Origin of the sequence: Parabacteroides sp. AF14-59 (genome assembly GCF_003479515.1) — a bacterium.
GTDB lineage: Bacteria > Bacteroidota > Bacteroidia > Bacteroidales > Tannerellaceae > Parabacteroides > Parabacteroides faecis.
The window spans coordinates 46570-104240 of the sequence record NZ_QUHH01000021.1; the positions used below are offsets into that span (position 1 = coordinate 46570).

The following is a 57671-nucleotide window of genomic DNA, read 5'->3' on the forward strand; positions in this document are numbered from 1 at the left end:
TTCTAGAACTCAGGTTATTAGTGCGTTTATTTTTGTTTTTAGATACATCTGAGAAGTGCTTATTTAACTATTATAAATTTTCAGCCGTAAATTATTTTATTTCCTATTGCTTTACGGAAAATTATCTTTATATTGCCGTTCTAAGTTAATCTGTTAGTATTCAGATAGATGCTCTTATTCTTTGCCTGGTACATACTGAAAAAATCAGCGGCTGATAATTATCGGCCATACGGCTGATGATTGTGAACCGTATGGCCGATAATTATCAACCATACGGTTGAAGGTTGTCAACCGCTAATTAGTCGCCGTACTAATTCAAATTAGTAAGCATACTTTTTCCGGTTACATCGGCATGAAATTCTTTATCGGTTACCGGGACTTTTTAATTCCGGATATTTAATACCGTAATAACCTGTTATTGCAGCTAACAGAAAGTAATAATTATCTGCCAGGTAATTGTAGCCGGTAGGAGCTCCTCCTTTGGTCCGCCAATCCACACTTTGCAAATATCCCGGAAACAGGCCGGAATGAGTATACTCCCGTTCATAGGTATCCATCATTTTAAATAAGATTTCATCTGCCTGTTCTTTCATGCCTGTATTGTAGAGCGCTTGTATAAAATGATAAGCAGTTTGCCCGCATAGTCCTCCATTTTCATAACGTCCCCAGCGGGTCATTTCATCCCATTTACCTTTATCCTCTTTCGATACGGGAACTGTAGGGCCTGGAACACCATAAACGAAATCATATCCTGCCTCTTTCATGTTTTTCAATAACTTTTTGATGATCCTTTTCGAACGCTCTTTTTCAACAAGTCCTTCATTAATGGCCATAGAGTTGACGAATGAAAATTGATAATCATGGATTTTTCCATCCTGACTTATCCATCCGGCATACATCCCTGTTTCTTTATTGTAGAATGTATGATTAAAAGCACTATGAAACAGGTCTAAGCGGGTCCGGATGGAGTCTGCCTCCGTTTTCATATCCAGTAAAGTATATATCTGGTGCATGCCGTTTAGTGCTTTATAGGCTAATATATTCAAATAAGCATCTTTATGACCGAAAGCAAAGTCATCCCACCAGTTCCAGCTACTTCTTCCTTCTTCGAATTGATTTCCGTGGAAGGGGGCTTCAAATATCCCGTCATGGTCTGTGTCTGCATCCAGTACACCTTTTACTAACCGGTTGATTTGAGGTAAATAATGACGAATAAAATCCCAGTCGTTCGTTGCAAGTAAATATTTATGCAAAGAGATCAATGTCGTTTCCGTACATTCCCAACCAAAATCTTTAATGCGGTTATTCTCTCCGATCCGTTCCTGCAACGCTATTTCTATAGAAGTTCGTAAAGCAGCTCTCATGGAGTATGTTCCCGGCAGTTCAGGTGTGAACGGGATCATATCCGCTTTGAATGCCAGGGAAAGATGTCCTATACCTTCCAAAATAATGTTGTCTCCCATTGTCTGGTGTACCGGATTCACTGTAAATGAATTTTGCCAGCATCGTTTTAACCCGTTGAACCGGGGATCTGAAAAATCACAGCTCGCTATTTGCGGATAGTTCTCATCCAATACAGTGAAGGTCAGACATGCTTTATTTATCGGTTTTTCAGAATGGAATGAAAGAATAACCGAACCTAGATGCACCGATTTTCTCCAGGCATGTCCGCCTCTGTTAAATGGTCCTAAGGATAATCCCGTATTTTCATAATCGGGAACAAAATGTTCCTGAATATAAACTTCATCCTGATCTGCTTCTATTTTAACCAGGCCATAATCAGGGAAATGAAGTACTGCCGGTAATCGAAAAGAGGCTTTTACTATTTGTGGGGTATAAATCGTAACAGGTGTGTCATATAATGTCGATGGTTTATTTTCTGTTTTCTCAGCCCATACTGACATGGGAGCGATATCCGGAGCTGTATGGATCCGGAAAAATTCATGGCTGAATTTGTTACCTCCTCCTCCGATCGTAATAGAAAATTGTCGTTCATTGGTCGGTATGACCGAGCAGTTCATTACTGTCTTATCAGGAAAAGTAACGTTCTCGTAACAAGTTTCCATCCCTTTGTATATTGCCGGATTTTGAGTCAGAAAGGAAGAATTGTCCCGGTTTATGAGCACACCTCCTTTTCCGGGACGTAATAATGATTTATCCAGGTATTTCCGGTTACGTCCTCCTGACTCTATATTCCAATAGGACATCATCGGGAAATTTTTGGACCATGATAGCGCATAGTAGGGGGAGACATACGTTATGAAATCACCGTTGGTATCTATCCGTACCGTGCTCTGCTCTTTCGGAGTGTTTTTCCCTGTCGTAATTGCATTCAAAACTTCAGAGAATGTTCCGACCCATATATCCGGACGGGAGGCAAGGAAGTCTACTAATTTTTTATGTTCATTTGCATCAACTGTCAGATAATCTCCTCCGACACCATGGAAGACAATAATTGCGAGCCCTCCTTTCTCAACAGCTTCCTGTACATAGGCTATCAATGAATCAGCAGAAATTCCGGTATGGGCGGGAAGTGTCGGTATCATTGCATAGTTCAGGCTGTCGGTATTTGATATGATTCCGCGATCTCCTCCGCGTGCGAATCTCGACAGGCCTGAAGCTAACAGAGGCTTTGAATAATCTTCTCCTCCGGCTACGCATTGGGAACAAGGGTAAGCATACGCATGTTCTTTTTTTCCGTCTATTGCATACAGGAAGTTATTCATCATTCCGATTTCGATAAGCATATCTTTTACCGAATAGCATTCCAAAGAACGGCAAGGTTCTGCGGTCTGCCCGGTGGTCTGGGAGAGACAGGGATGAAACATACTGTGGTTTCCGAGTTCATGGCCCCTTTGACTGGCTTTACGCCATTCCGGGATATCTTCTTTTTTGACAACCTGCCCGTACAAGAAAAAAGTTCCTCTAAAATTGTGTTCTTCCAATTGTGGTATTACAATTTGAAGCTGAGATTTTAAACCGTCGTCATATGTGAGGATTACAGCTGCTTTTTTCCCTTCCGGCCAATGTATCCGGGCATGCGTATCATGTACGATCAAAGAGAATAATAAAAAAATAATGGATATATTTTTCATGTGATTGAGTTTATAATTATTCAATAAAGGCTGTCCCAAAGAATGATTGAGACAGCCTTCATTACTTAGTTCTATACATATGGTTTGTTACCAGGATGCGTTTTGCGTCAGATTCGGATTCATATCTCTTTCTTCCTGAGGAATCGGCCAGTACATATTTTTTTGTTCTGTTACTTTAGTGGATAAGACAGAACCTACCAGATCGGTTTGTTTTTGACCATTTGTTTTGGAAATATATAATCCCCATCTTTTCAGGTCGTAGAAACGAAGACCCTCGGCTGCAAATTCCACAGCTCTTTCTTTCTGGATACGTTCAAATACCTGGTCTTTTGTTGTTACGCTTAAATAAGCAGGACCGGAATTTAAAAGTGCGATCCCGGCACGTTCCCGTACCTGATTGATCAATTCGACAGCACCGGATAGGTTCGATGTCTCATTATAGCATTCTGCCAGCATTAACAATACATCTGCATAACGGATGATGGGGAAATTCACCGGTGAATGGAAGCGGTCGGCTATTAACCCGTCCATATCATATTCTGGTGTGAATTTACGGTATAAATAGGTATTATGACCGAAGGCATTTCTGCAATATCCGTATGTTTCATTGGCCGGATTCGATGGGGCGAGTACCATTTCACAGTCTTTTTTCGCATTGTTAACCCAACCTTTGTACAGGTTTTCCGTATAAGGTAAAATAATGGTAGACTCCATACGCGGATCCCGCTCTGAATACATTTTCCGTAGTTTATCCACATTTTCAGGATACGCAGCAACGTATTGGCCTTTTTCGTCGAAGGTGGAATAAAAGACTTTTTCTTTTATACTTTTATTGGTTGAAAAACCAGGAAACAATTCATCCCAATCGAATGGGCGTCCGTCTTTATATTCATACATGTCCACCAGTTCGACAGAGGGAACCAGGCAGTTGATACATCCTCCGTATGAGGCACGATTGGCGATATAATGAACAGGCATACCATAAGCCGTACTTGCTCCGCCCAGGTTTTGAACGGCAAATATCATTTCTGAACTTTCATCGCCACCCGGCTTGAACAATTCTGCATAATCAGTATTTAAAGCATATCCGTAACCTCCGTTACGAACTTCCTCCAGAGCTTTGGTTGCTTCCGCATATTGTTTGGCATAAAGCAGTATTTTTCCTTTTAATGCGTAAGCTGCACCTTTTGTGGCACGTCCTTTATTTCCGCCGTCCCATGTTTTGGGGAGATATGTGCATGCATTTTCCAGATCTTTCAGAATAAAATCGAGGACTTCTGCTTCCGTATTTCTGGTTTTATACATGTTGTCATATTCTTTTTCTATGCTGGTCGTTTCGTCATACAGGGGAACTCCTCCATAAAGATTCAAAAGTTCATTGTAATATAAAGCTCTCATAAACCGTGCCTCAGCCTGGTATTGAGTTTTTAGATCGTCGGACATATCGACTGAAGGTACATTGGTGATCAATGTATTTGCCCGGGCGATACCGTCGTATAGGCGTTGCCATACAGATTTGTATAATCCGGTAGTAGAGTTACTTTGGCCTTGCGCCACTTCTATGAAACCATAAAGTCCCCAGTTCAACCCGATACCGATGTCGCTCAAACAATCGCGGGTATAATAAATACTGAAAACCTCGTCTTTCTTCATGGCTGCATATACTCCCATCATACCTTCTTGGGCGTCTGCTTCATCCTGCCAGAAAGAACCGGAATTAACCTTGTCGGCCGGATATTGATCCAGATCATAACATCCGCTCAATAATACAAGGCTTGTAAGAACTGAACTTATATATTTTATTGATTTTTTCATGTCGATCTATTTTAAAATTCGATATTTACTCCAATAACAGCTTGTCTCATCGTTGGATAACTCAGGTCATCCAATTCCGGATCGATCCCTTTATAGCCGGTGAATGTAAAGAAATTCTCCAGGCTGCCATAGAAACGGACTTTTTCGAGCTGCACTTTGCTCAACACTGATTTAGGCAATGTATAGCCTAATTGAATATTGCGGATTTTCAGATAATCTTTTTTCTGAATCCAAAGTGTGTTGGCCTGATTGTTGACTGCCGTTTGATAGGTTAGCTTTGGATATTTGGCATTTGTCATGCCATCCGTCCAACTATTTTCAGCTATTTCTTTTGTTATCTGATAGCCTCTTTGTACTGTTGATGTAAAGTATTTTTCATTCAGGTATCCTTTAGCTCCTATAACTCCTTGCATAAAGATGGAGAAATCGAACCCTTTATAGCCTGCAGACAGATTAAGTCCGAACATATGTTTCGGATTGGTGTCTCCCACTATGTCGCGGTCATTGGTCGGGTCGATTTTATTATCGCCGTTCAAATCCTTAAACAGGATATCACCTTTTTGAGGAACGCCTCCTAATTGACTGAAAGCGTCCGGATTTTTGGCTAACATGTCGTTTACGATAGCTAAATCGTCGTCTGTCTGGATAATACGATCTGCAACATACATATACATGGAGTTGATAGGAAGCCCTTCTTTGGTCATGTATATCCCGTTCAGGCTATAATCTTCTCCTTTAAACTTATCAACATTGTTGGTCACATGGGTATAATTGAGATTGATCCCATAATCGAAATCTCCGGCTTTGTCTCTCCATCCCAAAGTTAATTCAATTCCTTTATTGGTCACTTCGGCCGCGTTTGAGGTTGGAGTTGTAGCGGAACCGTGCACTAAAGGAGATGGCAGCTGTATCAGGATACCTTCCGTTTTTTTATTGAACCAGTCGAAGGTTCCGTAGAGACGGTTATCTAAAACTCCGAAATCGAAACCTATATCGGTTACTTTCGTTTTTTCCCAGGTCAGTCCGGCATTGGCAAGGGCCGTTATCGCCCAACCCGTTGATACTCCGTTGTTGAGTACATAATTGGCGGAACCGTAACTGGAAATTGCAGAGTAATTTCCTACGGAGTTATTACCTAAAGAACCGTAAGAGGCGCGTATTTTCAAATTACTCAGCCAATCCGTGCTATTCAGGAATTCTTCCTGATCCATACGCCATGCAATTGAACCTGAAGGAAAATATCCCCAGCGTGAGTCGGATAAGAATCTGGAAGAACCGTCGGAACGTAAGTTAAATTCTAACAGATATTTGTTTTCCCAATCCAGGTTCAAACGGCCGAAATACGAACGCATAACCCATTGTGTCATATTTCCTCCTGTCGATATTTGCCCGTTGGCAGCATCCAGTACCGTACCGTTTGGTGCTGTCAGATTTTTACGGGTAACATTGAACCATTCGTATTTATATTGCTCCTGGCTGGCACCAACCATGGCCGTCAGTCCCAGTCGGTCGTCCAGGAAACGGTGATTGTAGTTGGCAACAATATCCATATAATTGCGTTCCCGCTTATACTCTTTTTCGGTAATATAAGATTCGCCTTCTCCTTTGAAAATTATCTGATCTTTACCAAAGTCCCATACGTCGTTGAATACTGGTATTGTTTTGATTCCTTGTTCGGTGTATTCATACGAGTATGAACCTGTGACGGATAAATCCTTAATTGGTTGCAGGGTGATATGGAAACGGGATTTTATATTTCTGGTCGTATTTTCTCCTTTTGTGGAATTTAAGACCTTTAATACATTATTCCCGGATTCCGATACGTCATCCTCGACATTCTGGATACCTCCGTATCTGCCGTCATGTCTCAGAATCATGGCAGGACTTGTCGCCCATCCCCATGTGAATGCACCGACACTGGCTTGTTCTCCGGCTTCAGTAGCGGATTGTCCGGCATTACCTGGCTCTGCTTTTCCCACGAAGCCACTTACATTCATTCCCATTTTCAACCAGGATGTCAACTGTGCGTTGATATTTGTCCGGGCATTATATTTCCGGTATCCTGCATTTTCGAGCACTCCCGGATTGTCAAAGTAACCGAATGCTCCGTAGAACTGGATCTTTTCAGTTCCTCCGCTCATAGACAATGTGTGATTTGTTCCTACTCCGGTGGAAAAGGTATCTTCTATCCAGTTTGTATTCGGATATTTTAGAGGGTTTTGCCCGTTATCGCCTCTCCATGCAGAGATAGAGGTTTGAGAATAAGGCAGTGCCTGGTTACTGTTGTTATAACCGCTGTTGATGTATTCCATATAATCGGCGTAATTACTGACAGGATCCAATACACCGGGACGAATGCTCTGGAAAGCGACATATCCGTTATATGAAACTTTGAGCTTTCCTTCCTTTCCGGTCTTAGTCGTGATAAGAATAACGCCGTTTGCAGCCCGTGAACCGTAGATCGCTGCGGAGGAGGCATCTTTTAATACAGATATATTTTCAATATCATGTACGTTTAAACTATTCATTTCTCCTTCCATTCCGTCGATGATTACTAAGGGGGAGGAGTTATTTAGTGTTCCTTTACCACGGATAAGTATACTGGCATTATCGTCTCCGGGGCGGTTATTGGATGATGTCACCTGTAAACCGGCAGCTAATCCTGCCAAAGCATTTGAAATGTTTGTTATAGGGCGGCTCTCTGTCAATGTACTCATATCGACCGAAGATACCGATCCGGATAAATTTACTTTTTTCTGTGTACCGAAACCGACGACCACAACCTCGTCCAATGCCTGGGTATCTTCTTTCATGGAGATCGTGACAGAAGTACTGTTTCCTACTTTAATGAACTGATTCATATAACCTATATAGGAAAATTGCAGGATGGTTTCAGGTTCTGCCATGATGGAAAAGCGTCCGTCTATGTCTGTTATCGTTCCGTTAGTTGTCCCTTTTGCCGAAACGTTGACACCTGCCAGCGGATCCCCTTTTTCATCTGTTACGATACCTGTTACCCGTACCGTCCGTTGTTGGACGACCGGTATGGATTCGGAACTCTTTTTCATCAGAACAATATTGTTTCCCTGCATTGCATATACAATGTCGGTATTCTTAAATATTGTCAGAAGGATCTCTGCAACTGTTTTATTCTGTGCCTTGACGGATATTTGACGATTCAGATCAATGTCTTTCTTGTCATAGACAAAGAGGTAATCCGTCTGATTTTCAATAATATTGATCAGATCCAGTACACTGGTTGTCTGTTTTAAAGAAATTCTTGCGTTTTGAGATTCCGCTTCAGTTGCAAACATACCACTTATGAAAATAAAAAGGCATATAAAGGCTATTTTCATAATGTTTAAAATGTGTTTATTCGGTATTAATAGGATACAATAATCCCAATACAATTTATTTTTCATACTTTTGTATGCTTAGTTAATACTATTAGATTTTTGAAAGTTCTCTGGTATTGACTTCATCCGGAGTGTGTTACAGCACATTCCGGATTTTTCAAATTGCTTTTATTGATATTTCATAGGCATGTAGATTTAAAGTGAATATTTTATTTGATTACAATTATATTATCCGGATATTCTTTTCTTTCATAGCGGAACTTTGTTTTTAGTTGTAAAGTTTTCAGGATATGCTCGATGCCGTCGCTGGACCTGAACTTCCCTGTATACCGCTTGTCTAATATTTTCGTATTTTCGATTTTGACAGGAATATTATAATAGAAATCCAATTTTTTGAATATCTCTGCCAGATTGTTGTCGTCAAAACAGATTAACCCTTCTTTCCACAGGTATTGATCGAATTCTGTGATCGGTTTTATTTCTAATTGTCCGTTTTCCGCATAGGCTTTTTCTTTGGGTTGTAATTGCTTTTTCACGGCGTGGTCTGCTGTTTCAATTTCAACGGAGCCGTTGATCAAGGCTGTTTCGAAGGCATAAATCTCATCTTCCTTATAGGCACGGACATTAAATTCCGTACCTAGTACTTTGACATTGTATTTTTCCGTTTGGATGACGAAAGGGGACTTTTCATTGTGTGCGACATCAAAATATGCTTCTCCGTCCAGTGTCACATTTCTTTGGTGATCATCAAAATGGTCCGGAAATGAAAAAGTCGTTTTGGCATTTAACCAGACTTTTGTGCCATCGGATAAAGTTAGTTCTGCTCTCTGACCGGCCGGCACATATAGTTTTTGTATGCCGGTTTCCTCTGGTACGGTTTCATTTGCCGGATAGAAAATTGTGACGAGAATAATGGAACCGATAAAGATGGCTGCAATTTTAGCAAATTCGATGCAGATTTTACGAAGTCTACCGGCTGGTGCATAAGTTTCTGTTACCAGATCATTCTGCCAAACAGTAAGATCATATAATTTTCGGGCAGATAAAAATTCTTCCATGTTTTTTTTATCTGCTTCTATCCAGCGAATTACTGTTTCCTTCTCCTGTGGATTGGCATCACCGGCAATATATTTATGTAATAATTTCTGCTCCATTGATCTGTCAGTATGAATGTTTCTAGGTTGCCCTCTATCTTTAAAACAACTCAGAAACCTTCATCCCTAAATTGACGATCAAAAAAATAAAAAATAAAATAGGGGGAGATAGTCTTTTAAATTAATACGCAATGCTTTCAATGTTTTGGATATATGATATTCAATACTTTTTTCACTCAGATTCAAAATCTGGGCGATCTCTTTGTTCCCTTTGTGCTGGAACCGGCTCAGAACGAAGATGCGGCGTGTCTGGCTGGGTAATATCTTTAGTGTTTTTGTGATAATCTCTTCGACATCTTTTGAAAAGATGTCTTCGGGGACGCAAGCTTGTAGGGTGGATATGCGGATTTCCAGTTCTCTCTGGTTGATATCAGTCAAAGAATGAATGGTTTCAGCCTTGATAGCTTCATGTTTCAGATAATTTAAAGCTTTGTTTTTCAAGATAGATAGTAAAAGATAGTCGCTATAGTCGATCTCTTCTTGTTTTAGTTTTTCCCACAATTTGATGAACGATTCGGATACGATATCTTCTGCAACAGCTTCATCATGTACATAGGATTTTGTGAACAGAAAGGCCTTTCTGTAATACTTTGTATATAATGAGTTGAAGTTATTTGCATCCGGATTCGCCATTTATTGAACGTCTTTAGATATACGTTTATTTGCAAATGTAAATAGGATTTTTAATTTTCCTATCTATTTCCTGTGAAATTGTAATAGTAGTATAATGAAAACCGGCCCCGGCAAGGTTTATAGTCAAATAAAAGAGTGTTGTCGGCGATAAGTTGAGAGGGAATATGCGTCCAGTTGAGTGCAGGACGCGGTATTCGGGGCCGGCTTCATTACTACTATTTTAGTATTAATTAAATGTATACGTAACTCTCACGAGTTAGTTCGTTAATTCTTTTTCAAAGGACTGACCGCTGTCAGCTCCCGGATGTTCGGATCGGTGTAGTGGCCGGTGGCAAGAAGAATGGGACTGCTTGCCACGGCGTTTACACTTATAGAATCCTGTCGGAAGGATGTTCTTCAGCCCTGCTACCGGATGTCGTGGTAGGGAACGAGGCTTTATTTCCTTCTTTGCGGTAACCGTATTTCTTCTTGCGATGCCGGACTGTCTGTCCAATCAGGCTTGTTGTCCGTACATCCGGTCAGCAGATCATCGGCATCCCAACAAAATACGATTACCCAGAGATTCTAAACCATAACCAAAACATAAAATAAAACTTACATAATGCTGCTTGTAGCATCTTCACCGTTACCCTGCATCCAGTCGGTAACGGATACCTCTTTCAATGTAAGAGCCTCTCCGCTGAGAGTTAATTTGTAGAGGTATTTATGTCCTTTTTCCCATACGGTCTTTGCGGGAATTTTATATTTGTACGAAGTTCCGTTGATCGTAAAGAGTGCCTCGATGTCACCTTCAGCCATAAGTGCTGATCTTGTCGGGATCACCATGATCTGTTGCGGATCACAGAACTCTTTTGTCAATGTAACAGGTTCCTCCAGATTGAGCCGGGTGGCGACACTGCAACAGGCCGTTCCGGTGATTTGTCCGGTTCTGATGTCCATCATCCCTTTACATATCAATGCTGTTCCTCCGGCTTTATTTCCCAGCTGGACGGCGTCCAACTCATAACTTCCTTCTTCTGTTTTTTCCAGGTTTATCTGGAAGGAGATGAGCGATAAAGCATGTTCCATATTCAGCAAGACCATAGGGGATATGCTGTTCAATGCTTTTTGGCCCAAAGCGTGTGTGCCGTACATATAGTCGCGTGTCTGAGTGGCGTCCGGCGAGATCTTTACAGGGATACTTGCCGTGCTCAGTCTCATTTGCGACTGATATGGATAATAGGCATACACGATGGCCGGGTCGAAGTTAAGGGTGACTTCCGGCGTTTGTTGCCAGGAGATTTTATTACTAATTAAATTTGCTTGCGCTTTTACATTTATATAATCACTATCCTCATCATAAAGACCACCGTCGTTTTCGCGTGTGATCAGTAGTCCTATTTCCGATCCTTCCTTGAATTCCTGTACGAAATTCGCAGATTTAGTAGTTAAAATACGTGTAATAATTTTTAATGGTTTCTCTTTCGCGCTAATACTCTCAATGGCTGCGAAATTGCTCTCGTGAGAACAACCGGCCAAACAGGAAATCAGTGTAATAAATAGTAATAAATTTCTCATACTTTTATGCTATTTTTGTATCAAATTTCATATTGCAAATATCCGGCAGTTTGAGGAGAAAGAGGGATCATACGGTATAAAACCACGATGAAATGGTATAAAAACGCATGGTGCAAATAATCCAGAGGCGTCAAATTGTCTAAATAGGGTGCAAATCAACCATTTGAGGATTCAAATTGTTTATACTAAAACGAGGCGGTAACATATGCTGGACAAAATACAGTTTTTATTGAGTATGCAAATAATAGGCCTGTGCGTATTAGGAGGCATTATGATGCTATTGAGGTCATTTGGTAACAGGGCACGACTTATTTTGGCATGGAGTATGATTATGTGGGCCTTGATGGCCGTAATCCGAATTTCTGTTAATTCTTACGTGGATGAAGTAAAGGAAGCCTTCCATCCCGATGTACTTATTGCAAGCTGTTTTGTGACCGCTTGTCTTGCCAGTTATGTGATTGAAAAGCTGCGCCCCGGTTTTCTTACTTTCAGGCGATTTGCCGTTTTTCTTTCGCCCGTTGTGATAGGCGGTTTATCTTATCTTACTTATCGTTTATCGGGCGGGGAAATACATATTTTTTATTCGCTAAAAGATGTGTTTACGTATTTCAATATGGACGTATTCCTGCGGTTATTGGTGCTTGCACTTACTCTTTTTTATATGATCCTGCCGATATATCTTGTTGTAAAGTATGCCGATGAATATACCGCTTATTTGAGCGAGAATGTTTCGGATCCTGAAAACTATGACTTGCGATGGTTGAAGCGGACAATGCTCGTCTTATCTATCCTTTATTTCCTTTATGCAGTCCTGTTATTGACCGACCGGACGATCCTCTACGTCGTTATAAAGGCTATCATGCTGATTGTTTGGTTTTACTTTTTCTATAAGGCTTTATTTCTTAAGAATATACGGATCGAACATACTTTTAGGAACGGATGGGATCTTCCCTCGAACGATGACGAAGAGGAAGATGATGATGACGAGGAGCAGCGTGGTGCTCTTTTCAAACGCTATGCGGAAGAGGTGAATACCTGGTTCGAACGTGAAAAACCTTATCTGAACGATGACTTGTGACTGACCGATCTGCAACGTGTGTTCCCTATCAGTCGTTCCTATCTCTCACAATTATTCAATAAGGAGCTGGGGATGTCTTTTTCTGATTATGTGAACCAGTTCCGCATTGAAGAAAGCAAACGTCTGATGGATGCCGAGCCGCTGGCAAGTATCCAGGAAATAGTCGAACGTTCCGGTTTTCATTCGATCAGTACTTTCCGCCGTGCTTTTACAAAACATACGGGGATTATTCCTTCTGAATATAAGCGCGGATAAAGTCAGCCTTGTATTATCTGATAAGATTATTTATTTTTACGTCCAGTTTGAAGAAATAATCTTATCATGAATAACACTACTACTGCTACACGTCCGCATATAGTTTGGCTGGATGTTCTTCGTTTCGTTGCTATCCTGATGGTAATTGCCTGCCATTGTACGGACCCGTTCAACGCCTCTCCGGAGTCGCGTGCTAATTCTGATTTCAATTTCTGGGGATCGGCTTACGGATCAATGTTGAGGGCTTGTGTCCCTTTATTTGTAATGATGACGGGTTTTTTGCTGTTGCCGGTAAAACAGGAGGCTTCTGTTTTTTATAAAAAACGTATTCCACGTGTATTTTTTCCTTTTCTGATCTGGTCGGTACTGTTCAACCTGGCACCCTGGTTTATCCAGTGGGCGGGAGGAAGTGCTGAACTGGTGACCGATTTCTTTCCCTATGCGCCTGATCCTTCTGCTTCCCTGACAGATGCGTTGAAAGAAATTGCGATGATTCCGGTTACATTTACTGTTTATGCGACCCCCATGTGGTATATCTATACATTGATCGGACTATATCTTTATATGCCTGTCTTTTCTGCCTGGGTGGAGAAAGCTTCTGACAAAGGGAAACGCTGGTTCCTTGGTATTTGGGGAGTATCCCTGTTCATCCCTTATTTGATGGAGTTTGTTTCCCATTATTTGTTCGGGACCTGCTCATGGAATGCTTATGGGTTGTTCTATTATTTTGCCGGCTTCAACGGTTATTTGCTGTTGGGTCATTATTTAGGAAAAGGGAATGACTGGTCGACCGGTAAAACGTTGGCAGTCACCATTCCTTTGTTTCTGATAGGCTATCTGGTCACTTTTACAGGTTTCCGTTATATGACTTCCGATCCGCATGTGAGTGAGGAAGGCATGGAGTTGTTTTTCACTTACTGTTCTCCGAATGCCATGCTGATGACGGCAGCTATTTTCTTGTTAGTCAAGAAAGTCCGTATCTCATCTCCCTTTATTTGCGGGGCTTTGGCAAACCTTACGAAGTTAGGCTTCGGAGTTTACTGTGTACATTATTTTTTCATAGGACCGTCTTATCTGCTGACACTGTGGTTGGGTGTTCCCGTACCGGCTATTGTTCCCGTATCGGCAATCTTTACGTTGGCTGCATCCTGGATGTTTACTTATTTATTGAGTAAACTGCCTTATTCGAAATACATTATCGGATAAAGGCTCTCGGATAGTAGGTCCCGGTTTTGTGCAAATGATGTTAAAACCGGAAAAGGTCGGTATAACGTATCTATATTACTACTACTTTTGTGCTGTAAAACATATTTCAACAACATGTTTTACTTACAGATCGTTTTAAATAATAAGAGGAGCGCTATGAAAAAAGTAGTTAGTAAGTGTTTGCATTACCTGGAAGTTCTGGGTGAATATGCAATACAAAAGTATGGATTAGAATAAAAAACAAATCTTTTCAGTGTTAAGGGGTATCCGTGAGGGTATCCCTTTTTTATGGTTGATAATACCCGTAAGGTATCAGTTCTTCGATGTTTTTGACCTCTTTCAGGTAACATTCGTTAAGTAGCGTCAGGCGATTCGCTATTTTATGTACTTCGCGGAAATTATGGTCTGTCAGGATGATCCCGTGTTCCCGGGCGCTTTCGGACATAAGCTCGCGTATCTGTTCTGCCACTACAGGAGAGACACCGCTGAAAGGTTCGTCCAGCAATATATAGGGAGCCGGACTGAATAGGGTCGTTTTGATTTCCAGATACCGCTGTTCTCCCGTTGATATTTCACAAATGCGGGAAGTGCGGATACGGAATAGTATTTTATCTGCCAGGAAACGTTTTCTGTCTTCCGGGGCGATACACAAGTCTGCAATCTGTGATACTTTCAGATGGGATGGCAAGGAAGGATGCTGGGGCAGATAGGCAAGCAAACGGGAGCGGAAAGCAGGTCCGTTCATGACTTTTCCGTCGATCCGGATAAAACTCCGGTCGGCTTTCAACGTACCGAAGATGATATTCAGTAAGGTGGATTTGCCGGTTCCGTTCCGTCCGAAAAGGGCAATAATGTCTCCTTGGCAACATTTCAGGTAAACATCTGCCAGTATCGTCCGTTCGCCGAACGACTTAAGTACGCTGTCTATTTCAAGGCCTGTATGCATAGCTGGATAATTTGATTGAGTAGATTACAGCAAATGAACATGACGATAAATGTAACGATCCAGAGTTGATATTTGCTGATGCCCTGATTGTAATAGAAAAAGTATTCTTCTTTGTGTGTCAGTTCTTTATAAATATAATCGAATCCCAGTCCGACCGTGGGAATAAGGCGAAACCAGAGTTTGACAGAATCCATAATGCTGCCATTATATAGAATAAAGGAAGTAATGCCGCCCATAGACGCAAAGAGAAAGCTGACCAGGACACTGAATTTTAATGTACTGAGGAAGAATGTCCGGTAAAACCGGTATTGTGTTTTCCATCTTTGCAGGCTATCCATAATCGATCGGTTTAAGAGGATAACTGATTTTCTGCTAAGATATTCAAATCGGAGGGAATAGAGGTCTTATTCTTTTTAATAAAGTATAAAAGAATAAGACCTTTTTTCAATTTACGCTTCAAAGCTATAGGTGTCATTGTCTGTTTGGTTCCGCATAAGCCACATATTTAGGAGATTCTGTATAATCATCCAGTAGTAATAAAACAATATTAACACGTTCTGTCACCCAAATGGCAACAGGGTAAGTACTAGGATATATTTTCTGTTCGGAGAATAGTTCGTCATACAGTTGCCACATCTTATCTCTATTGTCTTCATACGTGGGGACTGAATAGAGATTGCAGAAATAGTCGTAAAGTTGGTAGCTTTGAGTCATGTTGCTGTTAAAAACCCTCACTTCGGTATATGGGACAGTGCCGCAAAGACCGTATGTGGTCATCAAATTAGGACTACTTTTAAGCACATCTGCATAAGTATACCATGCTTGTGAGGTTTTGGTAATGTCCTTCCAGTTATATTCCAGAAAATCCTTCTCATCAGTAACGGTGACGGTGAGTTGATGACGAAAGATAACCTTGTTGTCTTTCCATGTGGTCAGGTTAGTTTTATATTCACCGGGATATTTGAAACAGTGCCCCCATTCCAAAGTCAGATGGTTACCTACCCCTTCGTGTTCAAACACTTTAAAACTGCCGTTTATCTCATCTACTGTCCAAACAATAGAATCGCATACAACAGAAAGATTATTGGAATTAATTGACTTTGAATCTTCATTATAGAGATAAAAATTTATCGTATCGAAAATATTCCCTTTCGGTTGTTTTACGGCAAGACGAGGCATCGGGTATTCTGTCACTTTCACCTTTATCATGGCTGATTCTCCCGTTTCATGGTCGGTGACGACAAGGTCTGTTTCACCTTTCTGTTTACCTTTAATCTCTATTTTAGCCTTATAACCATCAATTCCCCAAGTATAAACGGCATCAATAAATTCCGGGTTTTTAACATTCAACGTAGTGTTTTCATGGGCAGTCAGGTCAATGGAAATACTGTATCCTTGTATTACTTCGCACGAGTTTTGAGAAAGCTCCAAATAATATTCCTGTTTATCATCTTCACTACAACATGTAAAACCTAATGTGAATAGGAACAAAAGCGTTCCAAATAGACTTTTTATTCTCATATATTTATAGTTTAAATCATTTCAATCTTTGTAGTATAGCCTAATTATACCGAAGCAAAGTTCTACAAAGTTGGAGAGAAAAACCTTGAAGTATTTCAAGACTTTCATTTTTGCCGTAATTTTCTTCGTATATGACTAACAGTTTCAGGAGTTACACCAAGAAACGATGCTATCTCTTTTAGAGTAATATACAGAGGTAAGTCGGGACAACGTTGCAGCAAGGCAATGTAACGCTGTTCTGCTGTTTCGCAATAAAAGCCAAGTAACCGTTGATACATCTCTATTAACAACTCTTCTGCCACTAATTTACCAAAGCGTTGTGTATCCATATTGGTCTCCCAATAATCGTTCAACTCTTTTATAGATAATATATATACAGTGCTATCTGTAACGGATTGAGTATTTGTTAACGAGTTTGAATTTTTAATCAAGGAAGGATAGTCGCAAACAAAATCTTTGGCAAAACTATAACCAACAATATGTTCGTTCCCCTCATTGTCGATACAAGTGTATCTAAAAATGCCGTTTTGAATCAGTCCTACATACTTACATGGCTCATTTTGCCGAACAAAATAATCCTTTTTCTTAATATCAATTGATTCCCCTTTATTTAAGAAGAGCTTTCTAACCTCTGAAAAATCAATTTCATTAATATATTTATTGAAATTCACCTTGTTATATATTTTTATATTCTGCCATAAATGCGAAAATTAAAATATTCCCTCTTACTTTACGAAATCTGTGGATTGTTTCGAAAGCAAGAGGGAATAAAATATGCGGATAGGCTATGATTACCTTTCTTTTACTTTACAACAAAAATATCCTTTAATTTAATATCAGTGGAAGAAGCGCCGATCCTGACTTCAAACTCACCCGGTTCGACGGTCCATTCCATGTGTCTGTCGAGGATTTGGAGATCTTCGGGAAGAAGGACGAATGTGACGGTTTTCGTTTCACCCGGTTGCAGGGAGATACGTTCGAAACCGCGTAAGACGGATTCGTAAGCGATGACGCTGCTGACTTTATCGCGGATGTACAACTGTACTACATCGTCGCCGGTACGTTTGCCTGTATTGGTGACATCTACGGTGACGGTTACCGGACTTTGCGAATACGGTGTTTCCTGCCTGATTGCGAGGTTCGAGTACGCAAAGGTAGTGTAACTTAATCCGTGGCCGAACGGGTAGAGGGCACCGTTTACACGGGTATTTCCTGAGCCGTTGGGACCAGCAAAGTATTGTCCGTCCTGTGAACCCGGTTTGAACGGGAAATTGAACTCGATCTGTCCGATCGATTTCGGAAAGGTGACAGACAAACGTCCGCCCGGGTTATACTCGCCGAATAATGTTTGTGCGATCGCTTCTCCGCCCAACTGGCCGGGGAACCAGGCTTCGAGGATAGAAGGAATGTTACGGTCTGCCCAGTTGATGGTCAGCGGCTGGCCGTTGATCAGGATAAGCACGACCGGTTTGCCGGTTGCATGCAGTGCCTCCAACAATTGTTGCTGACGGCCCGGAAGGTCGAGTCCGGTGCGTGATTTACTTTCGCCCGTGCAGGATTCGTCTTCTCCCAATACAGCGATGATCACATCACAATCGGCAGCAGCACTCGTTGCTTCGGCGATGCTTTTCTTTTCTTCATCCGTCAGAGCGGTGGGGACGATCTCACTGTCAGGCCAGTTGGCATCTTTTATTTCACAACCTTTAGCGTAGACAACTTCGGTCTGATTGCCCAGATAATCCTTAATGCCGTCGTAAACCGTGATATTGTCCAATCCCTGCGGACCGTAACGGCTGATCATATAGTTTGTTTCCTTTGCAAGCGGACCGGCAATAAGCACTTTCTTTGTCTGGTTCTTATCCAGTGGCAGCAGGTTGTTTTCATTCTTCAACAGAACGAGTGATTGTTTCTGCATATCCAGTACGAAGTCACGGTGTTTGTCAGCACCGACGATCTTATCGGCAGCTTTCGGGTCTTTTACATAAGGAGAATCGAATAATCCGAGTTCGAATTTAACGCGTAAGACATCGGCAACCATGCGGTCGACTGACTTCATGGACAATTTACCCTCCTTAACCAGTTGACGTACCGGAAGGATATAGTCTTTCGGGTGGGTAAAGTTGGTGCGGACATTCAATCCGGCTTCTACCACCTGGCGTACGGCTTCTTCATACGAATCGGCTACATGGTGTTTGGTCTGTACGAACTCTACAGCTTCACTGTCGCTGACCACGTATCCTCTGAAACCGTATTCCTGGCGTAGCAACTCGGTGAGGAAGTAATAACTGGCTGTTACAGGCACGCCGTCCCAGTCGTTATAGCTACTCATTACGCCTTTCGGATGCGCTTTCTGGATGACCTTCTTGAAAGGATAAAGATGTATTTCATGCAATTCGCGGGGAGCCACATGCGGGTCGGTACGAACGGCTGCATCGCGTCCGCCTTTAGGGATACTGTAAACGGCAAAGTGCTTCAAAGTGGAAGCGACACCGTTCTGCTGGATTCCCTTTACCATCTGTACGCCCAGTTCACCTACCAGATAAGGGTCTTCTCCGTAAGTCTCCAATACCCGTCCCCAACGCGGATCGCGGGCTACGTCAAGGATTGGTGCGTACACATTGTTATATCCTAAAGCTTTTGCCTCTTTACCGGCTATATCTCCGGCCTGATGCACCAGGTCGCGGTTCCAGGTACTGCCGATGCTGATAGGAGCGGGCAGGGGAGTCGCTTTGGTATGATTTAATCCGTGGATTCCTTCGTTGGAGAAGTCGACGGGGATACCCAGGCGTGTTTCTTCGATAAACCAGCGTTGCGTTTTGTTGATCGCTTCGGCATGGTTGCTGAACGGATAGATCATTTCCGGTGTCCTGCGGCGGGCACTTCCTACGCCGTTCAACTGTTCGTCGATGTTGGCAATACCGTCTTTCCATATCTCGTTCTTCCATCCTTCAGTGGGAAGAGAATCTTTCAGGACACGTCCGAAACCGTAAAGAGTGGCCATCTGGCAGCTTTTTTCTTCTAATGTCATCTGGTTCAGGAGATCCTGTACACGTGCTTCGATGGGAGCTTCGGGATCTTCATAGACGTCTTTCACGCCGTTCTTGTTGAGATCTATCCACCCTTTTTTGTAGATCGAGTCTTTGGCTTGTACGGCTCCCGTCCCCAGACAGGCGGCGGCTAGTAATAAATACTTTAAATTCATGTTTTTCTTCGGGGATTATAATATTCGTTATTGACTATATCCATAATACAAAACCGTATGGCCGGTAATTATTAGCGCAAAGGTAACAATTATCAACCATACGGTCAATGCCTAATGTTCAGGGAGTGAGACTTATTTTACATCCCACCACAAACGGGCGTCGATCTTGTTGTTTGCCGACTGTGCATTATAGTTTTCTGTGTTCATAGAAGCTTCTTTCGAAGGATACAAGAAACGTACAGGTGCATTCTCCTTATTCAGCAGTGCGCCGTTCTCACGGTCGTCATCCAGAATCGGGAAATCCGTACGGCGGTATTCAGCCCAGTTTTCGTAGATCTGCAGGAAGCCGAGGTGCAGCCATTTCTGGGTAGCGATCTGTTCTAAAGCCTTTGCCGGGTTGAATTTGAAAGTCGAAGTAGCCAGCCAACTGCCCAAAGTAGCGTCGGATACGTCTCTGTTGGCAATATTCATATCTTTGCCTTTGTCTGCATCGCTGTTCTTATAATATTCGTAATAGTTCTGGATAGATAAGATAACCCCCTTGTTATAGAACTCTTCGGCGTTTCCGCTGAATAAACCGCGTTGTGCAGCTTCTGCCAGGCAGAAATAAACTTCGGCAGCCGTCATGCCGATACCTACCGGCAACTGATAGTTCTTACGGAAAGTAACCGTATTCAGACATCCGTAGATCTTGAAAAGCTCTGTTCCGTTCGGACCGTTCACCAACGCGACAGCTTTATCGGCAGACGAAGGATAACCGATGATCTCTTTGCTATCTTCGTAAACATCGCCTTCATCATCCGTTGCCGGCTGATAGAATACCACCAAACGTGGGTCGGTGGCTTCTTTCAATAAGTTGACGGTGAATTCCGGTGGATACATATAGTAGCTGTGAGCTTTCGAATGACTCTCTCTCATAGCACGCCAGATACCGTCGGGAGCAGTACTCTGGTTGTCAACCATGATATATGTATTATCAGCGTTTTTGGTGATCAGTTGATCCAGTGAAAGTTCTCCCAATACCTGTTTGGCTTTATCGGGATCGACATTTGAAATACGCATAGCGTAACGCAGGCGCAGTGAGTTGGCAAACTTGTACCAGCCGTCGCAATTACCTTTGTAGATAATATCCTGCTGCTTGAATGTATTGCTGGCCGCTGCTGTCTTGAAATAAGCGGCTGCTGATTTCAGATCTTCCAGAATAGAATAATAAATATCTTTCTGTGTATCGTATTTCGGTTTGAAGATCACGCTTCCGCCATAGACTACGTTACGTGCAGTGAAGGCTTCCGTGTAAGGCATATTGCCGAAAAAGTCGGTAGCGATAGCCGTGTTGTATGCCTTCAGCACCTTGCCTGCTTCGACAAAGATTTGATATTTGCTCTGTTCATCCGGTGACAGGGTGGCGTACATCTTGTCTATCTCGGTCAGGGTGCTCATGCGGGTTACGTAATAGTTTTCCCAGCGAGCTTTGTCATCCTGAATATTCTGGTACAGGTTGACACGGTCTTTTCCTGCCTGGCGGGCAGTTGTCTGGATATAGTTCCCGATCAGGCGGAAGTTATAATTCCAGGTATCGGCATAATCGTTTTCGATCGTTTTCAAAGCCCCTTTAGTAAAAAGGTATTCGATCTCTGCCGAGGTAAATCCATCCGGATTATTGTGCTTGTCATCCAGTTTGCTTTCGCAGGAAGAGAAGGCTACGGCGGTGCCTAAAAGCAGGCTATATAATATGTGTTTCATAAAATTTACTGTTTTATTATGAATAAGTTACTTGGTTTAGAAACTGGTGTTGATAGCAAAACCAAAGCTTCTGGCTGACGGGTAAGAAGTATATTCCACATACGGATTCGTACCACCCGTACCCAATGTCGCTTCCGGGTTCACGTTAGGAACATTCTTATAGATGAAGAACAGGTTGCTGCCTACCAGTGAAACGTTCAGGTTTTGCAGACCGATCTTGGATATGATGTTGTTCGGAACGCGGTAAGACAGTTTTAACTCACGCATTTTGATATAGGTATTATCATACAGATTATCTTCCGAACCTGCACGATTATAACGTGAGTTATAGTAGTCGGCTGCCGATACGATGATGTCGTTCTTGTCTCCTTTCTCATTTACACCGTCCACAATGATACCGTCGTGGCGTACACGTCCGTCGAGGGCATTTGCCGGAGCAGAAACACCGTGGTTGTCCAGGCGGATCTTTTGGTTGCTGTTTTTGTCGATATAATAAGGTAAGCCACCATATTCTTCGTCGCGTCCCCACAAGGATTCCTTGCCGGCTCCCGATGCTTTCAGGTAGTTGTTGGTGAATGAAAGCAACTTACCGCCGAACGAACCGTCGATATGTACGCTTAAAGAGAAGTCTCTGTAGCGGAATGTATTTGTGAAACCGGCAGTGAACTTCGGTGCTGCGCTACCTGCATAGGTAAATTCTGATTCCTGCTGATAGTTACCGTTCTTATCCACAACGATTCTTCCCTGGTCGTCACGTATCCATTTACGGATAAATACACTGGGTGTAGCATATCCCGGAACAGCTTTGAAGATCGCAGCACTCCACGGGTTACTGATCTGGCGGTCTTCCATACCGTCGATCAAAGAAAGCAGTTCATTGTGTGTATAAGCAAAGTTAAGAACACCTTCCCAGCTGAAATTCTTGGTTTCGACCGGAGTTCCGGTAACCTGAAGTTCCACACCACGGTTGCCGATTTCACCGGCATTCATTCTCATACCTGTAGCACCAGTGGAAGGAGCCACCGGAACGGTGATAATCTGGTTCTTGGTTTTGTTGGTATAGAAAGCGAGATCTAATCCTAAGCGGCCGTTCAGTACGCGGCTTTCCAGACCGATTTCCCATGAATAGGTCTTTTCCGGAACGATATTGGTAGGAGGAACGTCTGCCTTGAACTCATTCGTAATGATCGAACTGTTGAATGATCCGTACTGGTATTCTGAGTTAGTAAAGTAGATAGACGGTGTCGTATTACCCACGATAGCGTATGATGCTCTGAGCTTACCATAGTTGTACCAATCCGGCAGATCCAATGCTTCCGTGAACACGAAGCTCAGACCCGCAGAAGGATAGAAGAAGCTGCGGTTACCGGCTGTCAGACGGGAAGACCAGTCATTACGGGCAGTCAGATCCAGATACAGGAAGCGTTTGTAAGCGACCTGTGCAGAAGCGAAGACAGCTCCCAGAAACTCACCCTGGTTAACGACTTTATCTCTGCTGGCACCCTTCGGGTCTCTCTTGTTGTTGTTGGAAGAGAACATGCCGTTGTATTTCAATCCGTGAGATTCCCAGATCACTTTCGATTCCGCGATATCTTCACCGGAGATACCCAGGTTGGCAGATACATCGAAATCTTCATTGATCGTCTTGTTGAACATCAACAAACCTTCCACATAGTTTTTCTGGTAGTGTGCATCTTCCTTGCGGTAGCTGCCTTCCAGGCTGTTCATATCTGAAGGGTCTGAATATTTGGTGAAGTATTCTTTGTTTTCCTTATCGTCACGGTAACGGTCCGTACCTCCCCGTAGACGGAAAGTCAGGAAGTCGAATATCTTGAGGTTGGCAGATAACGAAGCGATCAGGCGTTCGCGGTTCTGTGTATATTCATTCTCATTCTGCTGCCACATCAGGTATTTGATGATGTTGTCGCGGTTTCCGGAGCTGATGTTCGATATCTGGTCTGTCAGGAAATAACCTTCATCATTCTTGTAGTGGTCTTTCCATAACTGAGTGATTTCGTTACGAGGCATCGGATAATTGGATACACGGTCGATACGTGTAGGCGGATTCTTTGTTTCCGAGATATTGAATGATACGGAAGCATCGAAAGTAAGACGTTCGTGTACTTTGAAGTTACCGGAGAAGCTGAAGTTATGCTTGTTCTGCTTGAAGTTTTCCAGATAACCGCCATAGTTCATATTTGTATAGGCCAGACGGATACTGTTCTTATCGGTACCGTTGGTAATAGAGATACTGTTGTTGTTGCTGAAACCGTCTTTAAATACATCCCGGTAGTTGTTCGGCTGCGGAGAATACGGACGTTTCACGCCATCCCACCAAATCACTTCCGTACCGTCCATACGCGGACCGAAACTACGGTAGTTATCGCCTTTATAAATGTTCTGTCCATCCTCGTTCGTCGTGAAATAAGGCTTGTCGCCACCGCCGAATACGTTCTGGAGTTCCGGCATAAAAGCGCGTTGATCATATGTATAGGAAGTACCTACCTGAATACCCAATCCTCTGCTTTCACCGCCACGTTTAGTCGTGATTACGATCACACCGTTGGTTGCACGTGAACCGTATAGGGCAGCTGCGTTTGCACCTTTCAGGATAGACATCGATTCGATATCGTCCGGGTTGATGTCGTTAAGGGCAGAACCTTGTTGTGTCTCGCTACGTTCGCGACCGGCCCAGTTGGAGTCTGTGTCGTTGATAGGTATACCGTCGACAACGATCAGCGGACGGGTGTTGCCTTCCACCGAGTTGATACCACGGATCTGGATTTTGGTACCTCCCGTAGGTCCCATGGCTGTCTGCTGGATCTGTACACCGGCAGCCTTACCATATAAAGAGGTGGCTACGTTCTGTACGGGAACAGTCTGAATCTGCTCTGCTTTCAGTTCGCTCATGGCGTAAGGGAGCGCTCTTTTTTCTTTCTTGATACCCATAGCAGTTACTACCACCTCGTCGATAGTCTGGGTATCTTCCTTTAATGTTACGTTCAGGGATGTCTGTCCCGTGTACTTGATTTCATGTGTAACATAACCGATAAAAGAGATAGAGAGTGTGTTTCCTGGTGCTACGGAAATGGAGAAATTTCCGTCCATGTCTGTAATAGTTCCTTCACTGGTTCCTTTTACGGAAACGGAAGCTCCGGCTACAGGGCCGAATGCGTCGGTAACTGTACCTGTTACTTGCTTCTTTTGTTGAGCGATGTTGGCGACAGTTTCCGGTGTGCCGTCTGCTGCAAATACCTGTCCGGTAGAGCAGAGAGCGCCGGACAGTAAAATAAGTCCGATAGGTCTCAATACTTTTTTCATAAACAAATCTTTAATTAGATTCAAGAAAATTTATTTTCAGTGTTGCAAAGCTATAAGGTGTTGAAAGAAAGATATATCAGAATCCGTTGATAGAATGGTAAATGCCGTTAGTGACGGATATTGCTATTTTTTTGACGGATATTACTATTTCGCTTTTAGTTAACGAGCACTGTTATTGTTGTTTACCACTAAAAATGGGTTAAATTTGCATTAAATATCTATGTTTATGGGGCGTAAATACTTATATCTACTACTCTGTTTATATGTGTTATTACCACTGTCGGCGAAAGAACTTTATTTCAAGCATGTCGATTTGAACGACGGTTTTACACAACCTTCGGCTATTTCTATTTATCAGGATACAAAGGGGGCTATCTGGTTCGGGAATGATAACTTTAATGTGTATGACGGAAGAATCGTCCGCTCTTTCCGCCTCTCTAACTATCTGGAAGAGGTCGAGGATAATAACATTCACGGAATTTGCGGAGACGGGGATTCATGTATTTATATGCTGGCCAACAGGCGACTGGTCCTTTTCAATATGCGGACGGAAGAATTCCGGCTGACAACCGTGCAGGCACATGCCCTGGAATACCATCATGGAACCTTGTTCTATGCTAACAGGAACGAATTGTATCGTTATAAATCCAATGGTGTCTCGGAGAAAATCTGTACTTTGCCTGATTCGACACTGATCATCCGGGATTTGCATTTTATGAACGATGGCTGGCTGCTGGCTACAACGAAAGGACTGTATAACTATTCGGGCGGAACTTTTCAGAATTTACTGGAGGATGAATCGATCACTTCTTTGTTTATAGATAATTGGAGGAGATTGTGGGTAGGAACATTATCCAATGGAGCCAAAGTGTTCAGTGAGGGAGAGTGGATTTCTTTGAAGGAGAACGATGCTGCCCATCCGCTTATCAATAATCAGGTTCGTACTATCGATCAGGATATCAAGGGGAATATCTGGATCGGTACCTATGCCGGTATTACTGTAGTAAACGCATCTCTTCGGGATGGTTATCATCTGTCGCATAAAGAGCAGGTTTCCTGGTCGTTGAAACATTCATCGGTGTATGCAATCTTCAGGGACAGACAAGGGGGCATGTGGGTCGGTACTTATTATGGCGGGTTGAGCTACTTCAATCCGAATACCGAAGATTATACATTCTACGGTATTTCTCCCGACGATCCGGAGAGTCTGAATGGTTTCCTGTTCGGCAAGATGACGGAGGATACGAAAGGTAATCTGTATATAGCTACTGAACACGGGCGGCTGAACTGTCTGGACCGTACGACGCAGAAGGTCAAACGTTTCGATTCTGCCCTTTCGCATATCCCTTTCCGTACGACTAAATCCGTCTGGTATGACGCTGAAAACGACCGGTTGTATATCGGTACTTTCCGCCACGGCTTATATTGTTATTCATCTTCCGGCCATTTGAAACAGCTGGGGACCGATGTATTGCTGGATGATAGCCAGCAAATCATTACAGACCTGATACCCTGGCAAGGTAATCTGATCGTTATTTCCCAGGCTGGGTTATACTTGTTGGATTTGACTACACAACAACTGGCTCCTTTGTTCTCCGATCCCGACCTTCGCAACCAGACCGATGGTACGATTCGTTCCGTCTGGCTGGATAACGAAAACAGGCTGTGGCTTGCCCCTGCCAATAAAGAAATAGTTTGTGTCCGGATGGATACCCGGACAGCAGAGAAAATGCCTTCAGTAAGGAGCATGATCGGAAAGAAGCCGGTACAGAATATTACCGGTGACAGCAGGGGACATCTCTATTTTGTCGTTACTGGAGTGGGGGTCTTATGCTATGATCTGATGAATGATTTCTGGGCATGCTATAATCAGGAACAAGGCCAGTTGCTGACAAACGAACCTTTCCGGGCTTTGGTCACTCCTTTGGGCAGATTGCTGGTCACTTCTATCCGTGGCATAACTTTGCTGGATATGAAAACAGGGAAGAGTACGCATACGTTGCTGGGTACTTCCTCTCCGTTGCACCGGCTGAATTCTAACTGCGGGGTGTATCTGTCTCCCAAAGACAGTATGATATTTATCGGTGGGGTGGAAGGTATGATCGCAACGAAAGAATCCGGATTGTCGACCGTCGCGGTTCCTTATACCATATCGTTCAATAGTCTGTCGGTAAATAATGCGCCTGTCTACCCGTCTGCATCATCGAATATCTTACAGGAGGCTGTTTCGTATACCTCCCGGCTGACTTTACCTTACGACCGGAATAACATAACGCTGGGATTCACTTCTACCAATTACCGTTATGCCGATAAGAATTTATTTGAATATAAACTGGAAGGATTGGATAAACAATGGACACGCACGCGGCATCAGCAGATCGTTTATACTTCCATTCCTCCGGGAAATTATAATCTGTTGCTGCGGGAGGCAGGGGAAGGTAAACAAATAGTGATGTCTATCCGTGTCCGTCCTCCTTTTTATGCTTCGGTATATGCTTTTACCCTGTATGGTTTACTGGTTCTTTCGTTTCTGGTCTGGCTGATCCGCTTTAACCGCAGCCGTGCTTTCCTGAAAGCTTCCCTGGAACTCGAACAGCGGGAGAAATTGCGTATAGAGAAACTGAACCAGATGAAGCTGAAATTCTATATCAATATATCGCATGAACTGCGTACTCCGCTCACCCTGATGATCAGCCAGGTCGACCTGGTCCTGCAGAACTATGACCTGGGAGGGACGCTCCGGAATAAATTGCTGAAAGTACGGCAATATACGGCGCAGATGCAGCAGCTTATTACGGAAGTACTTGACTTCCGCCGGCTTGAACAAGGGAAAATGCCTTTTCGTGCAAGTCAGCAGAATCTGGTCGCTTTTATGCGCCAGATATTCGATTCATTTAAGGATTATGCTGTTATGAACCGGATTCAATACCGGTTTGAAACGGTGGATGAAGATATACCCGTTTGGTTCGACCCGGTACAGATACGTAAAGTGTTTAATAATCTGCTTTCAAACGCATTTAAGTTTACTCCGAAAGAGGGGAATATAACCGTGAGTGTACTCCGTAAAAAGGAATTTGCGGAGATCCGGATCTCCGACACAGGCTCTGGGATTCCTCAGAGCCAACAAGCCCATATATTTGAGCGGTTTTACCAGGCGGACAATGCAACCGGACTTTCCCTTTCCGGAAGCGGTATCGGCCTGGCACTTACCCAGGAGATCATCATGCAGCATAAAGGACATATCGGGGTGAAGAGCGAACTGGGAGAGGGTACGACCTTTACAGTCACTTTGCCACTCGGGGATGAGCATCTTGCTTCCGAACAGAAATCGGCGGAACCACAACCGGTCGATATGCTGCCCGTACAAGAGGCGAAGCCGGAAGAAGCTATTGCAATGTATGGCTCGCCGGAGGTCGTTCCTGTTGACAAGATAACGGATAAGGGAAAAGCGGAAAAATTGCTTTCCGTTTTGCTTGTGGAAGATAATGAGGATTTACTTCAGGTACTCGAAGAGGCTTTCTCGATCAAATATAAAGTATATAAAGCCGGTGATGGAGAAGAAGGTATCCGTATGGCGGAGGAGATGCAGCCCGATCTTATCATCAGCGATGTGATGATGCCGGTGATAAACGGCACGGCCATGTGCCAGCGGCTGAAGCGGAAGCTGGAAACTTCCCATATTCCGATCATCTTACTGACGGCGCGTATTGATCTGGAAAGTGCCCTGGAAGGACTCAAATGCGGGGCAAGCGACTATATAATGAAACCTTTTAACATGGAGTTGCTATTATTGAAATGTAATAACATCATCGCCACCTTGAAACGGCAGCAGACCCGTTTCCGTACGGAGGCAGAAGCAACCCCGGCAGAGTTGGCGACGAACCGCCTGGATCAACAGCTTCTGGAAGATTCCGTCCGGATCATTGAAGAGAATATGGAGAACAAAGAGTTTAATATCGATATGTGGTGCCGTGAGATCGCTGTGGGGCGTACACGTCTGGGAGCTAAAATAAAAAGTATTACCGGGCTGACCTTGAATGACTTCATCCTGCAGATCAAGTTGAGGCGATGTGCCTATTTTCTGGAAAACAGCGATTTGACTATTTCCGAAATAACCTGGAAAGCGGGGTTCTCCAGTCCGGGCTATATGGGGAAATGTTTTAAGGAGTATTTCGGAGTCACTCCGTTGCAGTACAGGAACTCGAAAAATAAAAGGAAGTGTGTCAAAACCAATAAACCGGACGCAGATATCGCAGAAGGCGCAGAGTAACGCAGATAAATTAATTATCAATAAAATAAGTCTGCGTTACTCTGCGTCTTCTGCGTAATCTGCGTCCGGTAAATATCGTCTTTTTATACGTTGAAGCGGAAATGCATGATGTCGCCATCCTGTACGACATATTCTTTTCCTTCCACGCTCATCTTTCCGGCTTCCTTCACGGCAGCTTCCGAACCGTACTTGATATAATCGTCGTATTTGATCACTTCGGCACGGATAAATCCTTTTTCGAAGTCGGTATGGATCACTCCGGCACATTGCGGTGCTTTCCAGCCTTTTTCAAATGTCCAGGCACGTACTTCCTGTACGCCGGCAGTCAGGTAAGTCTGTAGGTTCAGCAGGTTATAAGCAGACTTGATCAGACGGCTTACACCCGATTCTTCCAGACCGATTTCGCCCAAAAACATCTGGCGTTCGTCATAGGTTTCGAACTCGGCTATTTCGCTTTCGATCTTGGCTGCTACGACCAGGATTTCCGCGCTTTCGTCTTTCACTGCTTCACGTACGGCATCGACATATTTATTACCGTTTACGGCACTTGCTTCATCTACGTTACAAACGTACATAACGGGTTTACTGGTCAACAGAAAGAGTTCGTGAGCGATTTTCTGTTCGTCTTTCGTCTCGAAAGTAACCGTACGGGCACTTTTCCCCTGTTCCAGGGCTTCCTTATATTTTACCAGCACCTCGTAGGCTTGTTTAGCTTGTTTGTCGCCGCCTGTCTGGGCTTGTTTCTGTACCTTGGCAATACGGCTTTCGATCGTTTCCAGGTCTTTGATCTGAAGTTCTGCGTCGATGATCTCCTTATCGCGTACAGGGTCTACTTTACCGTCTACATGCACGATATTTTCGTCGTCGAAGCAACGCAGTACGTGCAGGATAGCATCTGTTTCGCGGATATTGGCCAGGAACTTATTCCCTAATCCTTCCCCCTTGCTGGCACCTTTTACCAGGCCTGCAATGTCGACGATCTCTACTGTGGTAGGAACAATTTGTTTCGGGTTGATCAGTTCTGCCAGCTTGGTCAGGCGTTCGTCAGGAACGGTAATTACACCTACGTTCGGTTCGATCGTACAGAACGGGAAGTTTGCAGACTGTGCTTTTGCATTCGATAAGCAGTTGAAAAGAGTAGATTTCCCTACATTCGGAAGACCTACTATGCCACATTGTAATGCCATAAAATATATATTGTTTTATTATCTATTTGCAATATTTCTTTGTAGAAGCTACCGCCCGGCAGCTTTTTCAGCTTGCAAAGATAACCAATCTTTCTTGTATATTATTCATGAACAGGGAATATACTGTCTTTTCTCGTAGGCACTGGTTCCAATAAATGTTTTGTAAAGTAACTATCATACTATCATATTCGTGTTTAACTATTTGTAAAATAGATATTTACTCTATGATAGTCGCTTGTAATAACTATCATATCAACTATCATACCTATCATCCGGGAGGTGTGGACTTATATCTTTTTTTTGAAAGTATATAGTTTAATATCAGAAAGATAACTTGTAATGTCTGCTGAGACCCGGGTGTCAGTACCCTTGACACCCGGGTGTGAGGATCGTTGAGATGGGGGTGTAAAAGGGGGTGAGACAGGCATCTCACCGGCTATTTACTATTGTTTTCATCAAATCAGATTGCTTGTTTCGGGTAAATATCTGTAAGGCTGCGTATAAACAGATACTATCGGGAGCTGTGGAACTCTAGTCTTACATCTTGAACTTCAGTACCATCAGTACAGGATTATCTTCTTCGTGCAATTGGGATGCGATTGCTTTCAGCTTCTCGTCTGTGATCTGGTTCTTGCTGTAGGCTTCCACCAGGTCCATGGCATTCAGTTGAACTAAACCGTAACCGTAGGGGACAGAAGTTATATCAATATATTTAGGGTCCGTTTCACGATTGTTTATGGCCCGGTTACGATAGATTGGTTCGAACCATTCGTCGGTATGACGGTCATACATGTACAGCTTTTCCCTTTTCTCGCGGTTGGCGGCCATATCGCTCATTTTGACTGTTACCTGCCGGGGTATCCTGCTTACCCAGGCATACCGGTCGTTCATTCCCCGGAAAAACAGGAGGGGAGCTTCCTGGTCTGCGGTGGGAGCGTGGAGAGGTACCATGACCGGTTCGAGATGCTGGTCCGGATGCATTACGAAGATGGTGTCTAATGCGACGTCTGTTAACCAGATCTTGTCTGTGCAATTGTATAATTGAGGTAAGATTCCGTAGGCACTGCTGGTGTGTCCGTCATCCCATAGGATTTTGCGGTTGCTGGCTATACAACGAGGAATTTCTATTGATAACGTATCTATTTTTCCGTCTTCTTTAGAGAGAAGAAAATAAGGGGCATACGGGTTTTCTTCCCCTTCTTTATAAATGCTGCATAAGAGGTAATCTGTGTTCAGGTCGATGATATTCAGGTCCATTATGCTTTGACGGCTCAGCGTGCGGAGATATTTTCCGGAGAAGTCATACACTTTCAGGCTGGTGAAGTCGGCAATAAATACTTCTTTCCGCTGCCAGTCGACAATGTTGAAAATAACTGCGGTGTATTCTTCCGGTCCTTCTCCTCTGCGGCATATACGGCCTTGCAGCTTTTGTCCTTGTTTGTCGAACAGTAGGATTTCTCCGATTTTTCCGCCTCTTATTGCTATTCCCTTATCTGACACGACGGAAGGTGTGGAGTTGACGAGCATTGAATCGGATGTTGCCAAAGGAATGTATTCTATATCCGCAATATCTTGCAGCCAGACTTCTTTCGGTTGATAGTCTTTTGCAACATCGACTGTGACCAGTCGTATATTTTTATCGTTCGTCTGCTTACATGAGCAAACGAACGATAAGGTTAGAGCAAGAATGAGGTATTTCATATCCTGGTGTGTTATAAAGGAACTTGTTTTTCTTGTCAATGTGCTTCCAGCCAGTTTACACCTTCGCCGCAATCGGCGATCAGCGGAACCTGTAGCTTGATGGCACCTTCCATTTCTTCCAGGACGATCTGTTTTACTTTTTCCAGCTCGTCATTGCAGACATTGAAGTTCAATTCATCGTGTACCTGGAGGATCATTTTGCTCTTCAACCCCTCTGCTTCGAAACGGTTGAAGATACGTACCATAGCTACCTTGATAATGTCGGCGGCACTTCCCTGGATAGGGGCGTTGATCGCATTTCGTTCGGCATAACCGCGGACGATGGCATTATGTGAATTGATATCCGGCAGGTAACGTTTGCGTTTGAAGATTGTTTCGACATATCCTTTTTCTTTGGCAATACGGATACTTTCATCCATATAATCGCGGATACCCGGATAGCTTTTGAAATAACCTTCTATCAGTTCTTTGGATTCCGCCCGAGGAATGTTCAACCGTTCGGCAAGGCCGAATATAGAAATGCCGTAGATGATCCCGAAATTGGCCGTTTTTGCCTTACGCCGCATATCGCTGCTTACTTCCTCGACCGGAATACCGTATATTTTTGCGGCTGTGGCAGCATGGATATCGGCTCCGCTGCGGAATGCTTCGATCATATGCTCATCGTTGCTGAGATGAGCCATGATACGTAATTCGATCTGCGAATAGTCGGCAGAGAAGAAGGTACAATCTGCGTTATCGGGAATGAACGCTTTACGGATTTCGCGTCCCAGTTCATCCCGGATAGGGATATTCTGGAGGTTCGGATTGGTCGAACTCAGGCGTCCGGTGGCGGTCACCGTCTGGTTATAGGAAGTATGTACCTTGCCTGTTACCGGACTGATCAGTTCGGGCAGTGCATCGATATAGGTACTCAACAGTTTTTTCAGTCCCCGGTATTCGAGCAGTTTGTCTACGACCGGATGTTTCGATCGTAGTTTTTCCAGCACATCTTCGCTGGTACTGTAACTGCCTGTTTTTGTCTTTTTTGCTTTTTCCTCTATCTTCAGCCGTTCGAAAAGGATCTCGCCGACCTGCTTGCTGGAGTTGATGTTGAATTTGGTACCTGCCAGTTCATAGATCTCCTTTTCCAGTTTGAGTAATGCCCCGGTCAGTTCTTCCGATGACTGTTTTAAGGCGACCGTGTCGAGCTTGACACCTGTCAACTCCATTTCTGCCAATACATATATCAATGGCATCTCGATGTCGAAGAATAAAGATTCGATCCCTGTTTTCTTCAGTTCGGGCGCAAAGAAATGTTTGAGCTTTAATGTGACATCGGCATCTTCGGCGGCATACTCGGCTATTTTACTGAGCGGGACATCGCGCATGCATAGCTGGTTCTTTCCCTTCGGACCGATAAGCTCCGAGATGGGGACCGGTTTATATTTGAGATAGGTCTCCGCGAGGTAGTCCATCCCATGACGCAACTCGGGGTTGAGCAGGTAATGAGCGATCATGGTGTCGAACAACGGACCGGCTACCCGGACATCGTATTTGCGAAGGACCATTATATCGAATTTTATATTCTGTCCTATTTTTTGCGATTTCGGGTTTTGCAGGGCAGGGGAGAAGTGAGCAACAATTTTTGCCGCTTCTTCCTTATCGGCAGGAACCGGGACATACCAGGCTTCGTTTTCCTTTACGGAGAACGACATTCCGACCAATCCGGCTGTCAATGGGTCGATGCCATCGGTTTCCGTGTCAAAAGCAAAAAAATCCTGATCCAGTAAAAATCGGCCTAATTTGGCTCTTTCTTCCTCAGAATCAACGGTTATGTAATTGTGAGGGGTCGTTTTTAAGCTCGCGAGAGTCGAATATTTTGGAACACTCGGAACCTCGGTCGCAAATAAGTCAAAGAGATTGCCTTGAACAGGCCCTTTTGTCGCTTTGGGGGCAGGAGCGGGCTTTTTCTCCTCTGCAGCCATTTTGTTAATAAATGTTCTGAATTCTAATTCCGTGTAAATCTCAGTCAGACGAGCTTCGTTGGGTTTTTCCCGGACACATTTAACGGCATCGAACTGGATGGGAACATCTGTCTTGATCGTAGCCAGGAATTTTGAGAAACGAATCTGTTCGGCATTCTCCGATACCTTTTTCTGGAGGGAGCCTTTCAGCTTGTCGGTATTCTCCAGCAGGTTTTCGATAGAACCGAATTCATCGAGTAATTTCTGTGCTGTCTTTTCTCCGACACCCGGACAACCCGGAATGTTATCGGAGCTGTCGCCCATCAGTCCAAGAAGGTCGATCACCTGGTCGACCGAAGTCAGCGAATATTTATTCAATACTTCCTGTACGCCCATCACTTCGTAGTCGCCTCCGAATTTAGGACGGTACATAAATATATGTTCGGACACCAGTTGTCCGTAATCTTTGTCCGGTGTCATCATATAGACTTCGAACCCTTCTTTCTCCGCCTGCTTGGAAACGGTACCGATTACATCGTCGGCTTCGTAGCGGGGGACTTCCAGTATGGGGATATTGTATGCTTCGATAATATCCTTGATAATAGGGACGGACTGCCGGATCACTTCCGGGGTTTCTTCCCGCTGTGCCTTATATAATTCGTATGCTTCGTGACGGAATGTCGGGCCTTTCGGGTCGAAAGCAACGGCAATATGCGTTGGATTCTCACGTTTCAACACATCTTCCAGACTGTTGATAAACCCGAAAATGGCAGAAGTGTTCATGCCTTTCGAGTTGATCCGCGGATTTTTAAGAAATGCGTAGTACGACCGATAGATCAGTGCATACGCGTCTATAAGGAATAGCTTCATCTCTTTTAACACGTTTTAGGGTGACAATAGACGGTAAATGTACGAAAAAACTCGCTTACTCAATACTTTTTGTTACTTTTGCGAATCTTTGAATAGATTATGAAAGATAGAAAGAAAATAGAACAACCGGTTGCGGAAGAGTTTAAACGCTTTAATGATGAGTTTGCGGATTCGCTTCGTAGCGAGACGCATAGACTGCAAGCGGCTATCGACCAGATCTTGCATGCCAGCGGTAAACATGTTCGTCCGTTATTGGTATTGCTTACGGCAAAAGCTTGTGGAAAGGTAACAGATCATACGATCAATTCGGCTGTTTTTCTCGAATTGTTGCATACTGCCACCCTGATACACGACGATGTAATAGATGAGACGAAAGAACGCCGGGGAGTTCCCTCCCTGAATGCTGTTTTCGATAATCGTATTTCCGTACTGGTGGGAGATTATGTCCTTTCTACTGCATTGATCCGTTCGATTCAGACCGGTAATCTGCAAATCATAAATATCGTATCTAACCTGGGGCGCGACTTGTCGGAAGGTGAGATCAAGCAGTTGGAGACGGCCGAGAAAGCTATTCTCGACGAGGCTTGTTACATGCAGGTGATCAAGAAAAAGACGGCTACGCTGCTTTCTTCCTGTACGGAGATCGGGGCTATATCGGCAGATGCTTCGCCGGAACTGGTGCGTAAATGCCGTCAGTTCGGTGAATACCTGGGGTATTGTTTCCAGATCAAGGATGATATCTTCGACTATTTTAAAGAAATGAATATCGGTAAACCTACCGGAAATGATATACGTGAGGGAAAGGTAACATTACCGTTGTTGCATGCCCTTGAAAGCGGTAGGAGAGAAGAGGTGGAATCTTTCCTGAAAGTGATCAATGAAAAGGACTTCTCTGCCGACAATATCGATGCTTTGATCGAGTTTGCCAAAGCGAACGGGGGAATCGAATATGCCGAATTACGGATGAAGGAATATCACGATAAGGCTGTTGAAGTGCTTATGCAACTGCCGGAATCGGAAGCCCGCGAGGGGTTGCTTGCTTTGGCTGATTATATTATGGAACGACAGAAATAACAAGATACTGTTATTCTACATTTAGAAAAGGAACGCAGATTGCGCAGAAAACGCAGATGGACGCAGATAGAAATTATTCAAAAATCTGCGTCCATCTGCGTTTTCTGCGTCGTCTGCGTCCCCTTTTTTAGGTTATAGCACCTTTACCGTTATTTACCCAGCCGGTGTTCGATATCTTCCACCAGGCTGCTGGCTCCGATACGGAACAAATCTTTGTTCAGCCATTCGCTGCCCAGCACCTCCTTGACGATCGTGTAGTATTTAACGGCATCTTCTGCGGTACGAACACCACCGGATACTTTAATACCGATCTGTTTTCCTGTGATGGAATGGTACTTTTTGAGTACTTTGCACATTGTGTAGACGGCTTCCGGGGTTGCGCCGGGATAACCCTTTCCTGTCGATGTCTTGATGAAATCTGCGCCGGAATAGAGGGCTAAAACGGCCGCTTTCTGAATATTTTCCGGAGTGAGCAAGGCACCGGTTTCCAGAATGACTTTTAATTTGCCTTCGCGGCAACTGTCTTTGATCTCCTGTATCTCTTCGGTCAGCTCTTCATAGTTCTCTTCCATAAAATATCCGAGGTTCATTACCACATCTATTTCGTCGGCTCCCGACATGATAGCCATGGCTGTTTCCGCGATTTTTACTTCTGTAAATGTCTGCGAAGAGGGGAAGCCTCCGGCTACCGAAGCGATCTTTACTTCCTGTGCCGCCAGTGCCTGTTTAACCGTTTCCACAAAGAGGGGATAGGTGCAGATTGCAGCGACATTCGGTACGTCGGGGCGGGTTCCCTCAAAATCGTTTACCCGGTCCACCAGCTTCCATATACTTTCTTTTGTATCGATGCTGGTCAGAGAGGTCAGGTCGATGAATCCGTGGATTTGTTTCAGTACTTCGGGGGTGAAGTTCTCTTTTTCATGTTTGTCCAGGATTGAAACGACGTGTTTCCCTACTATCTCTTCCGTTCCGGCCGGATCGAATTTACTGAACGCTTCATGGTATTTATCCATGTGCTCGTGTTCATGGTCGTGATGGTGTTCATGATCATGGTCGTGACCGCAACTGCAATTGTGTTCGTGTGTCATACATCTAATTTTTTATTGTTTATATGTCTTTCTTTATCCCGGCTTGTCTTCTTCTGCAGGTTCTTCTCGAATGCAGCGGTCAGGTCTACGCCGGTCTGATTTGCCAGGCAGATCAGTACCCATAGTACATCTGCCATTTCATCGCCCAGATCACGGTTTTTATCGCTTTCCTTGAACGATTGTTCACCGTAGGTACGTGCCATGATCCGGGCCAGTTCGCCTACTTCCTCGGTCAGGATCGTCATATTGGTAAGCTCGTTGAAATAGCGGACACCGTATGTCTTGATCCATTGGTCCACTTTTTCCTGGGCTTCCTGCAGGGTAATATCAGCCATCTTATTCTTTGTTTTGCGAGTCGATCAGGATGGTGACCGGCCCATCGTTCAACAATTCTATTTTCATATCAGCCCCAAATTCTCCGGTGGAAACGGGCTTACCGATCTGCAACCCCATCTCGGCACAGAACGATTCGTACATCGGGATGGCAAACTCCGGTTTGGAAGCCTTGATGTAAGAGGGGCGGTTTCCTTTCTTTGTAGAGGCATGGAGGGTAAACTGGCTAACCACCATTACCTCGCCTCCCGATTCGATCACAGAACGGTTCATAACGCCGTTTTCATCGTCGAAAATACGCAGATTGGCAATCTTCTTGCATAACCATTCGATGTCTTCCTGTGTATCGCGGTCTTCAATACCGACCAATACCAGCATTCCGTTCCCTATCCGGGACCTGAGTTCTCCGTCGATTGTTACGGAACAATGCTGTACACGTTGTATAACTGTTCTCATTCTATATGTTTACTTTAAACCATTTATTAATGCTTTTGTTTTTGCTTCACCGATCAATTCTTTCAATTCATCGAAGCTGGCTTCGCGGATTCTTTTTACGCTCTTGTAATGACGCAGGAGCAGTACTTTTGTTTTCTCGCCGATCCCTTTGATGGTGTCCAGTTCGGAGCGTGTCTGGCTTTTGCTTCGCTTGTCCTTATGGAACGTGATGGCAAAGCGGTGCACCTCGTCCTGTATCTGGGTGAAGAACCGGAACATCTGGCTTTGTATCGGCATACCTACAGTTATGGGAGGGAAGCCGAAAAGCAATTCCGAAGTCCGGTGTTTTCCGTCTTTTGCCAGACCGGCTATCGGTATGTCCAGGTGGAGTTCGTCCTGGATTACTTCGCGGACGACTTCCATTTGTCCCTTTCCACCGTCGGTAAGGATCAGGTCGGGCAGGGGAGAACCTTCGTTGATCGCACGCTGGTAACGGCGGCGTACCACCTCTTTCATGGAGGCATAATCATCGGGCCCGACAACTGTTTTAATGATGTATTTGCGATAGTCTTTCTTCGATGGCTTCGCCATTTTGAAGACGACGCAGGCTGCAACAGCATCGCTGCCTTGTATATTCGAGTTATCGAAACATTCGATATGGATAGGCAGTTTGGGGAGGTGCAAAGCGTCCTGTACTTCTTTCAGGATACGTGTGCTCCGTTGTTCCGGGTTGAGTTTTTCTGCCTGCTTCAAACGGTCTACCTTGAACTGCTTTACGTTCATTTCCGAAAGTTCCAGCAATTTCCTTTTATCCCCGCGTTGCGGAACAATGAAGGAAACGTTTCCCAGCTCCATCTCCACTTCAAAAGGGATGATGATCTCGCGTGCCGTACTTTTAAACCTGTCGCGCATTTCTACGATACCCAGGCTTAACAGTTCTTCTTTCGTTTCATCCAGGCGTTTCTTGTATTCAAACGTATAGGCCTGTACAATTGCCCCGTTTCCGATATGCATGAAATTGATATAGGCGGACTTCTCGTTCTCTGCGAAAGAGAATACATCTATATTGTGAAGCATTGGCGTAACCACCGTCGACTTTGAACGGTAATTCTCGATCACTTCGTATTTCTCTTTTATCTTTTGAGCCTCTTCAAACTTTAGTTCGGCAGCCAGTGCCTGCATCTCCTCATACAGATGTTTACTGATCTGGGAAATATTTCCACGAAGTATTTCCTTTATTTCGGAAATATTCTTTTGGTATTCTTCGTGCGATTGCAGTCCGATGCAAGGTCCTTTGCAACGTTTGATGTGGTATTCCAGACAAACATCGTACTTCCCGGCAGCAATCGATTCGGGTGTCAACGGGTATTTGCAGGTACGCAGCGGATAAAGTTCTTTCAACATCTGCAGCATGACTTTGGCTGTATATACAGATGGGTAGGGACCATAATATTGCGAACCGTCTTTGACGATATTCCGGGTCTGGAAGACGCGTGGGTAATATTCGTTTTTGACGGTAATGGAAGGATAGGTTTTGTCATCCTTCAGCAAAACATTATAGCGTGGACGGTACTGTTTGATCAGATTGTTTTCGAGTAGGAGGGCATCTTCTTCGGTATCTACAACAATGTATTTGATGTCGCGGATTTGCTTAACCAATACACGTGTCTTGTTGCTGTCGTGTTCCTTGTTGAAATAGGAGGATACACGGCGCTTCAGGTTCTTCGCCTTGCCTACATAAATGATGGTTCCTTTCTCGTCGAAGTACTGGTAGCAACCAGGCTTGTCCGGCAGGATCGAAAGGATCATTTTGATATGTTTCTCAGTTTCCGCACTCATTTTGTTTTACTCTTTCTGTCCTATTCCCAGTGTTTTACCTTCTTTTATCTGAAGTAAATGTTTCACGTGGAACAATTCGTGTTTTATCTTCCGAGCAGTACCAGCAGTATGTTGATGTCGCTCGGGGAAATGCCCGGGATACGGCTTGCCTGGGCAATCGTGTCCGGGTCTATCCGTGTTAGTTTTTGCCGCGCTTCCGTCGATAAAGACTGGATCGAATTGTAATCGAACTTGCCTTTGATATGAATATTTTCCAGGCGGTTTATCTTGTCTGCGATGATCTGTTCGCGGCGGATATAACCGCTGTATTTAATCAGGATTTCTGCCGCTTCGATGATCTCTTCTTTGCGGGCAGCAGATACTTTGTCCAGCTCTGCACGGAATGCAGGAACAAGCTCGGCAATGTTCTCCAGTGTTACTTGCGGGCGAGGGATCAGGTCGATCAGTTTACAGCCGTGAGAGAGTGGGGTAGTTCCCAGATTCTCCAATCCCGAATTTATGTATTGGGGCTTTACGGAATAGTTTTCTGCAAAGCTGATGATTGCATCCCGTTGCTCTCTTTTCTCCGTGAGCAGGTCGTAACGATCCTGTTTTGCCAATCCTATTTGATAGGACTTTTCTGTCAGTCGCATATCGGCATCGTCTTGCCGGAGCAGGATGCGGTATTCGGCACGGGAGGTAAACATACGGTAAGGTTCGTCTACCCCTTTTGTGACGAGGTCGTCGATCAATACGCCGATGTAGGCCTCGTCCCGGCCCAGGATGAAAGGCTCACCGCCGTGACAATTGATGTGGGCGTTGATACCAGCCATGAGTCCTTGTCCGCCTGCTTCTTCATATCCGGTAGTCCCGTTGATCTGTCCGGCAAAGAACAGGTTGCGGATTTGTTTTGTCTCCAGGTTATGATGTAACTGTGTCGGGTCGAAAAAGTCGTACTCGATAGCATACCCAGGACGATAAATACGGATATCTCTGAATGCCGGTATCGCTTGCAGGGCTCGTAACTGGATATCGAGTGGGAGAGAAGAAGAGAAACCGTTCAGGTAATATTCCTGTGTCGTTTCACCTTCCGGTTCTAAGAATAGCTGATGCTGGTTCTTATCGGCAAAAGTGACGATCTTCGTTTCGATACTTGGGCAGTAACGCGGTCCGATGCTCTGAATTTGTCCGTTGTATAACGGAGAGTCGGGGAGTCCTTCGCGCAAAATCTCATGACAGGCTTCGTTGGTGAAGGTGGTCCAGCAACTGAGTTGTTTTAACGGGCGCGGTTGGAAATCGAGATAGGAGAATTTATGGAAATCGTTCTCTCCCGGTTGTTCACCCATTTCATCAAAGTGTACGCTCCGTCCGTCGATACGGACCGGGGTTCCGGTTTTCATCCGTTCCGATTTGATGCCTAAAGAAACCAACTGTTCCGTCAATCCGGTAGCAGCCGGTTCGGAGATACGTCCGCCGCGTATTTGTGTCCGGCCGATATGCATCAATCCGTTCAGGAAAGTACCGTTGGTCAGAACCACGCTCTTCGCACGAAATTCTACATTCATATTGGTTTTAACACCGCAAACAGTGTCTCCGTCCAATATGATTTCCCGGACTGTATCCTGCCAGATATATAAATTCGGAAGATTTTCCAGTATTCCCCGCCAGCAATCGATGAAGCGGGCACGGTCGCTTTGCGAGCGCGGGCTCCACATGGCAGGACCTTTACTCCGGTTCAACATGCGGAACTGGATGGCTGTTTTGTCTGTAACAATACCCATATACCCTCCCAGCGCATCGATCTCACGAACAATCTGCCCTTTGGCGATACCGCCTACAGCCGGATTGCAACTCATTTGTGCAATCTTGTTCATGTCCATTGTGATAAGAAGCGTTTTTGAACCCAGGTTGGCGGCAGCTGCTGCGGCTTCACAGCCTGCATGACCGGCACCTACCACGATCACATCGTAATTGAAAGTCATTGTCGTAATTATCTTTGTTTCTTTTGCAAAGATAGTCATACTCCGCCTTTTAGTCATCATCCCAAAGAATATTTTGCTTATGCTTTGTTTCGTTAAAGATTAGGCAAACCCGACAGGATAGATCCCGGCATCGGCTGTCTTTGGCTTTTATGATGACTCTAACCGGATTATCATGTTTTTTATATAAGATAAAACTCTTAGGAGGTTATGCAGCATTTAACGGTTTAAATACATCTTATTTACTGTAAGTCTAAAAAAAACGTTATGAAAAAGTATGTACTTTTATTAGGGCTGTTGATACAGACTGTGTCGCTTTGTGCCCAGGAGGCGTCGATCGGAAAATCGATGTTTTCCATCCATGCAGGACCTTCCTGGTATCTGGGAAAAATGATCGGGATCACGAACAATTCCGACACCTATCGTAATGATCTGAGGAATGGGGTAGCCTGGGATGTCAATTACTATTTTTTAGGAGATAAATATATCTTCAATTCGTTTAAACTCTCTCCGGGGCTCATTTATCAGGGTGGCCGGTATAAGGGAACTCATGACGAAGGTTCTGACAAGATTCTGATGCATTATATCGCGCCTCAGATTGCTTTATTTATGGTGAAGCAAAAATATAATCTCTCTTTGTCGACCGGCGTGGGGTATCAGTATTATAAAGATAAAAGCTTCGTGTACGATAAGCCCCGGGATGTGTCTATGAATAAGTTGGCATATAACCTTTCAGCCGGTGGTGAATATCTTCTCTCATCTCATGTGGGTATTTCTGCAAAACTGAACTGGATTGTCACGTCCTCTGAAAGTTATTCCGTCAAATATCACGGTCAGAAATGGCAGGTCGAATCGCCTGAATTGAATGGAGGCGGGGGCTGCTTCTCCCAATTATCCTTGTTGTTCGGTATGAATTTTCACTTTTAATCAGAGACTGTTATGAGACATATATTATTTATCTGTTTGTTGTTTTTTTGCATAGCCTGTGAAGAAAATAAATCGGTCGATCCGACGCTCATGCCCGAGACGACTACGACCGGGGAGAATACGTTAGGTTGCCTGATAGATGGCTGGGTGTATGTCAGTGGCCGGTGGAGTTTGCCGGCTGCCGAATATGCAAAACTGCAAGATAGTACCAGTATGACGATTTCGGCACAGGTCGGTTTCGACTCGTTTCTCCGTTTTACGATAGCCAACCCCAAACAGGGTGAAACACTCCCGTATACAAATGTGTCTTTTGATAATCAAAATATAGAGGATGGGAAAGTACACATTACCCGTATGTCTGACGGAATATTTAGCGGAACTTTCGAAGGAGGGCGTATGACAAAGGGGCGTTTCGACCTGAAATATAAGGAGTGAATGAATTTGGGCGAGGGGGTTATAGCTGTTTTAAAACTTCCATCACATAGTTGCGCCGTTGCCGTGAAATGCTGATGGACGAACCGTCTTTCATACGGATATATCCTCCGTCGCTTTTGATGAAACTTTTGATCTCATCCAGGTTGATCAGATGCGATTGGTGTACGCGCAGGAAATGATAGGGCGTCAGCAATTCGTCGAAGTCTTTCAATGTTTTGGAGACAATCAGTTTCTCTCCTGTCTTTAAATAGAAGGTCGTATAATTGCTTTCCGATTCGCAGCGGATGATGGAGCCGATCTCTACGAATTCTATTTTGTCGGCGACCGACAGCGCTATTTTCTTTTGTTTATCTACTGCCCGCGTGTTTTGCAGAAGGTTCTGCATCCGTTTGTTTTCCTGTTTTCGTAAGACGACCAGGACTGCTTTGTCTACGGCATGTGTCAGTTCTTCCGGGTCGATAGGCTTCAGTAAATAGTCGAGTGCACTGAAACGGATTGCCTGGATCGCATAGCTGTCGTAAGCGGTTACAAAAATCACCTCGAAAGGAATATCCGGAAGATTTTCGAGGAGGGAAAAACCGGTATCGTCACCCAGCCGGATATCCAGAAAAAGGATATCCGGTTTTACTTCGGGTAGGACGGTACGAGCTTCCGTAACGGAACTGCAGATGGCCGATATACTGATCTGCGGGCAATAAGTCCCGATCATGCGGAGCAGGTTCTCGCGGTTCCCCTGCTCGTCATCTACAATTGCTGCGGTTATTTTCGTATCCATATTTTGTCTTATAAAGGAATGGATAACCGGATATGGCAACCGGAAACAGCATCTTTCTCCTGTCTGTTTTCGATCGTAACACCGATTTCCGTATTGTATAATGTTTTCAATATTTCAAATTCATTGGTGACGGCACGGATGCCGAAGCCTCCATTTGCGTCTGTATCCAGTCCGGGACCATCGTCAGTGATGTCGATTATCAATAACTGGTTTTGCAAAGATAATCGAATTATAATCTCTCCGGTACCGCGCGGAGCGATTCCGTGTTTAACTGCATTTTCGACGAAGGGTTGTATCAGCATTCCCGGTATTTCGATCGTATCCGGCTGGATATTTTCGTCTACTGTCAGGGAGTAGGAGAAGGGGAAACGCAGCTGTTCCAGTTTCAGATACAACTGTAGTTGTTCGATCTCGTCGGAGAGGGTGACCAGTTTCTTTTCGGACGTAGCCAGTACCTTTCGCAGTAGGCGGGAGAAGTCGATCAGATATTTATTCGCCTCCTGATTGGCTGAACGATTGATCAGATTCTGGATCGAACTGAGTGCGTTAAAGATGAAATGCGGGTTCATCTGGGAACGGATCGCACGCAACTCGAGTTCGCGGATACGACGGCGGTTAAGCTCCTGCTTTTGTTTGTTTTTGGTTCGGAAATAGTAAATAAGACCGATAATCGCTGCGAGTAAAAGTGCACCTATAACACCTTCTTTGAATCCTTTTATGAAATCGTTGAAGGACTTATCCTCTCTATTCAGGTCTTTTTTAACTAAATCGATGATTGTATCTATGTCAAAATCCCAGAGTCTCCGATAGAGAATAGTTCCGTCTTCGCGCATCAGAATGGTGAGTGGGTAGATACCCTTAGACTTTAAATCTTGTACTTGCTGGTTGGGTATAACTTTGTATGGCTTTACCTTCTCAGCATTATGAGAGGAAAACTTTGAGTATAGTTCGAGTTGTATGGTGGAAGTTAGTCCTTCCGCTTCAATACGCTGTTTCAAGTCGAGTGCGTTTTGGAGATTATTGGCGGGAAGACCATCCCATGGCAATAGTTGTAACAGGATGTATTTCCGGTTGTTTCCTTTTGCCAGGTGCAGGCTATCGGCTATGCTCAGACCGGTTTCTTTAATATTCTTTCCGGCTTCAAAAGGTAACAGCTTATTGTATGTATTTTTTAGATCGTTTGTCAGGCTGGTATCTGGGCAGGAACTGATAAAATCCTTGTAATCCGCTTCTAATTCGGATAGCATTTTTTCACCCATTAAAGCCTTTAGATTAACTTTGTTTACTTGATATTTTGGATAACCGGAAAGGATTTGTTTAGTTAATAGATAGTCTTCCTGTTGGGTTAATCCTTTCTGCTTGTTCAGATATAGATTATCCGACTTGAGTTCCTGTTTTTTATAAATAGTATAGACATACAAAAAATAATTATAATTTGCTGCACCCTGTTTTTTTAGACTATATGCGTAATCGATGAGTGGACTAACAGATGTAAAGTAGGGAGCTTGCCAGTCGGGTAAGCCGCTTTTGCGCCAGACATCTTTGTCAGTGGTAAACATGCAACGCCGTAGGATTTCACTACCTTTAAAATACTCTTCCGAGAGTTCAAATACTCTTCGCCAATAGGGGTCCATCTTCTTGAAATCTTTCTCAAAGGCCGTTTGAAAAAGAGAATCGCGGGACTGAAATGCTTTTTTCTGATCGGCGGGAGAGGTACTGTAAAATTCAGAATTGTAGTAAGAGAATCGCATGAAGTTATATTGAAGGTTGTTTTGTTCATTTCCTCGTCCTTCGTAATGGAAGGTATGTGTATTGGCATAAACTTCTTTATCCTGGACAATGGAATCACCCGGAGTGAGCAGTAAAGTCACTCGTTTTCCGACTTTGTATTCTGTCGGGTAGGGGATAAATATTTTTTTATGAATAGTCGAATCTCCGGATGCGTCGATATCGAAATCACAGCAGGTAAATTCAGTATTCGGCGGAAGAGGGAAGGAGGCTTCGATAATCCGTGTATTCGGTACAGGGAAGTTAGGTACATCTTTTTTCCATCCGGTCAGGAGATTGTCGGCTGTTGGAATAACCAGCTTTTCCAGATCTAAAGAATCATGGACTGATACTTCTGTATAGGTAGATAATCCTTCCTGTCTTACTCCAAAAGGGATATATGCTTTTGAATAGGAGTAGAGTGAGTTCACTTTGTCGGATATGAGTGCTTTTCCACTTTTCCGATCGTATGTAGCATGTAAAATCTGTTTACCTGACACACTATCTTTAAAGGCAAAATCTTGCTGGTAACGGCTGTCGAAATAATAAAAGCCTTGTTTCTTTTGGTCATTATGACAATCATACAGATTATCCAGCGTATAGTCAATAGAAATAGACTTATCCGTTCTGTCCGTCACTGTTGCCCGGATAATAACCCTTCGGATATTTTCCGCTCTCCAAGGAATCTCTTCTTTGATTCCCGGTGCCACATAAGGATAATAATTAACACACTCAAAAGTGAACCAATCCCCTTTTTTTAGAGAATCGCGACTGTAAGGAGTAAATGATTCCGCCCATCCGCTCCATGTCAGGCATAGGAATAGGAATAAAAATAAGAGTCTCGCTTTCATAACTGTAAATTTAAATGAAAAATCCGATTACAGTTCAAAAGTATAGGCGAAAGGCTTTCACCTGGTTGAAAAATGAGTGAATGGCGGGTTTGGGTGAGAATCTGTCACCAAGGATATTTTGCTTATCCTTTGTTTCATTAGAGGTTTTGTTGTATGTTTGCAACATTGAAGTTTATTTTAACAATTCCGAGACTATGAACAATTTAATTAAGACAGACAAAGAGTATCAGCAATGGCTGATAGAACTCAAACAGCGTATCAGACAAAGCCAGATCAAAGCGGCTTTAAGAGTAAATACAGAACTTCTTGAATTGTATTGGAGCATTGGCTCTGATATTGTTCGTAAACAATCCATTTCCAATTGGGGTGATAGCGTTATTGAACAACTAAGCGCTGACTTGCGTATCGCTTTTCCTGAGATGAAAGGTTTTTCAGCTCGTAATCTGTGGTACATGAAAAAGTGGTTTTTATTTTATTCTGGTAATGAAATAAAACTGCACCAACTTGGTGCAGAATTTCAACAACAGAAACTGCCACAACTTGTGGCAGAAATACCATGGAGACATCATACAGAGATAATCACAAAATGTAAATCTGTAGACGAAGCATAACAGCTTTTAACTGGCAAGCATATTAAGTACCCCTTGATAACACATTTTTAGTGCCAGAATTAGGGATATTCCAAAAAGAGTTCCTCCTACAGTGAGCATCAATATGGCATTTGGCTCTCTCCCTGTAGAAAATTCATTATATTCGGAAAGCAATGCCCCAATCATATACAGGGAAGCGAACGAAAGAAGAAAACCAACTAATAGACTTATCCATCCTGTTTTTTGAAAAATTTGTTTGATCAGTAAGTCTATAGCAATCGTAAAAAACAAAGTAAGAACAAAAGTAAAGTTATCAAACTCTTTTATGATCAGATAACGAATCATGCTCCATGCAGGAATGGACAAAATAATGATAAACCAAATTTCTGAAATTGAATGAAGCATTTTACTGATTCGTGGGTTTGATGCTAATGTGCTCATAATAATATGTTTTTGAGTGAGTACTGTTTAATAAACGAAGTATTCACCGATTTTATTGCTTTTATGACTTCATGTATTAAAAACTAAGTTCTCATGCAACATATTGATAATATCTGGCATCTATATATTTAACAATGTTATTAAATATGTTATGAAAAAGTTGGTACTCCTTTTATTTGTTGCTCTTATCTCCATCCAGATATCCGCACAAGAGTTTCATTTTATTCCCCGTGTCGGGTTTAACCTGGCTAATACCTATCCGGAAAGCTTTGCTGATATGCGTCCGGGAGTCAATGTCGGAGTTGCCGGGGAAATTCGTTTTTCCAAATTGTTTGCACTGGAACCAGGTATTTATTATTCCATGCAAGGACATCGGTATAAATATAAAGGAGAAACATCTAAATTGAATATTGATTATTTAAATATACCTCTTCATGTAAAGTTTTATTTGTATAAAGGATTTCATATGTTTGCCGGGCCACAACTGGGAATTAATGTAAAAGCTAAAGCTACGGATTTTCAATACGAATTGAATTATAAGCCTTCCGATACAAGAACTTTTTCGGGAGATATAAAAGACGACGTCCGAAATTGTGATTTGTCTTTCTCCATGGGAGCCGGTTATGCTTTTGATATGGGATTGGTTCTTTCTGCAAATTACAATTTAGGATGTACTTATCTTTACCGTGACTCACAATGTGCTCCCGGTAGTGTCTGCCTGTTCAAAGGGAAAGAACATAATGGAGTTATCCAGTTTAATGTCGGATGGCGTTTCTAATGTCTCTTTTACTGTATGAAGGTATGTTGAATCAGATAACTGGACACAGATTTGTTATTGATAACTAATGATATCTGCGCTCGTCTGCGTCCGGTAAATACTGATTTTTTGACATATCATTCTTTAGTTATTGATTTTCCAGCAGAAGTCTTTGTTGTATAATTCGCTGATAGATATTGTTTTATCAATAAAGATGCATTCCACATTTTGAAACCCAGTAACAACGATATCCCGATCAATATTCCTGTTATCATTAACTCTAAAGTATTAGCTATTTCCCTATATTCGTGTAAAAAAGCAATAAGCATATATGAGGAAATAACTGAGAAAATGAAACCTGTTAACCGAGAAATCCATTTATTTTTCGAGAACAGTTGTTTGATTAGTATGCCTATAAGAATCGGAAAAATCGCAGATAGGGTAAATGTTATGTTATTCCCTTCCCCTCCTTTAGCAATCAAAAAACTTACCATTTTATAAGTGGATATTGATAAAAGAATAATATACCAGATTTCCGGTAAATTCTTAAAAACTCTTAGTCCTGTTTCTTTTAATACTAGAGTGTTCATAATAATACATAATTAGATGTGTTTAAGTAATTTAAACGCACGAGCAATTGGTTTTATTGTTTTGTAAAGTAAGTTTAATAATATCTGAATATGAAATACCCATGAAATAAATTTCGTCCAAGAGTATGTAATTTGGTCGTTCTTTACTTAGTAAGAAGCATTTGCCAAAAGACAGAATGCTATGAATACAGTAGATTTCGAACAAGTCATCCTCCGGGGTTGTGGAATAGATGTTCACAAAGATGTAGTGGTAGCCACGATGGTGGTTTCAGTCTGTTTAAAGGAAAAGAACATGATGGAGTTATCCAATTGAATGTCGGATGGCATTTCTAGATTAAAACCGTATGGATAAAGCTGCTCCGAAAGCCTGGTTTTCGTGATCATAAAAAGGAGATGTTATTATCATTGCGGTCTCTTTTCTATTTAATCTGAATAGCCTTTTGTTGACAGGTAAGAGCCAATAGCCTATACGGGCACTCAGAATACCGATGCCTGCCCCTGCCAGTACATCATTCAGCCAATGCCTATTGTTGTAAAGACGTAAAGCTGCCACGCTGCTGGCTATGAGGTACGCACTGATTCCATATCCCAGACCGTATTCTATACGGACCAATTCGGCACCCATAAAGGCTGTGGCGGTATGTCCCGAAGGAAAAGAATTTTCGGCAGAGGAATCCGGTCGTTTCTCGTCTATGGCTAGTTTTGTTCCGTTCACCATTATTCCCATTGCCAGATAAGAGGTGGCTGTAATGATAAGCCTTTCTTTGAACGAATGTTTGGACTCCTCTTCGATTAAACCTAAACCGGCATAAGATATGACCGGCAGGTATTGTATATAATCGTCCGCATGAAAGAAACGGTTTTTTCGCAGGTCAGTCATCTGGTCTTTTACCGAATGGTTGAGCGATTGCAGGAAACCGTTAGAAACACCCCATGATCCCACCAGTATAAGAGATGCCGGGAGTATGAGTTGCTGTGCCCGGAATTGTATCGTTTTGTCGCAATAAGTGTTTGAGAGAGTGTCTTTAACTTCCCTTCCATTGGCGCATAGAGCACCCGGTACAAAGAGAAGAATAAACAATAATAGGCTTGTTTTCATTCTTTGTTGCAAATGTTATACCCAGGTGTTTTCCGGGGATATATCTAACTGATATGATTTATTTTATGATAGTCTGAACCTGTCCGTTTTTGAAGAATAAATAAAAGGAACTGTTATACATCCATTGGACTTCACCGTTGGTTTCCAGAATCGTTTGCGGTTTGCCGAAAGCCAGCCTGCATTCGTCTTCGTTCATGCCTTTCACGGGTTTGCGGATGCAGATTTCATCCCAGTGAGTGATCTCCGGTAATTTGTTATTCGTTATGAAGTCAAACATTTTGTTGAGTATGGAAGACTCTACCCCTACAAAATCGTCCATTATCTGTTTGTGTGACGTCTTCTTTTCTGGTGTCAGTTTTTCAAACGGCGTTACTTTTTTCATTACGAAAGCAGCCGATTCTATCAATACATCTGAAAGATAATAAACCAGTTTCTTGTCTGCCACCCGGAAAATAGCCCGGCAATAATATGTATTATCCAATCCTGAGTCGGCCAGTGAGCCTAATATGAGGTTACAACTGAAACTTTTGTTTTTAATGTCTCTCTTGGTGATTCCTTCCTGCTGTTTAGGACAGACATTTTCAACCGTCCATAATAAGGCGTTTGCATATATTTCCTCATCTTTTAGGTTTTCAAAGGTCATGAACCCACTGACGACATATTTATTCCCGTCTACACTTAACGGATACATGTTCCCGGTTTCCACAAATGTCTGGGATGCCAGCATGAATATGCGGAATAGGAATAAGAACAAGATTGAAACTCGTAACATATGTTTTTATATTTTTAATTGGACAAGAAACGTCCACGTTCCCGGCATTGGAGACATGGACGTTTTATTTTTGAAGGTTGTCAAAAAGCAACCCCTAACCGAAGCATGATATTGCTGGTATATGCTTCGCTGTCGGTTGCAGCTTCCACAAATCCGCGTTGGAATGTGAAGTCCAGATTCAAACGATCATACCATATGCCGAAACCGATATTCATACCAGCATCAAACCGGTTCCATTCCAGTCCAAGATCATCTTCCCAGTCTCCCATGCTTATGCTTTCACCATCGTATTTCATTTTACCGAGATAATCGAAACTAACGAATGCCCCAACATGTCCGTCGATGTAGAAGTTATCTGTTATTCCGTATTTCCAGCCGAATGTAAACGGAGATACTTGAATATTGTTGGTCATCATTTTTAATTCTTCGACTTTCCATCCCCGTGAACCCAGGCCGAAATCCATTCCCCAATAGGCGCCGATAGTTGATATGGGTTTCTGGAATCCTACTGCAAAGTTGTAGGCAGCTTTCCTGTCCATATCTTCGGCCCCGTCACCGGCAAATCCTGCCATATTAAGACCTCCGCGTAAGTACCACATAGTTTCTGACGGGCGTTGAAGGGTTGACTCGATTCCGACACTGCGGGATGAAACAATTTGTGCATGCATGCCGGAGCATACGAAAAGTCCCATTACGAATAGAAGTAAAATCTTTTTCATCGTGTAATCGTTTTAAAATTAATACTACTGATATTTGTTTATTTTACCACAGCCGAAATCTTCTCCCTGTCGGCAGTAGTTAGTGTTTTTTCCATTCGAATCCATTCATAATCGGTAGTATCGGCCGTTTTCCAGTTCTCGAAAGTCGCCGGATAACCCACAACTGTGATCAGATATCCTGTACCCTCGTCATTTGTTCTGAAATTGAACGTAGCAGCAACGATAACATCGGCATTATGTTTTTGTGAAGACATGTAAACTGCATAACTGCGGATATTTACGATATCCCCTTTCATTTCGGCTTCTGCCTGTTCTCTGGTCAATGTCCATTCATCCCTGATACGTCCTTTTGACTTATCTACTTTCAGTTCTACAGTCAACGGTTTCACATAGGCATTGGAGGTTACATCCAGCAAACGTGCCTGAGTGTCCTGTATCTTTACCTTGTCTCTTTGAGCGTATGCTCCGCTCGTACATCCGAGTGCTAGCAGGGCGATTAGAATTTGTTTTCTCATACGATTCCAATTTTGTATTTAATCAAGTCGTCTATAAGTCTCTTTATAATATTGTGTCCTGTCTTCGGAATAGCTTTCAACGATCAGGCGGGATTCGGTCAGTTTAACTATTGTCGCTATTTCGTCATCTCCTTCCGAATCGTGTGTATATAAAACATCATCTTTTATATACCAGTCTGTAATGGTGAAATCATCTTCGATCCAACGATTCTCATATGTCCATGATTGTGCCGTCCCATTGTTTTTAAACTGAATACGATATGTATTATCATCTTCGGAGAAAGTTTCTCTTTCGTCGTTGTATTGATTCCAGCCTTCATAGTACATTAATTCCCAGGTTCCAACCAGACTCTGTTCTGTTATTGGCAGCTCGGAACCTTCCTTTTTCTCATTATCAGAGCAGCCCGATAGTCCTATTACCACACATATTAATAAACTCAGCAATCGCAGGGAATTTAAGTTTTTCATATTCTTTTGTATTTAATCTTGATAAATAATATCGAATGTTGTAGTGTTGAGTGTTTCGTCGTGATTGAAATTGTTGATGGCTTTACGAACAATTTTAATGATACGGCTTTCTTTATCCCGTTCATAATTGTAGACAGAATAATAGTCCCAGTTATATCCATGTTCTTCGACAATCATGTTTGTAGAGAACTTCCCGTAAAAACCAAAAGGAGCAAATAAGGAATAATGGCTGTAATCATATTCATAAGCTGTACTACAATTCGATATGAGACAATTCAGATCGAGATTCGAATCGTTTTTCTCTTTTGTGTATTTATATTCAAAATATCCGACTGCCGATAGATTATTTTCCTTGTCGTATTTCAAGCTCGTATTGTTGATGGTAATTAAATACCCCAGACCGTTATAAGAAGCAGTGGCTGCAGTTTTTTTGTCTGCATCGAGATATTGTAATGTCTCGATATGATCTTTATTATTCAGTAATCCTCGGTACGATTCGGGACCATCGACGGAGACCATATCCTTTTCATAACTATATATAAAAGGGGCCTGGGATGCCCCAACTAAATATTCATCAATGCGTCCTTTCTTGTCATAGGTGAATGTATAGGTTTCTACCCTTTTATTGGAAGAATGTAAATACGTTGTCGTTGCTGTGATTTTAGCTATTTTTGAACCGGATGCCGGTTCTTCCGTATTGTCGTCTTCCTCTTCATATTCTCCGAATCGGTCGAAGAAATAAGCAAGTAAATTGTTTTTATCTTCCTCTTCGTTGCCTTTTTTACCTAGTAGGTAAAGTATCATTTTTGCCTTTGTTAATGCACCGATCGACCATTTCTTATCTTCGAAACTGACCGTATAATCATCTTCGTCCACATTCCAGTTGAAACGATCTCCTGTACTTCCAGCTTTTCCGAATGTGCCGTCTTCGAAAAATTCCCAAAAGGACGATTCTTCTTCATCCAACGGCTCATCCTTTATGACTTTACCTGTCAGTTTATCTATAAGTTGTTTTTTAGATGGTTTCCATTTTCCTACTATTAAAGTGGCCGCTTTCGGTTGGCCGTCTTCAAGAACGATTGTCGTATCTTCGTCTTTATTACAGGCGCACGCCAATACCACCAGTAATAAGAATGTTATTTTTTTATAGATAGTTCTCATGATTTATATTCTTCTATTGGGTTTATTCTGTGATTTCAAATTCTACACGCCGATTCATTAAGCGTCCCTCTTCTGTTGCATTCGGAGCGATAGGACGTGTCAGGCCGTAATATTCATATTTTAAACAGGATGGATCGACTCCTTTTCCTACCAGGTAATTGTAAACGGATTGAGCCCGTTTTTTAGACAATTCCATGTTGTAATCGGCTTTACCGATACCGTCCGTATGTCCCTTGATCGTTATGTGCATGGAAGTCTTTTTTATTAGGTCGGTTATTTTGTTCAGATAAGGATAAGAATCTTCTTTTATTACACTTTTATCAAACTCAAAGTGTATCATATCGATTGCACAGATTGTCTTGCCTACTACGGATTTGTCTTTTGCTATCAAATCGAGGATTTCTTCAAGAGAGTAACATGGTTTCACTTCTTCCCTGACTACAGGAGTGTCTTGCACAATCTGGATTGGTTGTGGAATATAAACAGGCTCGGCTTTTTTCTTCGGGGCACGTTTAAATATACTCAGCGGTACAGAAAGGGTGGCTGCCACTTCAAATCCATGCAGTTTACGCTCTCCCCTCAGATAATAAGCTGGACGGTTTACAGCAAAGGCGTCCCCGTCTTTTTCCATTTTGCCGTAGGTATCGGTGAAGCCCATTTGGTAATTCGCCTCCAGTGAAAAGTGCATTCGTTTATTTTCTGATAAATAAATCGGAAGTTTGAAGCCTATGCCCAGTGCTCCAGCAAAATAAGTATCAGCCATGTTGGCGCTTGAGACATTTATCTTATAGCTGCCAGTTGCATCTTTTAGGCTTATCTTACCTCCCCGTACAAATCCTGCAATAGGAGCAACATATATGTACGGACGAATTTTGTCGGGATTGCCGAAATTGAAAATGAGAGGAAGACGAACGTCTGTGTATTTGGCATTCAACTTGTAATCGAGGTCATTTTCGCTGATCTTCGTACCTCTCCCTAAGAAATTGACTTCCGGCCTGATAGAGAATAGGTGGTTTTCGCCAAACTCAAATTCCATGAAAATACCGCCTAGGGCGTTCGGTATAAATTTAGGACTACGATTTTTCAGTGACGAATAGTCGGCACGTGACATATTTATTCCTCCTTTTACTCCGATATGAATCCTGTCTGTTACGGTTTGAGCTGTCACGGACAGGACTGTACAGAAGAATAATGTTAATAATAAGAATTTTACTTTCATCATTTACCCGTTTTTGTTTACAAACTCAGTTATTTAATACGAATATTCAGCCACAAATACATTATTAGATAAACCTGTAATTGCAGTATTTTTAAATTAATTTTTTGTAACGCAAAGATATGGATAAATAGAGGTGTGAATAGGTAAATGAGTGGTTCCAAATAGTTTACATTTATGTTTCCTATGTGAACACACGAAGGTGATTTAAGAGGTAATCAGGTCGGTTTTTGTAGCCTCGGAAAGATCCTGAAAGAAATTGTATCCTAGAATGCAGGAGATGCGCCAAAGTTGGTAGGTATCGATACTTTCCTTGCTGAAAATTTTATATACATTCGGACGGGTACAACACAATTGTGTTGCAAACCAAGTAACTGTACGTCCCTGGTCATGAAGCTTATGCTCAATAAGCCGTCCAATATGAATCATGGTTAATTCCTAGCTTGTACCCGACTCCCTTAGGTGGTTACGTTTCTGTAAAAGAAAGTCTATATACAAGAAGGCGTGGGAATCTTACCTTCGCCCGTCCTGTATTTCAGGGCCTTCGCATTGCCCACCTGTCGAGAACGAGCAACGCAGAAAGCCCACGCCGATATGTACTACAAACCATATATTTCTTGGGTAAGAAATACACAGATGCTTGTATAAACATATCAGGAGGACGTCTTTGTTGCTATTTATCATTTCGACAGGTCAAAAGTTGCGAAGTTCTGAAATACGAAAGACAAACGCTAATAAACGTCTTCTTTATAAATAAACCACTCTCCCCAGCACCCACCCTGGGGCTTTCTGCTGAGGAGTCCTTTACAAAGGTAGGAAAAAATGGAGAAACAAAAATTATAAAGAGGGAAAATTCATATAAGAGTTGCTCATTGATAGTTGAAGAAATGAAGATTTAGAGCCATTGTAAATAATGATTTTATTTCTAACTTTGTAGAAACGATATATTTATGAAGTCTGTTGCAGAATATAAGAAGATATTATCCGAATTTAAAAAAGAGTTTGGACCGCAGTTCGGTATTAAAGAACTAGGTATTTTTGGTTCTGTAGCTAGAGGAGAGTATACAAAAGAAAGCGATCTTGATATATTTGTTTCATTGGAAAAAGTCGAGCCATTTATCATTTTCGACCTTAGGGAGTTGCTAGAGTCTTTATGTAATTGTAAGGTTGATTTAGTGCGATTAAGGGATTCATTGCGTCCGGCATTAAAAAATAATATTCTGAAAGAAGGCATTTATGTTTAATAAAAAGAGAATATTGGATCGTTTTGATCAGATTGTTGAATCAATTGATTTCTCTTTGAAAATTGTAGTATTGCAAATTAAGTAATCTGCTTCAAATAAAATTTTTTACTATAAAAATGCCGGGATTAACTCTCCCGGCATTCTTCTGGTAAAATAGCCAACGCTTTATTTTCATTCTCTTCCATGATCTCCCTCTCCCCCGGTCCTTTATCGTTGATGCCGCATAGATGAAGAATTCCGTGGATGATCGTGCGATGCAGTTCTTCGTTGTAAGGTGTTTCGAACTTTTCCGAATTTGTTTTTACCGTATCCAGGCTGATAAAAAGGTCGCCCGATATTTTGTTGCCGCTGGTATAATCGAACGTGATGATATCGGTGTAATAATCGTGTTGCAGATACTGGCGGTTTACCTCCAGGATCTTTTCGTCGGAACAAAAGATATAGGTGATATCCCCTGTCTTTTTTCCGTATGTTTCTGTCACCGCTTTGATCCAGTTGCTGACAGCCTCTTTTTTGATAGCCGGAAGTTCGATGTCTTCCGCGTGAAATGATATTGTCATAATGCTATTATTTATCTTGTTTATCTATCAGAATAATACGTTAAAAAATATTACTCGCAGTACTAATTTCAATTACCCGCCATATTAATCCGATTTACCCGGTATGATAATGACATTTTGATAATCCGGTCTGATCTCTCAGGCAAAGAAGATGTATGTCAGAGTAATTGCAGCAATCGCCCCTACCAGGTCTGCCAGCAGAGAACATTGAATAGTATAACGTGTATTGCGTATGCCTATGCTGCCGTAGTAAAGTGCGACTACGTAGAATGTCGTATCCGTCGAACCCTGTACGATGGATGCCAATCGTCCGACGAACGAATCGGCTCCGTATGTGTTCATCGCATCCAACATCATCCCCCGTGCTCCGCTTCCGCTTAACGGCTTCATTAAAATAGTCGGCAGGCCACCCACAAAATCCGTATTTACGCCTAAAGCACCTACCCCCATACGGATACCTTCAATGATAAAATCCATTGCCCCTGAAGCCCGGAATACGCCGATTCCGACCAAAATGGCAACCAGGTACGGTATGATCGTGACCGCCGTCTTGAACCCCTCTTTAGCCCCTTCGATGAATGTGTCGTATACATTGATCTTTTTGCGGATACCGCTGACGATGAATCCGCAGATGATCGTAAACAATAAAGTGTTTGCAAATAAGGTCGAATAAAGGGAAACCTGTTCCTGTTCCAATGAGTTGAACAGCCAGACCAGTCCGCCGATAAAAGCTGCTAATCCGCCGAAGAACAGAACCAGATTTTTTTGGAGCAGATTGATCCGCTGTTTGATACAGACAGCCAGTATGGCTACTAATGTGGATGAAAATGTCGCCAGCATGATCGGCAGGAATACATCCGACGGATTAGCCGCCCCCAGTTGTGCCCGGTACATCATAATGGTGATCGGGATAAGTGTCAATCCCGAAGCATTGATACAAAGGAACATGATCATCGGATTGCTGGCCGATTCTTTTTCGGTATTCAGTTCCTGCAATTGTTGCATGGTTTTCAGTCCCATCGGTGTGGCCGCATTATCGAGTCCCAGCAGGTTGGCCGAAATATTCATAAAGATCGAACCCGTTACCGGATGGTCTTTCGGTATTCCCGGGAATAACTTACTGAAAACCGGAGCTGCGAATCGGGCAAACGATTGGATGACTCCCCCCCTTTCGCCAATCTTCATAATTCCCAGCCAGAGC

General features: G+C 43.0%; 44 protein-coding genes and 1 pseudogene (1 of these 45 running past the window's edge). 10 read left to right on the forward strand and 35 right to left on the reverse strand.

What is annotated here, in order from left to right; genetic code table 11:
* Window positions 1-362: 362 nt before the first annotated feature.
* The 6 genes from DWW23_RS19495 to DWW23_RS19520 form a co-directional block, all read right to left on the reverse strand.
* On the reverse strand, window positions 363-3095 hold the full coding sequence (locus DWW23_RS19495) for a polysaccharide deacetylase family protein (protein WP_122355276.1): 2733 nt from the start codon (window positions 3093-3095) through the stop codon (window positions 363-365).
* A gap of 87 nt (window positions 3096-3182) precedes the next feature.
* Complete coding sequence (locus DWW23_RS19500; RefSeq protein WP_122355278.1) at window positions 3183-4910, reverse strand: RagB/SusD family nutrient uptake outer membrane protein; 1728 nt, start codon at window positions 4908-4910, stop codon at window positions 3183-3185.
* 11 nt (window positions 4911-4921) lie between these two features.
* Complete coding sequence (locus DWW23_RS19505; protein ID WP_233564395.1) at window positions 4922-8266, reverse strand: TonB-dependent receptor; 3345 nt, start codon at window positions 8264-8266, stop codon at window positions 4922-4924.
* Window positions 8267-8475: 209 nt separating this feature from the next.
* Complete coding sequence (locus DWW23_RS19510) at window positions 8476-9420, reverse strand: FecR family protein (RefSeq protein WP_122355282.1); 945 nt, start codon at window positions 9418-9420, stop codon at window positions 8476-8478.
* A gap of 78 nt (window positions 9421-9498) precedes the next feature.
* A complete protein-coding gene (locus DWW23_RS19515) occupies window positions 9499-10053 on the reverse strand; it encodes an RNA polymerase sigma-70 factor (RefSeq protein WP_122355284.1) in 555 nt (184 codons plus the stop codon).
* Window positions 10054-10647: 594 nt separating this feature from the next.
* Window positions 10648-11610, reverse strand: a complete 963-nt coding sequence (locus DWW23_RS19520) for a fimbrillin family protein (RefSeq protein ID WP_122355286.1) — start codon at window positions 11608-11610, stop codon at window positions 10648-10650.
* A gap of 205 nt (window positions 11611-11815) precedes the next feature.
* On the opposite strand from DWW23_RS19520, the pseudogene DWW23_RS19525 reads away from it, so the two are divergent.
* Together DWW23_RS19525 and DWW23_RS19530 are read left to right on the forward strand one after the other, a co-directional pair.
* Window positions 11816-12943, forward strand: a pseudogene (locus DWW23_RS19525) (helix-turn-helix domain-containing protein).
* A gap of 66 nt (window positions 12944-13009) precedes the next feature.
* The gene (locus tag DWW23_RS19530) at window positions 13010-14149 is read left to right on the forward strand and encodes an acyltransferase (protein ID WP_122355288.1); all 1140 of its coding nucleotides are present in this window, start codon (window positions 13010-13012) and stop codon (window positions 14147-14149) included.
* 286 nt (window positions 14150-14435) lie between these two features.
* On the opposite strand, the gene DWW23_RS19535 is transcribed toward DWW23_RS19530, so the two are convergent.
* The 7 genes from DWW23_RS19535 to DWW23_RS19565 form a co-directional block, all read right to left on the reverse strand.
* On the reverse strand, window positions 14436-15095 hold the full coding sequence (locus tag DWW23_RS19535; RefSeq protein WP_122355290.1) for an ATP-binding cassette domain-containing protein: 660 nt from the start codon (window positions 15093-15095) through the stop codon (window positions 14436-14438).
* A complete protein-coding gene (locus tag DWW23_RS19540) occupies window positions 15074-15433 on the reverse strand; it encodes a hypothetical protein (protein WP_122355292.1) in 360 nt (119 codons plus the stop codon). Before DWW23_RS19540 ends, DWW23_RS19535 begins: the two co-directional genes overlap by 22 nt.
* Window positions 15434-15566: 133 nt before the next feature.
* A complete protein-coding gene (locus tag DWW23_RS19545; protein WP_122355294.1) occupies window positions 15567-16616 on the reverse strand; it encodes a hypothetical protein in 1050 nt (349 codons plus the stop codon).
* A 104-nt stretch (window positions 16617-16720) separates the two neighbouring features.
* Window positions 16721-17287, reverse strand: a complete 567-nt coding sequence (locus DWW23_RS19550; RefSeq protein WP_122355296.1) for a Crp/Fnr family transcriptional regulator — start codon at window positions 17285-17287, stop codon at window positions 16721-16723.
* Window positions 17288-17418: 131 nt separating this feature from the next.
* The gene (locus DWW23_RS19555) at window positions 17419-19818 is read right to left on the reverse strand and encodes a glycoside hydrolase family 3 N-terminal domain-containing protein (RefSeq protein WP_122355298.1); all 2400 of its coding nucleotides are present in this window, start codon (window positions 19816-19818) and stop codon (window positions 17419-17421) included.
* A 132-nt stretch (window positions 19819-19950) separates the two neighbouring features.
* Window positions 19951-21561 carry a SusD/RagB family nutrient-binding outer membrane lipoprotein gene (locus DWW23_RS19560; RefSeq protein ID WP_122355300.1) on the reverse strand — a complete coding sequence of 537 codons (1611 nt, stop codon included), beginning with the start codon at window positions 21559-21561 and terminating at the stop codon, window positions 19951-19953.
* Window positions 21562-21597: 36 nt separating this feature from the next.
* Window positions 21598-24882, reverse strand: a complete 3285-nt coding sequence (locus DWW23_RS19565; RefSeq protein WP_122355302.1) for a SusC/RagA family TonB-linked outer membrane protein — start codon at window positions 24880-24882, stop codon at window positions 21598-21600.
* Between the two features lie 226 nt (window positions 24883-25108).
* Between DWW23_RS19565 and DWW23_RS19570 the strand changes: the two genes are divergently transcribed.
* Complete coding sequence (locus tag DWW23_RS19570; protein WP_122355304.1) at window positions 25109-29152, forward strand: hybrid sensor histidine kinase/response regulator transcription factor; 4044 nt, start codon at window positions 25109-25111, stop codon at window positions 29150-29152.
* 83 nt (window positions 29153-29235) lie between these two features.
* On the opposite strand, the gene ychF is transcribed toward DWW23_RS19570, so the two are convergent.
* From ychF to polA, 3 genes are all read right to left on the reverse strand, one after another.
* The gene (gene ychF / locus DWW23_RS19575) at window positions 29236-30339 is read right to left on the reverse strand and encodes a redox-regulated ATPase YchF (protein WP_122355306.1); all 1104 of its coding nucleotides are present in this window, start codon (window positions 30337-30339) and stop codon (window positions 29236-29238) included.
* 537 nt (window positions 30340-30876) lie between these two features.
* Window positions 30877-32040, reverse strand: a complete 1164-nt coding sequence (locus DWW23_RS19580; protein WP_122355308.1) for a 6-bladed beta-propeller — start codon at window positions 32038-32040, stop codon at window positions 30877-30879.
* Between the two features lie 35 nt (window positions 32041-32075).
* Window positions 32076-34856, reverse strand: coding sequence for a DNA polymerase I (gene polA, locus DWW23_RS19585; protein ID WP_122355310.1), 2781 nt, complete (start codon window positions 34854-34856; stop codon window positions 32076-32078).
* 99 nt (window positions 34857-34955) lie between these two features.
* Here polA and DWW23_RS19590 point away from each other — a divergent pair, with 99 nt between their 5' ends.
* Entirely contained in the window at window positions 34956-35930 is a 975-nt protein-coding gene (locus DWW23_RS19590; protein WP_122355312.1) for a polyprenyl synthetase family protein, read from the forward strand.
* Between the two features lie 149 nt (window positions 35931-36079).
* On the opposite strand, the gene deoC is transcribed toward DWW23_RS19590, so the two are convergent.
* The 5 genes from deoC to mnmG all read right to left on the reverse strand — a co-directional run bounded on the left by deoC (window position 36080) and on the right by mnmG (window position 41586).
* Complete coding sequence (gene deoC / locus DWW23_RS19595) at window positions 36080-37018, reverse strand: deoxyribose-phosphate aldolase (RefSeq protein ID WP_122355314.1); 939 nt, start codon at window positions 37016-37018, stop codon at window positions 36080-36082.
* Window positions 37015-37353: a nucleotide pyrophosphohydrolase gene (locus tag DWW23_RS19600; protein WP_122355317.1), complete on the reverse strand. Its 339-nt coding sequence runs from the start codon at window positions 37351-37353 to the stop codon at window positions 37015-37017. Before DWW23_RS19600 ends, deoC begins: the two co-directional genes overlap by 4 nt.
* 1 nt (window position 37354) lies before the next feature.
* The gene (dtd, locus tag DWW23_RS19605) at window positions 37355-37807 is read right to left on the reverse strand and encodes a D-aminoacyl-tRNA deacylase (protein ID WP_122355319.1); all 453 of its coding nucleotides are present in this window, start codon (window positions 37805-37807) and stop codon (window positions 37355-37357) included.
* A gap of 9 nt (window positions 37808-37816) precedes the next feature.
* Window positions 37817-39625 carry an excinuclease ABC subunit UvrC gene (gene uvrC, locus DWW23_RS19610; protein ID WP_122355321.1) on the reverse strand — a complete coding sequence of 603 codons (1809 nt, stop codon included), beginning with the start codon at window positions 39623-39625 and terminating at the stop codon, window positions 37817-37819.
* 83 nt (window positions 39626-39708) lie between these two features.
* Entirely contained in the window at window positions 39709-41586 is a 1878-nt protein-coding gene (gene mnmG, locus DWW23_RS19615) for a tRNA uridine-5-carboxymethylaminomethyl(34) synthesis enzyme MnmG (protein WP_122355394.1), read from the reverse strand.
* Window positions 41587-41850: 264 nt separating this feature from the next.
* Here mnmG and DWW23_RS19620 point away from each other — a divergent pair, with 264 nt between their 5' ends.
* Together DWW23_RS19620 and DWW23_RS19625 are read left to right on the forward strand one after the other, a co-directional pair.
* Window positions 41851-42510 carry a hypothetical protein gene (locus DWW23_RS19620; RefSeq protein ID WP_122355323.1) on the forward strand — a complete coding sequence of 220 codons (660 nt, stop codon included), beginning with the start codon at window positions 41851-41853 and terminating at the stop codon, window positions 42508-42510.
* 12 nt (window positions 42511-42522) lie between these two features.
* Window positions 42523-42945, forward strand: a complete 423-nt coding sequence (locus tag DWW23_RS19625) for a hypothetical protein (protein ID WP_122355325.1) — start codon at window positions 42523-42525, stop codon at window positions 42943-42945.
* 19 nt (window positions 42946-42964) lie between these two features.
* On the opposite strand, the gene DWW23_RS19630 is transcribed toward DWW23_RS19625, so the two are convergent.
* Together DWW23_RS19630 and DWW23_RS19635 are read right to left on the reverse strand one after the other, a co-directional pair.
* Window positions 42965-43720 carry a LytTR family DNA-binding domain-containing protein gene (locus DWW23_RS19630; RefSeq protein ID WP_122355327.1) on the reverse strand — a complete coding sequence of 252 codons (756 nt, stop codon included), beginning with the start codon at window positions 43718-43720 and terminating at the stop codon, window positions 42965-42967.
* 8 nt (window positions 43721-43728) lie between these two features.
* A complete protein-coding gene (locus tag DWW23_RS19635; protein ID WP_122355329.1) occupies window positions 43729-46338 on the reverse strand; it encodes a sensor histidine kinase in 2610 nt (869 codons plus the stop codon).
* 194 nt (window positions 46339-46532) lie between these two features.
* Between DWW23_RS19635 and DWW23_RS19640 the strand changes: the two genes are divergently transcribed.
* The gene (locus DWW23_RS19640; protein WP_122355396.1) at window positions 46533-46949 is read left to right on the forward strand and encodes a DUF1016 N-terminal domain-containing protein; all 417 of its coding nucleotides are present in this window, start codon (window positions 46533-46535) and stop codon (window positions 46947-46949) included.
* A 6-nt stretch (window positions 46950-46955) separates the two neighbouring features.
* Here DWW23_RS19640 and DWW23_RS19645 read toward each other — a convergent pair whose 3' ends face one another.
* On the reverse strand, window positions 46956-47369 hold the full coding sequence (locus DWW23_RS19645) for a hypothetical protein (RefSeq protein WP_122355330.1): 414 nt from the start codon (window positions 47367-47369) through the stop codon (window positions 46956-46958).
* Between the two features lie 151 nt (window positions 47370-47520).
* Here DWW23_RS19645 and DWW23_RS19650 point away from each other — a divergent pair, with 151 nt between their 5' ends.
* Complete coding sequence (locus tag DWW23_RS19650; RefSeq protein WP_122355332.1) at window positions 47521-48147, forward strand: porin family protein; 627 nt, start codon at window positions 47521-47523, stop codon at window positions 48145-48147.
* A gap of 116 nt (window positions 48148-48263) precedes the next feature.
* On the opposite strand, the gene DWW23_RS19655 is transcribed toward DWW23_RS19650, so the two are convergent.
* Window positions 48264-48716, reverse strand: a complete 453-nt coding sequence (locus tag DWW23_RS19655; RefSeq protein WP_122355335.1) for a hypothetical protein — start codon at window positions 48714-48716, stop codon at window positions 48264-48266.
* A gap of 181 nt (window positions 48717-48897) precedes the next feature.
* Here DWW23_RS19655 and DWW23_RS26955 point away from each other — a divergent pair, with 181 nt between their 5' ends.
* Window positions 48898-49029, forward strand: coding sequence for a hypothetical protein (locus DWW23_RS26955; RefSeq protein ID WP_255419617.1), 132 nt, complete (start codon window positions 48898-48900; stop codon window positions 49027-49029).
* 21 nt (window positions 49030-49050) lie between these two features.
* Here the strand turns inward: DWW23_RS26955 and DWW23_RS19660 are convergent, their stop codons facing one another.
* The 8 genes from DWW23_RS19660 to DWW23_RS19695 all read right to left on the reverse strand — a co-directional run bounded on the left by DWW23_RS19660 (window position 49051) and on the right by DWW23_RS19695 (window position 55095).
* Window positions 49051-49815, reverse strand: coding sequence for a phosphatase PAP2 family protein (locus tag DWW23_RS19660; RefSeq protein WP_122355337.1), 765 nt, complete (start codon window positions 49813-49815; stop codon window positions 49051-49053).
* 58 nt (window positions 49816-49873) lie between these two features.
* Window positions 49874-50587: a hypothetical protein gene (locus DWW23_RS19665; protein WP_122355339.1), complete on the reverse strand. Its 714-nt coding sequence runs from the start codon at window positions 50585-50587 to the stop codon at window positions 49874-49876.
* An 80-nt stretch (window positions 50588-50667) separates the two neighbouring features.
* Complete coding sequence (locus tag DWW23_RS19670) at window positions 50668-51306, reverse strand: outer membrane beta-barrel protein (RefSeq protein ID WP_122355341.1); 639 nt, start codon at window positions 51304-51306, stop codon at window positions 50668-50670.
* A 38-nt stretch (window positions 51307-51344) separates the two neighbouring features.
* Complete coding sequence (locus tag DWW23_RS19675; protein WP_122355343.1) at window positions 51345-51821, reverse strand: hypothetical protein; 477 nt, start codon at window positions 51819-51821, stop codon at window positions 51345-51347.
* Between the two features lie 18 nt (window positions 51822-51839).
* Window positions 51840-52289, reverse strand: a complete 450-nt coding sequence (locus DWW23_RS19680; protein ID WP_122355345.1) for a lipocalin family protein — start codon at window positions 52287-52289, stop codon at window positions 51840-51842.
* A gap of 12 nt (window positions 52290-52301) precedes the next feature.
* The gene (locus tag DWW23_RS19685) at window positions 52302-53450 is read right to left on the reverse strand and encodes a hypothetical protein (protein ID WP_122355347.1); all 1149 of its coding nucleotides are present in this window, start codon (window positions 53448-53450) and stop codon (window positions 52302-52304) included.
* A gap of 22 nt (window positions 53451-53472) precedes the next feature.
* Window positions 53473-54672, reverse strand: a complete 1200-nt coding sequence (locus tag DWW23_RS19690; protein ID WP_122355349.1) for an OmpA family protein — start codon at window positions 54670-54672, stop codon at window positions 53473-53475.
* 201 nt (window positions 54673-54873) lie between these two features.
* Window positions 54874-55095, reverse strand: coding sequence for a hypothetical protein (locus DWW23_RS19695; protein WP_122355351.1), 222 nt, complete (start codon window positions 55093-55095; stop codon window positions 54874-54876).
* Between the two features lie 521 nt (window positions 55096-55616).
* Between DWW23_RS19695 and DWW23_RS19700 the strand changes: the two genes are divergently transcribed.
* Window positions 55617-55910, forward strand: coding sequence for a nucleotidyltransferase family protein (locus DWW23_RS19700; protein ID WP_122355353.1), 294 nt, complete (start codon window positions 55617-55619; stop codon window positions 55908-55910).
* Window positions 55911-56035: 125 nt separating this feature from the next.
* On the opposite strand, the gene ybeY is transcribed toward DWW23_RS19700, so the two are convergent.
* A complete protein-coding gene (gene ybeY / locus DWW23_RS19705; protein WP_122355355.1) occupies window positions 56036-56470 on the reverse strand; it encodes an rRNA maturation RNase YbeY in 435 nt (144 codons plus the stop codon).
* A gap of 138 nt (window positions 56471-56608) precedes the next feature.
* Window positions 56609-57671, reverse strand: the 3' portion of a protein-coding gene (locus tag DWW23_RS19710) for a nucleoside recognition domain-containing protein (RefSeq protein ID WP_122355357.1). 170 nt of this gene lie beyond the right edge of the window; only the last 1063 of its 1233 coding nucleotides appear in the window; the start codon falls outside the window, past its right edge; the stop codon is at window positions 56609-56611.

Excerpts from the sequence above, each read along its gene's own strand:
- DWW23_RS19495 (WP_122355276.1), bottom strand. The coding sequence starts at position 3,095 with ATGAAAAATATATCCATTATTTTTTTATTATTCTCTTTGATCGTACAT.
- DWW23_RS19500 (WP_122355278.1), bottom strand. The coding sequence starts at position 4,910 with ATGAAAAAATCAATAAAATATATAAGTTCAGTTCTTACAAGCCTTGTA.
- DWW23_RS19505 (WP_233564395.1), bottom strand. The coding sequence starts at position 8,266 with ATGAAAATAGCCTTTATATGCCTTTTTATTTTCATAAGTGGTATGTTT.
- DWW23_RS19510 (WP_122355282.1), bottom strand. The coding sequence starts at position 9,420 with ATGGAGCAGAAATTATTACATAAATATATTGCCGGTGATGCCAATCCA.
- DWW23_RS19515 (WP_122355284.1), bottom strand. The coding sequence starts at position 10,053 with ATGGCGAATCCGGATGCAAATAACTTCAACTCATTATATACAAAGTAT.
- DWW23_RS19520 (WP_122355286.1), bottom strand. The coding sequence starts at position 11,610 with ATGAGAAATTTATTACTATTTATTACACTGATTTCCTGTTTGGCCGGT.
- DWW23_RS19530 (WP_122355288.1), top strand. The coding sequence starts at position 13,010 with ATGAATAACACTACTACTGCTACACGTCCGCATATAGTTTGGCTGGAT.
- DWW23_RS19535 (WP_122355290.1), bottom strand. The coding sequence starts at position 15,095 with ATGCATACAGGCCTTGAAATAGACAGCGTACTTAAGTCGTTCGGCGAA.
- DWW23_RS19540 (WP_122355292.1), bottom strand. The coding sequence starts at position 15,433 with ATGGATAGCCTGCAAAGATGGAAAACACAATACCGGTTTTACCGGACA.
- DWW23_RS19545 (WP_122355294.1), bottom strand. The coding sequence starts at position 16,616 with ATGAGAATAAAAAGTCTATTTGGAACGCTTTTGTTCCTATTCACATTA.
- DWW23_RS19555 (WP_122355298.1), bottom strand. The coding sequence starts at position 19,818 with ATGAATTTAAAGTATTTATTACTAGCCGCCGCCTGTCTGGGGACGGGA.
- DWW23_RS19560 (WP_122355300.1), bottom strand. The coding sequence starts at position 21,561 with ATGAAACACATATTATATAGCCTGCTTTTAGGCACCGCCGTAGCCTTC.
- DWW23_RS19565 (WP_122355302.1), bottom strand. The coding sequence starts at position 24,882 with ATGAAAAAAGTATTGAGACCTATCGGACTTATTTTACTGTCCGGCGCT.
- DWW23_RS19570 (WP_122355304.1), top strand. The coding sequence starts at position 25,109 with ATGGGGCGTAAATACTTATATCTACTACTCTGTTTATATGTGTTATTA.
- ychF (WP_122355306.1), bottom strand. The coding sequence starts at position 30,339 with ATGGCATTACAATGTGGCATAGTAGGTCTTCCGAATGTAGGGAAATCT.
- DWW23_RS19580 (WP_122355308.1), bottom strand. The coding sequence starts at position 32,040 with ATGAAATACCTCATTCTTGCTCTAACCTTATCGTTCGTTTGCTCATGT.
- polA (WP_122355310.1), bottom strand. The coding sequence starts at position 34,856 with ATGAAGCTATTCCTTATAGACGCGTATGCACTGATCTATCGGTCGTAC.
- DWW23_RS19590 (WP_122355312.1), top strand. The coding sequence starts at position 34,956 with ATGAAAGATAGAAAGAAAATAGAACAACCGGTTGCGGAAGAGTTTAAA.
- deoC (WP_122355314.1), bottom strand. The coding sequence starts at position 37,018 with ATGACACACGAACACAATTGCAGTTGCGGTCACGACCATGATCATGAA.
- DWW23_RS19600 (WP_122355317.1), bottom strand. The coding sequence starts at position 37,353 with ATGGCTGATATTACCCTGCAGGAAGCCCAGGAAAAAGTGGACCAATGG.
- dtd (WP_122355319.1), bottom strand. The coding sequence starts at position 37,807 with ATGAGAACAGTTATACAACGTGTACAGCATTGTTCCGTAACAATCGAC.
- uvrC (WP_122355321.1), bottom strand. The coding sequence starts at position 39,625 with ATGAGTGCGGAAACTGAGAAACATATCAAAATGATCCTTTCGATCCTG.
- mnmG (WP_122355394.1), bottom strand. The coding sequence starts at position 41,586 with ATGACTTTCAATTACGATGTGATCGTGGTAGGTGCCGGTCATGCAGGC.
- DWW23_RS19620 (WP_122355323.1), top strand. The coding sequence starts at position 41,851 with ATGAAAAAGTATGTACTTTTATTAGGGCTGTTGATACAGACTGTGTCG.
- DWW23_RS19625 (WP_122355325.1), top strand. The coding sequence starts at position 42,523 with ATGAGACATATATTATTTATCTGTTTGTTGTTTTTTTGCATAGCCTGT.
- DWW23_RS19630 (WP_122355327.1), bottom strand. The coding sequence starts at position 43,720 with ATGGATACGAAAATAACCGCAGCAATTGTAGATGACGAGCAGGGGAAC.
- DWW23_RS19635 (WP_122355329.1), bottom strand. The coding sequence starts at position 46,338 with ATGAAAGCGAGACTCTTATTTTTATTCCTATTCCTATGCCTGACATGG.
- DWW23_RS19640 (WP_122355396.1), top strand. The coding sequence starts at position 46,533 with ATGAACAATTTAATTAAGACAGACAAAGAGTATCAGCAATGGCTGATA.
- DWW23_RS19645 (WP_122355330.1), bottom strand. The coding sequence starts at position 47,369 with ATGAGCACATTAGCATCAAACCCACGAATCAGTAAAATGCTTCATTCA.
- DWW23_RS19650 (WP_122355332.1), top strand. The coding sequence starts at position 47,521 with ATGAAAAAGTTGGTACTCCTTTTATTTGTTGCTCTTATCTCCATCCAG.
- DWW23_RS19655 (WP_122355335.1), bottom strand. The coding sequence starts at position 48,716 with ATGAACACTCTAGTATTAAAAGAAACAGGACTAAGAGTTTTTAAGAAT.
- DWW23_RS26955 (WP_255419617.1), top strand. The coding sequence starts at position 48,898 with ATGAATACAGTAGATTTCGAACAAGTCATCCTCCGGGGTTGTGGAATA.
- DWW23_RS19660 (WP_122355337.1), bottom strand. The coding sequence starts at position 49,815 with ATGAAAACAAGCCTATTATTGTTTATTCTTCTCTTTGTACCGGGTGCT.
- DWW23_RS19665 (WP_122355339.1), bottom strand. The coding sequence starts at position 50,587 with ATGTTACGAGTTTCAATCTTGTTCTTATTCCTATTCCGCATATTCATG.
- DWW23_RS19670 (WP_122355341.1), bottom strand. The coding sequence starts at position 51,306 with ATGAAAAAGATTTTACTTCTATTCGTAATGGGACTTTTCGTATGCTCC.
- DWW23_RS19675 (WP_122355343.1), bottom strand. The coding sequence starts at position 51,821 with ATGAGAAAACAAATTCTAATCGCCCTGCTAGCACTCGGATGTACGAGC.
- DWW23_RS19680 (WP_122355345.1), bottom strand. The coding sequence starts at position 52,289 with ATGAAAAACTTAAATTCCCTGCGATTGCTGAGTTTATTAATATGTGTG.
- DWW23_RS19685 (WP_122355347.1), bottom strand. The coding sequence starts at position 53,450 with ATGAGAACTATCTATAAAAAAATAACATTCTTATTACTGGTGGTATTG.
- DWW23_RS19690 (WP_122355349.1), bottom strand. The coding sequence starts at position 54,672 with ATGATGAAAGTAAAATTCTTATTATTAACATTATTCTTCTGTACAGTC.
- DWW23_RS19695 (WP_122355351.1), bottom strand. The coding sequence starts at position 55,095 with ATGATTCATATTGGACGGCTTATTGAGCATAAGCTTCATGACCAGGGA.
- DWW23_RS19700 (WP_122355353.1), top strand. The coding sequence starts at position 55,617 with ATGAAGTCTGTTGCAGAATATAAGAAGATATTATCCGAATTTAAAAAA.
- ybeY (WP_122355355.1), bottom strand. The coding sequence starts at position 56,470 with ATGACAATATCATTTCACGCGGAAGACATCGAACTTCCGGCTATCAAA.